The sequence below is a fragment of the Pseudomonas sp. NPDC087615 genome, assembly GCF_044743445.1.
Taxonomy (GTDB): Bacteria; Pseudomonadota; Gammaproteobacteria; order Pseudomonadales; family Pseudomonadaceae; genus Aquipseudomonas; species Aquipseudomonas baetica_A.
The window spans coordinates 1-57,671 of record NZ_JBIUWM010000035.1 but is presented as its reverse complement, the minus strand read 5'-3'; the positions used below and the strand labels follow the sequence as shown (position 1 = coordinate 57,671).

General features: G+C 59.3%; 47 protein-coding genes (1 of these 47 running past the window's edge). 23 read left to right on the top strand and 24 right to left on the bottom strand.

Annotation, left to right across the window (positions count from 1 at the left end; all coding sequences use genetic code 11):
- Together cysW and ACIOU6_RS17970 are read left to right on the top strand one after the other, a co-directional pair.
- Positions 1–367 carry the final stretch of a sulfate ABC transporter permease subunit CysW gene (cysW, locus tag ACIOU6_RS17975; RefSeq protein ID WP_401138423.1) on the top strand. Its footprint begins 506 nt before the window's first position, so the window shows 367 of its 873 coding nt (coding positions 507–873); its start codon lies beyond the left edge, outside the window; the stop codon is at positions 365–367.
- 3 nt (positions 368–370) lie between these two features.
- Positions 371–1,360 (top strand): sulfate/molybdate ABC transporter ATP-binding protein, encoded by a 990-nt coding sequence (locus ACIOU6_RS17970; RefSeq protein WP_221730989.1) that lies wholly within the window; start codon positions 371–373, stop codon positions 1,358–1,360.
- 95 nt (positions 1,361–1,455) lie between these two features.
- On the opposite strand, the gene ACIOU6_RS17965 is transcribed toward ACIOU6_RS17970, so the two are convergent.
- On the bottom strand, positions 1,456–1,980 hold the full coding sequence (locus ACIOU6_RS17965) for a DUF962 domain-containing protein (RefSeq protein WP_401138419.1): 525 nt from the start codon (positions 1,978–1,980) through the stop codon (positions 1,456–1,458).
- 83 nt (positions 1,981–2,063) lie between these two features.
- Here ACIOU6_RS17965 and ACIOU6_RS17960 point away from each other — a divergent pair, with 83 nt between their 5' ends.
- Positions 2,064–2,741 (top strand): Crp/Fnr family transcriptional regulator, encoded by a 678-nt coding sequence (locus ACIOU6_RS17960; RefSeq protein WP_401138416.1) that lies wholly within the window; start codon positions 2,064–2,066, stop codon positions 2,739–2,741.
- A 127-nt stretch (positions 2,742–2,868) separates the two neighbouring features.
- Here ACIOU6_RS17960 and uraH read toward each other — a convergent pair whose 3' ends face one another.
- A complete protein-coding gene (uraH, locus tag ACIOU6_RS17955; RefSeq protein ID WP_221730992.1) occupies positions 2,869–3,279 on the bottom strand; it encodes a hydroxyisourate hydrolase in 411 nt (136 codons plus the stop codon).
- Between the two features lie 11 nt (positions 3,280–3,290).
- A complete protein-coding gene (locus ACIOU6_RS17950) occupies positions 3,291–3,776 on the bottom strand; it encodes a heme-binding protein (RefSeq protein WP_221730993.1) in 486 nt (161 codons plus the stop codon).
- 136 nt (positions 3,777–3,912) lie between these two features.
- Here ACIOU6_RS17950 and ACIOU6_RS17945 point away from each other — a divergent pair, with 136 nt between their 5' ends.
- Together ACIOU6_RS17945 and ACIOU6_RS17940 are read left to right on the top strand one after the other, a co-directional pair.
- Complete coding sequence (locus tag ACIOU6_RS17945) at positions 3,913–4,593, top strand: heavy metal response regulator transcription factor (protein WP_008080043.1); 681 nt, start codon at positions 3,913–3,915, stop codon at positions 4,591–4,593.
- Entirely contained in the window at positions 4,583–5,968 is a 1,386-nt protein-coding gene (locus ACIOU6_RS17940; protein ID WP_221730994.1) for a heavy metal sensor histidine kinase, read from the top strand. Before ACIOU6_RS17945 ends, ACIOU6_RS17940 begins: the two co-directional genes overlap by 11 nt.
- Before the next feature lie 126 nt (positions 5,969–6,094).
- Here the strand turns inward: ACIOU6_RS17940 and ACIOU6_RS17935 are convergent, their stop codons facing one another.
- Positions 6,095–7,099 carry an AraC family transcriptional regulator gene (locus ACIOU6_RS17935; protein WP_401138410.1) on the bottom strand — a complete coding sequence of 335 codons (1,005 nt, stop codon included), beginning with the start codon at positions 7,097–7,099 and terminating at the stop codon, positions 6,095–6,097.
- Positions 7,100–7,199: 100 nt separating this feature from the next.
- On the opposite strand from ACIOU6_RS17935, the gene ACIOU6_RS17930 reads away from it, so the two are divergent.
- The 4 genes from ACIOU6_RS17930 (at position 7,200) to ACIOU6_RS17915 (ending at position 11,547) form a co-directional block, all read left to right on the top strand.
- Positions 7,200–8,270 carry a fatty acid desaturase gene (locus ACIOU6_RS17930; protein WP_221730996.1) on the top strand — a complete coding sequence of 357 codons (1,071 nt, stop codon included), beginning with the start codon at positions 7,200–7,202 and terminating at the stop codon, positions 8,268–8,270.
- Positions 8,271–9,010: 740 nt separating this feature from the next.
- Positions 9,011–9,592 (top strand): alpha/beta hydrolase, encoded by a 582-nt coding sequence (locus ACIOU6_RS17925; RefSeq protein WP_401138407.1) that lies wholly within the window; start codon positions 9,011–9,013, stop codon positions 9,590–9,592.
- Positions 9,593–9,648: 56 nt separating this feature from the next.
- Positions 9,649–10,581 carry a sigma 54-interacting transcriptional regulator gene (locus ACIOU6_RS17920; protein WP_401138404.1) on the top strand — a complete coding sequence of 311 codons (933 nt, stop codon included), beginning with the start codon at positions 9,649–9,651 and terminating at the stop codon, positions 10,579–10,581.
- 168 nt (positions 10,582–10,749) lie between these two features.
- Entirely contained in the window at positions 10,750–11,547 is a 798-nt protein-coding gene (locus ACIOU6_RS17915; RefSeq protein WP_221730999.1) for a MetQ/NlpA family ABC transporter substrate-binding protein, read from the top strand.
- Positions 11,548–11,939: 392 nt separating this feature from the next.
- Here ACIOU6_RS17915 and ACIOU6_RS17910 read toward each other — a convergent pair whose 3' ends face one another.
- The gene (locus ACIOU6_RS17910) at positions 11,940–13,100 is read right to left on the bottom strand and encodes an AAA family ATPase (RefSeq protein WP_401138400.1); all 1,161 of its coding nucleotides are present in this window, start codon (positions 13,098–13,100) and stop codon (positions 11,940–11,942) included.
- A 154-nt stretch (positions 13,101–13,254) separates the two neighbouring features.
- Between ACIOU6_RS17910 and ACIOU6_RS17905 the strand changes: the two genes are divergently transcribed.
- The 4 genes from ACIOU6_RS17905 to ACIOU6_RS17890 all read left to right on the top strand — a co-directional run bounded on the left by ACIOU6_RS17905 (position 13,255) and on the right by ACIOU6_RS17890 (position 20,823).
- Positions 13,255–14,358: an efflux RND transporter periplasmic adaptor subunit gene (locus ACIOU6_RS17905; protein ID WP_401138397.1), complete on the top strand. Its 1,104-nt coding sequence runs from the start codon at positions 13,255–13,257 to the stop codon at positions 14,356–14,358.
- Positions 14,355–15,419 carry an efflux RND transporter periplasmic adaptor subunit gene (locus ACIOU6_RS17900; RefSeq protein WP_401138394.1) on the top strand — a complete coding sequence of 355 codons (1,065 nt, stop codon included), beginning with the start codon at positions 14,355–14,357 and terminating at the stop codon, positions 15,417–15,419. The genes ACIOU6_RS17905 and ACIOU6_RS17900 overlap by 4 nt, the downstream gene beginning before the upstream one ends.
- The gene (locus ACIOU6_RS17895; protein ID WP_221731003.1) at positions 15,416–18,481 is read left to right on the top strand and encodes an efflux RND transporter permease subunit; all 3,066 of its coding nucleotides are present in this window, start codon (positions 15,416–15,418) and stop codon (positions 18,479–18,481) included. Before ACIOU6_RS17900 ends, ACIOU6_RS17895 begins: the two co-directional genes overlap by 4 nt.
- Positions 18,482–18,570: 89 nt before the next feature.
- A complete protein-coding gene (locus ACIOU6_RS17890) occupies positions 18,571–20,823 on the top strand; it encodes a glycoside hydrolase (protein WP_401138390.1) in 2,253 nt (750 codons plus the stop codon).
- 1 nt (position 20,824) lies between these two features.
- Here ACIOU6_RS17890 and ACIOU6_RS17885 read toward each other — a convergent pair whose 3' ends face one another.
- Positions 20,825–21,451 (bottom strand): bifunctional 2-polyprenyl-6-hydroxyphenol methylase/3-demethylubiquinol 3-O-methyltransferase UbiG, encoded by a 627-nt coding sequence (locus ACIOU6_RS17885; protein ID WP_221731005.1) that lies wholly within the window; start codon positions 21,449–21,451, stop codon positions 20,825–20,827.
- 161 nt (positions 21,452–21,612) lie between these two features.
- On the bottom strand, positions 21,613–21,972 hold the full coding sequence (locus ACIOU6_RS17880) for a DUF6124 family protein (protein WP_401138385.1): 360 nt from the start codon (positions 21,970–21,972) through the stop codon (positions 21,613–21,615).
- Positions 21,973–22,498: 526 nt separating this feature from the next.
- Here ACIOU6_RS17880 and ACIOU6_RS17875 point away from each other — a divergent pair.
- From ACIOU6_RS17875 to ACIOU6_RS17865, 3 genes are all read left to right on the top strand, one after another.
- On the top strand, positions 22,499–23,824 hold the full coding sequence (locus tag ACIOU6_RS17875) for a hypothetical protein (RefSeq protein WP_260455750.1): 1,326 nt from the start codon (positions 22,499–22,501) through the stop codon (positions 23,822–23,824).
- 104 nt (positions 23,825–23,928) lie between these two features.
- Positions 23,929–26,736 (top strand): RHS repeat domain-containing protein, encoded by a 2,808-nt coding sequence (locus tag ACIOU6_RS17870; protein WP_401138382.1) that lies wholly within the window; start codon positions 23,929–23,931, stop codon positions 26,734–26,736.
- A gap of 216 nt (positions 26,737–26,952) precedes the next feature.
- Entirely contained in the window at positions 26,953–29,772 is a 2,820-nt protein-coding gene (locus ACIOU6_RS17865) for an RHS repeat domain-containing protein (protein WP_401138379.1), read from the top strand.
- A gap of 94 nt (positions 29,773–29,866) precedes the next feature.
- Here the strand turns inward: ACIOU6_RS17865 and ACIOU6_RS17860 are convergent, their stop codons facing one another.
- From ACIOU6_RS17860 to ACIOU6_RS17810, 11 genes are all read right to left on the bottom strand, one after another.
- Entirely contained in the window at positions 29,867–30,511 is a 645-nt protein-coding gene (locus ACIOU6_RS17860) for a methionine ABC transporter permease (protein WP_401138376.1), read from the bottom strand.
- Positions 30,501–31,625 carry a methionine ABC transporter ATP-binding protein gene (locus tag ACIOU6_RS17855; protein WP_401138373.1) on the bottom strand — a complete coding sequence of 375 codons (1,125 nt, stop codon included), beginning with the start codon at positions 31,623–31,625 and terminating at the stop codon, positions 30,501–30,503. The genes ACIOU6_RS17860 and ACIOU6_RS17855 overlap by 11 nt, the downstream gene beginning before the upstream one ends.
- 2 nt (positions 31,626–31,627) lie before the next feature.
- The gene (locus ACIOU6_RS17850) at positions 31,628–32,437 is read right to left on the bottom strand and encodes a MetQ/NlpA family ABC transporter substrate-binding protein (RefSeq protein ID WP_401138370.1); all 810 of its coding nucleotides are present in this window, start codon (positions 32,435–32,437) and stop codon (positions 31,628–31,630) included.
- Between the two features lie 125 nt (positions 32,438–32,562).
- Positions 32,563–33,921, bottom strand: a complete 1,359-nt coding sequence (locus ACIOU6_RS17845; protein ID WP_401138367.1) for an LLM class flavin-dependent oxidoreductase — start codon at positions 33,919–33,921, stop codon at positions 32,563–32,565.
- Positions 33,921–35,114, bottom strand: coding sequence for an SfnB family sulfur acquisition oxidoreductase (locus tag ACIOU6_RS17840; protein WP_401138364.1), 1,194 nt, complete (start codon positions 35,112–35,114; stop codon positions 33,921–33,923). The genes ACIOU6_RS17845 and ACIOU6_RS17840 overlap by 1 nt, the downstream gene beginning before the upstream one ends.
- A 36-nt stretch (positions 35,115–35,150) precedes the next feature.
- Entirely contained in the window at positions 35,151–36,392 is a 1,242-nt protein-coding gene (locus ACIOU6_RS17835) for an SfnB family sulfur acquisition oxidoreductase (protein ID WP_401138361.1), read from the bottom strand.
- A 267-nt stretch (positions 36,393–36,659) separates the two neighbouring features.
- On the bottom strand, positions 36,660–37,424 hold the full coding sequence (locus ACIOU6_RS17830; protein ID WP_221731015.1) for a hypothetical protein: 765 nt from the start codon (positions 37,422–37,424) through the stop codon (positions 36,660–36,662).
- Between the two features lie 471 nt (positions 37,425–37,895).
- Entirely contained in the window at positions 37,896–38,645 is a 750-nt protein-coding gene (gene tcyN / locus ACIOU6_RS17825; protein ID WP_401138358.1) for an L-cystine ABC transporter ATP-binding protein TcyN, read from the bottom strand.
- A gap of 4 nt (positions 38,646–38,649) precedes the next feature.
- Positions 38,650–39,315 (bottom strand): cystine ABC transporter permease, encoded by a 666-nt coding sequence (gene tcyL, locus ACIOU6_RS17820; protein WP_221731017.1) that lies wholly within the window; start codon positions 39,313–39,315, stop codon positions 38,650–38,652.
- The gene (gene tcyJ, locus ACIOU6_RS17815; RefSeq protein ID WP_221731018.1) at positions 39,315–40,115 is read right to left on the bottom strand and encodes a cystine ABC transporter substrate-binding protein; all 801 of its coding nucleotides are present in this window, start codon (positions 40,113–40,115) and stop codon (positions 39,315–39,317) included. Before tcyJ ends, tcyL begins: the two co-directional genes overlap by 1 nt.
- A 236-nt stretch (positions 40,116–40,351) precedes the next feature.
- Complete coding sequence (locus tag ACIOU6_RS17810) at positions 40,352–41,344, bottom strand: D-cysteine desulfhydrase (RefSeq protein WP_401138355.1); 993 nt, start codon at positions 41,342–41,344, stop codon at positions 40,352–40,354.
- A 190-nt stretch (positions 41,345–41,534) separates the two neighbouring features.
- Here ACIOU6_RS17810 and epsC point away from each other — a divergent pair, with 190 nt between their 5' ends.
- The 3 genes from epsC to mgrA all read left to right on the top strand — a co-directional run bounded on the left by epsC (position 41,535) and on the right by mgrA (position 46,225).
- Complete coding sequence (gene epsC / locus ACIOU6_RS17805) at positions 41,535–42,461, top strand: serine O-acetyltransferase EpsC (protein ID WP_401138352.1); 927 nt, start codon at positions 41,535–41,537, stop codon at positions 42,459–42,461.
- A gap of 385 nt (positions 42,462–42,846) precedes the next feature.
- Positions 42,847–44,808, top strand: a complete 1,962-nt coding sequence (gene betT, locus ACIOU6_RS17800) for a choline transporter BetT (RefSeq protein WP_221731069.1) — start codon at positions 42,847–42,849, stop codon at positions 44,806–44,808.
- Between the two features lie 379 nt (positions 44,809–45,187).
- Positions 45,188–46,225: an L-glyceraldehyde 3-phosphate reductase gene (mgrA, locus tag ACIOU6_RS17795; protein ID WP_401138349.1), complete on the top strand. Its 1,038-nt coding sequence runs from the start codon at positions 45,188–45,190 to the stop codon at positions 46,223–46,225.
- 52 nt (positions 46,226–46,277) lie between these two features.
- Here the strand turns inward: mgrA and gshA are convergent, their stop codons facing one another.
- From gshA to ACIOU6_RS17780, 3 genes are all read right to left on the bottom strand, one after another.
- Complete coding sequence (gene gshA / locus ACIOU6_RS17790; protein ID WP_401138346.1) at positions 46,278–47,861, bottom strand: glutamate--cysteine ligase; 1,584 nt, start codon at positions 47,859–47,861, stop codon at positions 46,278–46,280.
- A gap of 270 nt (positions 47,862–48,131) precedes the next feature.
- On the bottom strand, positions 48,132–48,515 hold the full coding sequence (locus ACIOU6_RS17785) for a PaaI family thioesterase (RefSeq protein ID WP_052032737.1): 384 nt from the start codon (positions 48,513–48,515) through the stop codon (positions 48,132–48,134).
- A complete protein-coding gene (locus tag ACIOU6_RS17780) occupies positions 48,515–50,839 on the bottom strand; it encodes a Tex family protein (protein WP_401138342.1) in 2,325 nt (774 codons plus the stop codon). Before ACIOU6_RS17780 ends, ACIOU6_RS17785 begins: the two co-directional genes overlap by 1 nt.
- A 358-nt stretch (positions 50,840–51,197) precedes the next feature.
- On the opposite strand from ACIOU6_RS17780, the gene ompR reads away from it, so the two are divergent.
- Both ompR and ACIOU6_RS17770 read left to right on the top strand, forming a co-directional pair.
- Positions 51,198–51,938 carry a two-component system response regulator OmpR gene (ompR, locus tag ACIOU6_RS17775; protein WP_221731024.1) on the top strand — a complete coding sequence of 247 codons (741 nt, stop codon included), beginning with the start codon at positions 51,198–51,200 and terminating at the stop codon, positions 51,936–51,938.
- Positions 51,939–52,052: 114 nt separating this feature from the next.
- Positions 52,053–53,366 carry an ATP-binding protein gene (locus ACIOU6_RS17770; protein WP_221731025.1) on the top strand — a complete coding sequence of 438 codons (1,314 nt, stop codon included), beginning with the start codon at positions 52,053–52,055 and terminating at the stop codon, positions 53,364–53,366.
- Positions 53,367–53,519: 153 nt separating this feature from the next.
- Here ACIOU6_RS17770 and rimK read toward each other — a convergent pair whose 3' ends face one another.
- Both rimK and ACIOU6_RS17760 read right to left on the bottom strand, forming a co-directional pair.
- Positions 53,520–54,425 (bottom strand): 30S ribosomal protein S6--L-glutamate ligase, encoded by a 906-nt coding sequence (gene rimK / locus ACIOU6_RS17765; protein ID WP_221731026.1) that lies wholly within the window; start codon positions 54,423–54,425, stop codon positions 53,520–53,522.
- Positions 54,422–54,901, bottom strand: coding sequence for an ATP-dependent zinc protease (locus ACIOU6_RS17760; protein ID WP_401138337.1), 480 nt, complete (start codon positions 54,899–54,901; stop codon positions 54,422–54,424). Before ACIOU6_RS17760 ends, rimK begins: the two co-directional genes overlap by 4 nt.
- Positions 54,902–55,117: 216 nt before the next feature.
- Between ACIOU6_RS17760 and ACIOU6_RS17755 the strand changes: the two genes are divergently transcribed.
- Positions 55,118–55,525 carry an RNA-binding S4 domain-containing protein gene (locus tag ACIOU6_RS17755; RefSeq protein WP_221731027.1) on the top strand — a complete coding sequence of 136 codons (408 nt, stop codon included), beginning with the start codon at positions 55,118–55,120 and terminating at the stop codon, positions 55,523–55,525.
- 158 nt (positions 55,526–55,683) lie between these two features.
- Here the strand turns inward: ACIOU6_RS17755 and ACIOU6_RS17750 are convergent, their stop codons facing one another.
- Positions 55,684–56,484: a phosphatase PAP2 family protein gene (locus tag ACIOU6_RS17750; protein ID WP_221731028.1), complete on the bottom strand. Its 801-nt coding sequence runs from the start codon at positions 56,482–56,484 to the stop codon at positions 55,684–55,686.
- 105 nt (positions 56,485–56,589) lie between these two features.
- Between ACIOU6_RS17750 and hslO the strand changes: the two genes are divergently transcribed.
- The gene (gene hslO / locus ACIOU6_RS17745; protein ID WP_221731029.1) at positions 56,590–57,492 is read left to right on the top strand and encodes an Hsp33 family molecular chaperone HslO; all 903 of its coding nucleotides are present in this window, start codon (positions 56,590–56,592) and stop codon (positions 57,490–57,492) included.
- The last annotated feature ends 179 nt before the right edge of the window (positions 57,493–57,671 follow it).

Genomic DNA, 57,671 nt, shown 5'->3' with positions numbered 1-57,671 from the left:
GATTCCGTTGATGCAGGAACAAGGCACGCAGGAAGAGGAAGCCGCGCGTCTGCTCGGCGCCAATGGCTGGCAGATGTTCTGGCACGTCACGGTGCCCAACATCAAGTGGGGCCTGATCTATGGCGTGGTGTTGTGTACGGCGCGGGCCATGGGTGAGTTCGGTGCGGTGTCGGTGGTTTCCGGGCACATTCGCGGGGTGACCAACACCTTGCCGCTGCACGTCGAGATCCTCTACAACGAATACAACCATGTGGCCGCGTTTTCTGTGGCGAGCCTGTTGCTGATCCTGGCGCTCTTCATCCTGCTGGCCAAGCAGTGGAGCGAAAACCGTATCAACCGCCTGCGCGCCAGCGCCGCGGAGGAATAATTCATGTCGATCGAAGTGCGTAACGTCAGCAAGAATTTCAATGCGTTCAAGGCGCTGGACAACATCAGCCTGGACATTCAAAGCGGTGAACTGGTGGCGCTGCTCGGCCCATCCGGCTGTGGCAAAACCACCTTGCTGCGCATTATTGCCGGTCTGGAAACCCCGGATCAGGGCAACATCGTCTTTCACGGTGAAGACGTTTCCGGCCACGACGTGCGGGATCGCAACGTCGGTTTCGTGTTTCAGCATTACGCCTTGTTCCGCCACATGACGGTGTTCGACAACGTCGCGTTCGGCCTGCGCATGAAACCGAAAAACCAGCGCCCGAGCGAAAGCCAGATCGCGACCAAAGTTCACGAATTGCTGAACATGGTGCAACTGGATTGGTTGTCGGATCGTTACCCGGAGCAACTCTCCGGTGGTCAGCGTCAGCGTATTGCTTTGGCCCGTGCGCTGGCGGTGGAGCCCAAAGTGCTGTTGCTGGATGAGCCCTTCGGTGCCCTCGACGCCAAAGTGCGTAAAGAGTTGCGTCGCTGGCTCGCGCGTCTGCACGAAGACATCAACCTGACGTCGGTGTTCGTGACCCACGACCAGGAAGAAGCGATGGAAGTCGCCGACCGCATCGTGGTGATGAACAAAGGCGTGATCGAGCAGATCGGCTCACCAGGCGACGTTTACGAAAACCCGGCCAGCGATTTCGTCTATCACTTCTTGGGTGATTCGAACCGTTTGCACTTGGGCGATGACAATCACGTGCTGTTCCGTCCGCATGAAGTGTCGCTGTCGCGGCATGAGTTGGAGGATCATCACGCCGCCGAAGTCCGCGATATCCGGCCGTTGGGTGCGACCACGCGGGTGACGCTGAAGGTTGAGGGGCAGACGGATCTGATCGAAGCCGAAGTGGTGAAGGATCACGACAGCCTGACGGGGCTGGCCAAAGGTGAAACCCTGTTCTTCAAGCCGAAGGTCTGGCAGAAAATCGGCAACCTCTAAAAGTAAAAGCTTCGTCGGATCGCCGCCCGGAGCAAGCTCGCTCCCACAGGGAAATACATTCCAAATGTGGGAGCGAGCCTGTTCGCGAATGCGATCTACACAGCCGCACGATTCGGGTTGACCCGCACCACCCCCGCCCGCGCCTCAATCTGCTCTTTCAATTCCTGGCGCATCCCGAGCAAGAACGCCAACTCGGCCACCACAAACAGCGGCCCGACAATCAGCCCCGAAACGTCATCGACAAACGCCGGTTTGCGGCCTTCGTAGTGGTGCCCGACAAACTGGATCACCCAGCCGATCACAAACATCGCCAAACCGCTGCTCAGCCAGATCAGGGTGCTCTGCTGCGCCAAGGCGTGCCCGGCCCAGACGGACAGCCCCATCAGCACCGTCATCAAAAAACCGAGCTTCATTTCCAGGCGCAGGTAAAACCACGCCGAGGCCAGCGCCACGAGAACGGCGGGAGAAAGCCACAGCACGCCCACCGACCACTCAGGGCGCGACAGCAAAACCGCCACCGCCACCACAATCAGCGGAATGCCGATAAAGTGGCTGGCAATATTGCGTGGGTCACGGTGGTAGGCGGCGTATTGACTCAGGTGATCGACGAGGCTTTTCATTGTTGTTCCTCCTGTAGGGTGATCGCATCATGCCCTGGGGTTCAGCGTTCGCTCTGTCAGGCAGCCGACAATCAGGAGTTTTCATGGATATGCGTTCACGGCTGCTGACCGGGCAATGGTTCAGTCATTTGCCTGTGTCTTTTCAGAATAGTCTGCTGGCGGCGGCCCGGGAGCGGGGGCTAGCGGCGGGGCAACGCTTGTTCCAGCGTGGCGATCCACCGTGCGGTTTGTACGCGGTGCTCGATGGCGCCGTGCGCATCGGTGCGGTGAGCGCGCAGGGCAAGGAGGCGCTGCTGAGCCTGGTGGAAGCGCCGCACTGGTTCGGCGAAATCTGTTTGTTCGACGGCCAGCCGCGCACCCATGACGCCTATGCCGTCGGGCCGTGTACGTTGCTGAATATTCCGCAGGCGACGCTGCTGAAACTGCTCGATGAACACCCTGTGTACTGGCGGCATCTGGCGTTGCTGATGAGTCACAAACTACGCTTGGCCTTTATCAATCTCGAACAACTGAGCCTGCTGCCGGCCCCGGCACGACTGGCGCATCGTTTACTGATGATCGCCGAGGGCTACGGCGAGATTGATGCGCCGCGCCGGGTGTTGCAACTGCCGCAGGAGCAGTTGGCATCAATGCTGTCGCTGTCGCGGCAGACCACCAATCAGATTCTCAAGGACTTGCAGGGGCAGGGGATTATTGGCTTGGGGTATGGCGAGATCGAAATTCTCGACGCCGTGCGATTACGCGCCCTCGCCACAATCTGACGAACACCTGAGCCCCCCTGTGGGAGCGAGCCTGCTCGCGAAAGCGGTGGGTCATTCAACTGAGATTTCGACTGAACCGACGCCTTCGCGAGCAAGCCCGCTGCCACATTTTTTATCTGTGTTGATTTCAGGAGCCGCGATAGGTCGAGAAGCCGTAAGGGCTCAGCAGCAACGGGATGTGGTAGTGCTGGTCAGTCTGCTTCACTTCAAAGATCACCGGAATCTCCGGGAAGAACGTCTCGTGTTGGGTCTGCTTGAAATACTCACCGGTCTTGAACACCACCCGGTACTCGCCCGCTTCAAAAGGTTGCTTGGCCGGGAACAGTTCGGCGATGCGCCCCTGTTCGTTGGTGGTGCCTTCGGCCAACGGTTGCCAGTTCTGGCCGACGTGTTTTTCCAGCGTCACGTTGACACCCGGTGAGGGCAGGCCGTTTTCCAGATTGAGTACGTGGACGCTCAATGGGTTGCCAGCGGCCAAAGCCAGGCTGGAAAACGCACTGAGGCCGAGGGCGGCGAACGTCATGCGCAAAGTGGTCATGATGAAGCTCCTTATTGGGGGCGGGTAATGGATAGGCCGGCCTTGTCGGCGGCGCGGATTGCACAGGTTTCGTCTTGCTCGCCACCGCCAGAACCGGCCACGCCCATGGCGCCGACCAACTCATCACCGGCGAACAGCGCAATGCCGCCGCCCAGTAGCAGCAGTTCGTCGAGGGTATTGAGATTGGCGGTTTGCGGGTTGCTGCGAGCGCGTTCAGCGAACAGCCGGGTTGGGGTTTTGGTCGACAGCGCCGTGTAGGCCTTGCGCTGGCTGGCAGCAGTGTTGTGTGGGCCGACGCCGTCGCCACGCATCGTCACCAACACATTGCCGCCGCGGTCGAGGACCGACACCGTGCCGGTGCAATTGCTCTGCGCCGTATCGGCCAGCAGGCGTGCGGTTTTCAGGTCGAGGTCGGCGTGACGCGGCAGTTCTGGGGCAGCGAAAACGCTGCCGCTGAGGCCTATGGCCAGGCTCGCTACAAGGTATTTGATGGTCATGGACAGGCTCCGAAAGCGAAGGTCGCCACCTTATCCGCCCGTCTTCGTCAGAACCTCGTCAGTCTGATTACAAGTTTGTAATGGGCAACGCCGCCGAAGGCGCCTAGCCTGTGTGCCTGATCAATCGAGGTGTGCCATGCGTTTGCTGGTCGTAGAAGATGAAGCCAAAACCGCGAATTTCCTTGCCAAGGGGCTGGGCGAGTCGGGTTTTGCCGTGGACGTGGCGCTCAATGGCCTCGATGGGCGCTACTTCATCGAGCAGCAGGAATACGACCTGATCATCCTCGACGTGATGCTGCCGGGCCTCAATGGCTGGCAATTGCTGCAACTGATCCGTCAGCGCGGTGCCACGCCGGTGTTGTTCCTCACCGCCAAGGACGCCATCGAAGACCGCGTGCGCGGCCTCGAACTGGGCGCCGACGATTACTTGCTCAAACCCTTCGCCTTCGCCGAACTGCTCGCGCGGGTGCGCACGCTGCTGCGACGCGGGCCGATGCGCGAAGCCGAGTCGTACAGCATTGCCGATCTGGAGATCGACGTGCTGCGCCGACGCGTCAGTCGTGGCGGCCAGCGGATCGCCCTGACCAACAAGGAATTCGCCCTGCTGCAACTGCTCGCCAGTCGCCAGGGCGAAGTGCTGTCGCGCACGCTGATCGCCTCGCAGGTGTGGAACCTGAATTTCGACAGCGACACCAACATGGTTGAAGTCGCGGTGCGTCGTCTGCGTGCGAAAGTCGATGATCCGTATATGCCGAAGCTGATCCACACCGTGCGCGGGGTCGGCTATCAGCTCGAAGCACCTGACGATGCGCTCTAGGTCGATCGCCTGGCGCCTGGCGCTGGCGTTCGCCTTGGTCTGCGCTTTGGTGCTGAGCGCGATTGGCGTGTTTCTCTACCGCTCGCTCGCCGCGCAAATCGCCTACCGCGATGACTTGGCCTTGCTCGGGCGCCTGGAGCAAGTGCGCGCCTTGCTCGCCGACAGTGACAGCCTCGACGCTTTGCAGGCACGGCCGCGCCTGTACCAGAACATGCTCGGCAATCTCGACAGCCTCTTGCTGGTGCGCCGCGCCGATGGCTCGAATGTGATCGCCATCAACCCGCGTCAGCGCGATTTGCCGCCGATCAACGCAATCGCCCGTGGGCAAACCCCGCAACGCCACGACGTGCTGACCTGGCAAGCACCGGACGGCGCCGAACTGGCCCTGTTGTCCGGCGAAGCTCAAGGGCCCAACGGCGAGTCACTCACGGTGATCGCCGGTAAGGTGCTGAGTGAGCGCGAACAGATGCTCGCCAGCTATCGCTTGTGTTTGTATCTGGCGGTCGGCCTCGGTGCCGTGCTGGCCTTCGCTTTGGGATTGCTCTTGCTGCGCCGGGGCCTGCAACCGTTACGACAATTGAGCGAAGCGTTACGCGGCATTGATCTGCGCAGCCTCGATCAACGTTTGCCCGCCGCCGGTACGCCCGCCGAACTGCTCGAACCGGTACAGGCGCTCAACGGCATGCTGGCGCGTCTGGAGGACAGCGTGCAGCGCTTGTCGCAGTTTTCCGCCGATCTTGCCCACGAGATCCGTACACCGCTGCACACATTGCTGGCGAGTAACGGTCAGGCGTTGAATCACTCGCGCAGCGCATCGGAGTATCAGGAAGTGCTGGCCTCGAACATGGAAGAGTTCGAACGGCTCAAACGCATGGCCGAAAACCTGATGTTCCTCGCCCGGGCCGAACAGGCCGAGCGAGCGCTCGAGCGGCGTACGCTGGAGCTGCACGGCGTCGGCAGCGAACTGTGTGAATACTTCGAAGCCTTGGCCGATGACCGCAGCCTGCTGCTGGAAAACCAATTGCACGGCGAACTGCACGCCGATCAACAACTGCTGCAACGTGCCCTCGGCAACCTGCTGGCCAATGCGGTGCGGCATGCCGATCCCGGCACCTCGATCAGCCTGCGCCGTCGCGATGAGCCGGGCTGGTGCTGGTTACAGGTTCACAACCAAGGGCCGGCCATCGCCTCTGAGCATCTGGGCAAACTGTTCGACCGCTTCTACCGCGTCGACCCGGCCCGCGCCGAGCCGGGTGATTCGGGCGGATTAGGGCTGGCGATTGTGCAATCGATCATGCAATTGCATGGCGGGCAGGTGCGGGTCAGTAGTGATGCGACGGGCACGGTGTTTGAGCTGGGCTTTGTGGTGATCTGACTGACGCCTTCGCGGGCAATCCCGCTCCCACCGTGGTCAAGGAGTGGCACAGTTTTTTGTACACTCAAGACCCTGTGGGAACGGGCTTGCCCGCGAAGAGGCCAGTGAATCCAATAAAAATATCGCTCAGCGCAACCCATCCCGAAACTGCCCCGGCGTCAGCCCCGTCCAGCGTTTGAACGCGCGGCTGAAGCTGCTGGTGTCGGCGAAGCCGAGCAGGTAACTGATCTCGCTCAATGAACACTGCGGATCACGCAAATGCTGCAGTGCAAGATTCTCGCGGCTCTCGTTGAGCAGCGTATCGAAGCGGCAACCCTCATCCGCCAGATGCCGTTGCAGGCTGCGCAAGCTCAGGTGCAAGGCCTGGGCGATGCGTTCGGCGCCGGGCTCGCCTTCGGGCAGTTGTTCTTCGATGGCGTCGCGCACCTTGCGTTCCCAGGTCAGCGGCTGAAGCTGGGCCATGGTGCGTTTGAGTACCGCTTCGTTGTGTTCGGCCAGTTCCGGGTTGGCGTCGTCCAGGTGGCTGTCGAAGTCGGCGAGGGCGAACTCCAGGCGATCTTCGGCGGATGAGAAATGCACGGGGGCGCGGAAGACTTTGTGCCATTGATGCGCGTCGGCCGGCTCCGGGCGGCGCAAGTACACCGCCAGCGGTGCGTAGTCACGCCCCAGGCGATTGCGGCAGGTGCGCACATAGATGGCGGCAAACGCGTCGATGGCTTCGAAGGCCGGCGCGGGATTGCCTGGCGGTACTTTCAGGTGGAACAGATAGCGGTCGTCGCTGCGGCGCAGATCCAGTTCCAGTGCATCGCTGACCACCGGGTGATAGCGCACGATCCGTTCGAATACCTCGCGCAAACTGCCACTGGCGACCAGCGCATAACCGAGCGCGTGGAAGGTGGTCGGGCTGACGAACCGCGACACCCGCAAACCAATCGCCGTGTCACCGCTGACCTGCACCGCGATCTCCCACAGGCGTGTGGTGCCGGACAGTGGGTAGCGCGCGTTAGGGTCATCCATCAACTGTGGATCAAGCCCGGCCTGTTGGCAAAGGTCAGCGCTGTCCAGCCCCAGCGCATCGAGTTGCTTGCGCAAGGCACGGGTCCAACTGGCGAGGGAGGTCGGTTCCTTCATGCTGATTGGCGCTTCCGGTCAACAGGTTGGCGTGCACGGCTACCACGTTCGCAAGCGGCGCAGGGCAGGATGCGAGTATCAATGACCAGAGGATGGAAGCATGGACGGTACTTCTGCAAGTCCCCAGCGACACAATGCTGCCCAGCGATCAGCGCATATTCGCCAAGTGGTGCTGGCCAAGGGCGTCGAACTGCGTGAGCGTTACCCGCTTCTCAAGCATCAGGATGCGCTGGGGGCGGGCATTCTGGCCTTGGCACTGGCTGCAATGATCGGTTCAGCGGCGCTGTACATCACCGGCCACATGGCCTGGTGGGTGTGCCTGCTGCTCAACGCGTTTTTCGCCTCGCTCACCCATGAGCTCGAGCACGACCTGATCCACAGCATGTATTTCCGCAAGCAACGCGTGCCGCACAACCTGATGATGGGCCTGGTGTGGCTGGCGCGGCCGAGCACCATCAACCCGTGGATTCGCCGACATCTGCACCTCAATCACCACAAGGTGTCTGGCACTGAAACCGACATGGAAGAACGGGCGATCACCAACGGCGAGCCGTGGGGGTTTGCGCGGTTGCTGATGGTGGGCGACAACGTGATGTCGGCGTTCATCCGCCTGCTGCGGGCGAAAACCTGGGCGCATAAATTCAGCATCCTCAAACGCACGCTGAAGGTCTATGCGCCGCTGGCGCTGGTGCATTGGGGCGCCTGGTATGTGTTTCTCGGCTTTCATGCGGCCAATGGCATCGCCTACCTGATGGGGTCGCCGATTGAATGGTCGGCGACCACGTTGTCCGTGATGCAGGTGATCGATATCGCCGCCGTGGTGATCATCGGCCCGAATGTATTGCGCACGTTTTGCCTGCACTTCATCAGTTCGAACATGCATTACTACGGTGATATCGAGTCGGGCAATGTGCTGCAGCAATGTCAGGTGTTGAACCCGTGGTGGTTGTGGCCGTTGCAGGCGTTCTGCTTCAACTTCGGCAGCAGTCACGGGATTCACCATTTTGTGGTGAAGGAGCCGTTCTACATTCGCCAGATGACCGTGCCAGTGGCGCACAAAGTGATGCGTGAGATGGGCGTGCGGTTCAATGATTTCGGAACGTTCGGGCGGGCCAATCGGTTTGTTCGCAAGGATGAGGTTGTGGTGTCGGGTGAGGCGGTGGAGGCCTGACAGTTGCTGTCACTAAGCCTCTCCCAGAGGGAGAGGGGACTGATCCTGGAAGTCGGGCCGATTTGAGGGCGGATTACACTCAATCGTACTGCGGTGCGAAAGGTGGAGACTGTCCTGAAGCGGCTGAATGTCAGTGTTTACTTGCCTTTTCTGGCTTCGAAGGCGCGCGCCAAGGTTGGTTTTAGAGTCGATTTCGTACTGTACAAGGCGTGGTATGTTTGCGGTACGGGTTTTTTGCGAAGCAGGTGCAAACATCATGGTTTATCACCGTGCTCAACGATGAAGGCGATGACGCTGACTGGAGTGTAGACCGTCTCTGAGTGTGGCCCGCAAATGCGTGCTGGCGGGGAGAGTGCGTCAATCAATAATGTAGATATCGTCCAAAACGGCTCGGTCAAGGGGCCAATCAAATTCAAGATTCATAAAACCGAAACCAAATTCGCGCGAAACGTTTACACAGTGGGAGGGATCATGGCGTGGCTGGCATCTTCACTCGAGCGACAGCGAAGCCGCACGGGACGCGGATCACCCGATTGTTGGTGATCACTGCGCGGTAAAAGAATTTTTGATTTTCCGGGGCCGTCTCCTTGGCAGGGTGCGGCCCTTTTTTATGTGCTCGCGCCGACCCATTTTCTATTTGATATTCGATATAGGTATTAATAAATAGCTTCTTATTCCTTAGCGGATATAAATCCCCTCCCTATACTCGGTCAGCAACAGACACGCAGGAGAACTCCCCCATGCACAACGAATCAATTCGCTACCTGATTGTGCCGGGCTGGCAAGGATCGCCAGAAGATCATTGGCAGACCCACTGGCAGAACAGCCTGCCCAACAGCGCACGGGTGGAACAGGCCGACTGGCTGACTCCGCGCCGCGAGGACTGGGTTGGCGCACTGGCCGAGGCGATTGCTGCCGACAGCACGCCCGTCATCCTCATCGCGCACAGCCTGGGCTGCATCACCGTTGCCCACTGGGCAGCCACTGCGCCGCTGCAATACCTGCGTCAGGTGCGCGGTGCGTTGCTGGTCGCCCCGGCCGATGTCGAGCGTGCGACCTGCGCGCCGGCGCTGCGTAACTTCGCGCCGATTCCAACCGATCTGCTGCCGTTCCCAAGCCAGGTCGTCAGCTCCGACAACGACGCTGCCGTCAGTACGCCACGAGCCCTGGAACTGGCGCGTAACTGGGGCGCCGAGGCGGGGATTCTCGCTGGCGCCGGGCATATCAATGTGAAGTCCGGGCATCAGCGTTGGGAGCAGGGCTTTGCCTATCTCTATCGCCTGCAAACCCGCATGGAACAAAACGCTCGACGTCTCGCCTGATTTTTCTGTTTCTTTCAACGCCCCCGTCTCCTGGCGGTTGTGGGCGGGAGTCAGCCATGAGTGTTGAAACGTTCGGTCAGCCATTGCTGACCTTTCCCGATGCGGAAAAAAGCCCCCTGAGCATTCGCGCCAAGGCGTTGGTGTTCGTCGATCCGCGCTCGCGCCAATTGCGTGAGGCGCTTGAGCAGTTAGCCCCGCGTTCAATTTCAGTGTTGATTCGCGGTGAGACCGGAACGGGCAAGGAGTTGCTTGCCCGGCACATCCACCGCGCCAGTGATCGCAGCGGCTTGTTCGTGTCGGTCAATTGCGGCGCGATCAGCCCGACCTACGCCGATGCTGAACTGTTCGGCTACGCTGCCGGCAGTTACAGCGGTTCGGCCAGCAGTCGCGCAGGCTGGTTCGGTTCGGCCAATGGCGGCACCTTGTACCTCGATGAAATCGGCGACTTGCCGTTGCCGATCCAGATCAAATTGCTTGCCGCGCTGGAAAACCACGAAGTCACTCGCGTCGGTGCGCATCAGCCAGGCTCGGTGGATGTGCGCCTGGTGGCCGCGACCAGCATTGATCTGGCACAAGCGGTGGCCGCCGGTAAATTCCACGAGCGGCTCTATCACTACCTCAGCGAGGGGCAGTTGGCATTGCCGGCGCTGCGCGAACGCATTGGCGACATTCTGCCGCTGGCTGAATATTTTCTTGGCATTTATAGCCAGCGACTGGGTCTGCCGGTGCCGTTGATCAGCGAAGCGGTGCAGCACGTGCTTGAGCAACACAATTGGCCGGGCAACACCCGCGAGTTGGAAAACGTCATTCACTTTGCCTTGCTGGTGAGCACCGGCGAGGAGATTTTGCCGCAGCACCTGAACCTGATCGAGGCGTCTGGGCCGCAGCTTCAGATCGAAAGGCTGGTGGCAAAAATCAACATTGGCGGCAGTGTGGCCGAGCGCAAGGCATTGAAAGAGTGGCTGATTAGCCTAAGTGAGAGGCTTTGAGCCATTTTGCTCTGTATGAACAAAATGGAATATGAAGCTGAATAAACGTTATTGTCCGGGAATAAAAAATCCCGGTATTGTCCGCTTCACGCCAGCGATAGCACTTCACTGGCACCGGTATTAGATGCCGTCGTCGATGACGACCGTGATTTTCGATAAGGACACTGCATGAAAAAGGTTCTGTTGTTTACCGCATTGGCGGCTGCTCTGACGGCTTCCCTGGCTCAGGCCGGCGAGAAACTGGTGGTGGCTGCGACGCCGGTCCCGCACGCTGAAATTCTTGAGCTGATCAAACCGACCCTCGCCAAAGAAGGTGTGGATCTGGAAATCAAAGTCTTCACCGACTATGTGCAGCCAAACGTGCAAGTGGGCGAGAAGCGCCTGGACGCCAACTACTTCCAGACCAAGCCTTATCTGGATAGCTTCAACGCCGGCAAATACAAGGACGACAAGTCCAAGTACCTGGTAACCGTGCAAGGTGTTCACGTTGAACCGTTCGGTGGCTATTCGAGCAAATACAAAACCCTGGCTGAGCTGCCTGACGGCGCGACCATTGCCATCCCGAACGAAGGCAGCAACAGTGGCCGTGCACTGATCCTGCTGCAGAAGGCTGGCCTGATCGAACTGAAAGACCCGAAAAACGCCCTGGCGACCCCAAAAGACATCGCCAAGAACCCGCATAACTTCAAGTTCAAGGAACTGGAGTCGGCCATGCTGCCGCGCGTTCTGAGCGAAGTTGATCTGGACATGATCAACACCAACTATGCGTTGGAAGCCAAGTTGAACCCGACCAAGGACGCCCTGGTGATCGAAGGCGCAGACTCGCCTTACGTGAACTTCCTGGTGGCCCGTGAGGACAACAAGAACAGCGACGCCATCAAGAAACTGGCCGCTGCCCTGACCAGCCCGCAAGTCAAAGCGTTCATCGAGAAGAAGTACAACGGCGCGGTACTGCCGGCGTTCTGATTGGACGATTCAGCAAACCCCTTCCAGGGTTTGGATATGGAAACGCCGATGGCTAGAAATAGTCATCGGCGTTTTTGTGTGGTCAGTTTCCTCTCTTACTGTGAGAGGGCTGGGTGACGTTGCTGTTGACCGTTATCTCAGGCCGCCTGTGCCTTCAATGCCCTTCGCAACGCCACCAGCAATTTCACGATCTCCTGCGGATCCAGGCGCTGCGGTACTTTTAAGTCAGCCATATTCTCTTCCTTGTGATGGTTGGGCCGGGGAGTCTGGCCAAAAGCTGTTCGTCCTTGGAGGCCTTTCTTGAAAAAAAGATCCTTCCTACAGCGAAAGGAAAAATAGCCTTCTTATTTGTTCTCCGCCAACACGTAAAACCGTTCGCGTGGGGATCAGCATCAGTCAGGCCAATTCCACGCCGGCTCATCCAACACCCGCTGCCCGACAATCCCGGTCTGGCCCAGCGTCTTTTCCAGCACGATGCAGTTGCACTCCGGGTCTTGCTGCAACGCCGAAATCAACCGCCGCGCATGGGACACCACCCACACCTGAGACTGCTCAGAGGCGCGGATAATCAAGCGTGCCAACGCCGGTAAGAGATCCGGGTGCAGGCTGGTTTCCGGTTCGTTGAGCACCATCAGTGACGGCGGTCGCGGTGTCAGCAATGCCGCGACCAGCAGCAGATAGCGCAACGTTCCGTCCGACAACTCCGCCGCCGACAGCGGTCGCAACAACCCTTCCTGATAAAACTCGATGGCGAAACGTCCTCCCGCCAACGGAGCGATGTCGAGCCGTGCGCCGGGAAACGCATCGCTGATGGCGGTGCGCAGCGCTTCGGGATCACCGATTTCGACGATGGTCTGCAACGCCGCCGCCAGATCCCGGCCATCGTGATGCAACACCGGCGTGCGCGTGCCCAGTTGTGGCTGGCGCGCCGGGGCGTCGGCATCGCTGCGAAAGTGGTCATAAAAGCGCCAGCGCCGAATGAATTCGCGCATCTGGAACACTTCCGGTGAGCTGCGCAAGTTGCCGACCTGATCGAACAGGCTGTCGAAGTTCGGTGTGTGTTGCGCCAGCACGTCCCAGCGGCGGCCTTCGCGGGCGCGGATCATCGGGCCGTCGCGATCCACCAGTAGGCTGGCCGGCCGGTACAGTGGCCCGGCCCAGATGCATTCCTTTTTGATTTCTGGATCAAGCGAGAAACAGGAGTGGGTTGGCGCAGGCAAACCGAGGGCAATCGAATAACTGAAATCCTCTCCGGCAAAGCCTAGGCGCAGACGCTTCACGCCCTGGCGCACCGTCGGCTCGATCGCCACTTCGCCGTTGCGCATGCGCCGGCTGATGGTTTCCGGTCCGGCCCAGAAGGTTGAGTCCAGTCCGCCTTCGCGGGCCAGCGCATTGACCACGCCACCCTGGGCGGTCTCCGCCAACAGACGCAAGGCCCGATAGAGATTGGATTTGCCGCTGCCGTTGGGGCCAGTGATCAGGTTCAGACGGCCCAGCGGGATCACCAATTTATTGATTGAGCGGTAATTGGCCACCGCGAGGGTCTTGAGCATGGGGCTCCTCATTGATCGTTCCGGCGCTCGGCGTGGGAATGCACCCCGTGAACGACCGCAGGGAGTATAGGGATCGGGCATACAGACGCGGAACCCTGTTCTAAGCTCACAGTCGTATCGTCACTTGCACGTTCGTACACAGGAAGGAGTCTGCATGGCGAGTCCCGGATTGAAAACAGCAGTCATGCTGGGCCTGTTCACGTTGTTGAGCGCTTGCGGCAAGAAAGAAGCGCCTGAGGACTACTTGCCACGGGTCTTTGTGCAAGTGGTGAAACCCGCTGAATACGCCGCCGCCGTGACCCTCACCGGTGACGTGCAGGCGCGGGTGCAGGCCGAGTTGTCGTTCCGGGTCGGTGGCAAGATCATCCAGCGCATGGTCGATGTCGGTGACCGCGTCAGCGCCAAACAAGTGTTGGCCAAACTCGATCCCAAGGATTTGCAGACCAATGTCGACTCCGCCCAGGCGCAAGTGACCGCCGAACAGGCGCGGGTCAAGCAGACGGCTGCCGCGTTCGTGCGTCAGCAAAAACTGTTGCCCAAGGGTTACACCAGTCAGAGCGAATACGATTCCGCGCAGGCAGCATTGCGCAGTAGCCAAAGTGCGTTGAGCGCAGCGCAGGCGCAATTGGCCAATGCCAAAGATCAACTCAGCTATACCTCATTGATTGCCGATGCACCGGGCATCATCACCGAGCGTCAGGCCGAAGTCGGCCAGGTGGTTCAGGCGACTGCGCCGATCTTCACGCTGGCCCGCGACGGTGCTCGTGATGCGGTGTTCAACGTGTACGAGTCGCTACTGGCCGAGCGTCCTTCGGATCGTTCGATTGTGGTCAGCCTGCTGGATAACCCGGCGATCAAAACCACCGGTACCGTGCGCGAAATTACGCCGGCGGTGTCGGCGCAGTCCGGCACGGTGCAGGTCAAAGTCACCCTCGACAGCCTGCCGCCGGGCATGCAACTCGGCTCGGTGGTCAGCGCTACTGCCAAGGGCAGTGGCACGTCGGCGGTGGAACTGCCGTGGTCGGCGCTGACGAAAAAAGTCAGTGAACCGGCGGTGTGGAGGGTCGACGACCAAGGTGAAGCGCAATTGCACACGGTCACGGTCGGCCGATACCTGACCGGCAAAGTCATCATCAGCGACGGCCTCAAGGGCGGCGAGAAAGTCATTGTGGCCGGCGGGCAGTTGTTGCATCCGGGCATCAAAGTCGAGATTGCTGAAAACACCTATAAGGATCTGCAGCCGGGAGCACAGCCATGAAACGTCAGGGGCTGTTGTTCATGGCGGTGTTGTTGGCCGCGTGCTCGAAAAGCGAGCCGCCGGCGGAACCGGTGCGTCCGGTGCTGTCGATCAAGGTTCAAGCGGTGAACGAGGAAACCCTTGGGCGTTTTGCTGGCAGCATTCAGGCGCGTTACGAGAGCAATACCGGTTTTCGCGTGGGCGGGCGCATCGCCAGCCGTAACGTCGATGTCGGCGCCGAAGTCGAAAAGGGCACGCTGCTCGCTACCCTCGACCCCTCCGACCAGCAGAACCAATTGCGTTCAGCCCAGGGCGATCTGGCACAGGTCCGGGCGCAATTGATCAACGCTCAGGCCAACGCTCGGCGTCAGCAAGCACTGTTTGATCGCGGGGTCGGCGCGCAAGCGCAACTGGACATCGCCAATACTGATCTGAAAACCACCCAGGCTTCGCTGGAGCAGGCGCAGGCGGCGGTCAATCAGAGCAAGGATCAACTCGGCTACACCCAGTTACGCTCCGATCACAAAGCCGTGGTCACCGCGTGGAACGCCGAGGCTGGGCAAGTGGTGACGGCCGGCCAGCAAGTGGTGACCCTGGCGCAGCCCGATATCAAGGAAGCGGTGATCGACCTGCCCGACACCCTGGTCGATCAGATCCCCCGCGACGTGGTGTTTCTGGTCGCCGCGCAACTCGACCCGAGCATCAACGCCACAGCGACCCTGCGCGAAATCGAGCCTCAGGCACAAAGCGCTACGCGCACCCGCCGCGCACGTTTGACGCTGGCCGATACCCCGAGCGGTTTGCGTCTCGGCACGGCGATCAGCGTGACCCTCAGTTCGGCGATCAAACCACGCATCGAATTGCCCGCCACGGCGATACAGGATGTCGATGGCCAATCGCGCGTCTGGGTGATCGACACCCAAAGCAAAACCGTCAGCCCTCGCGACGTCAGCGTGATCAGCCGCACCGACGGCGCCGTGGTGCTGGCTGGCGGTGTGAAGAATGGTGAGCAAGTGGTCAGCGCCGGCGTCAACAGCCTCAAACCCGGACAATCCGTGAATCTTGACGAGGACAGTCAATGAAAGGCTCTTTCAACCTCTCCGAATGGGCCATCAAGCATCAGTCTTTCGTCTGGTATCTGATGTTCGTCGGATTACTCATGGGGGTGTTCTCGTACTTCAATCTGGGGCGTGAAGAAGACCCTTCATTCACCATCAAGACCATGGTGATCCAGACCAAATGGCCGGGCGCGACCCAAGAGGAAACCCTCAAGCAGGTCACCGACCGTATCGAGAAAAAACTCGAAGAACTCGACTCCCTCGACTACGTGAAAAGCTACACGAGGCCCGGTGAATCAACGGTCTACGTGTACCTGCGCGACACCACCAGTGCCAAGGACATTCCGCAAATCTGGTACCAGGTGCGCAAGAAAGTCGACGATATTCGCGGCCAGTTTCCCAAAGGCATTCAAGGGCCCGGATTCAACGACGAGTTCGGTGACGTCTACGGCTCGGTATATGCGTTTACCACCGACGGCCTGACGATGCGCCAGTTGCGCGACTACGTGGAACAGGCCCGGGCCGAGATCCGTGATGTGCCGGGGCTGGGCAAGATCGAGATGGTGGGTCAGCAGGATGAAGTGATCTACCTGAATTTCTCCACGCGCAAACTCGCGGCGCTGGGCATCGATCAGCGTCAGGTTGTGCAGAGCCTGCAATCGCAGAACGCCGTGACCCCGGCAGGGGTGATCGAAGCCGGGCCTGAGCGGATTTCCGTGCGGACCTCGGGGCAGTTCGCCTCGGAGAAAGACCTGGCCGAGGTGAATCTCAAGCTCAATGACCGCTTCTACCGTCTGGCCGACATTGCCGACATCAGTCGCGGTTACGTCGACCCGGCCACGCCCGAGTTCCGCTTCAACGGCAAACCGGCCATCGGTCTGGCTATTGCCATGCAGAAGGGCGGCAACGTTCAGGCCTTCGGCAAGGCCCTGCACGAGCGCATCAATCAGCTCACGGCTGATTTGCCGGTCGGTGTCGGCGTTCACACCGTGTCCGATCAGGCCGTGGTGGTGGAAGAGGCGGTCGGCGGTTTCACCAGCGCCTTGTTCGAAGCGGTGATCATCGTCTTGGTCGTGAGCTTCATCAGCCTCGGCGTGCGCGCCGGTCTGGTGGTGGCGTGTTCGATTCCGCTGGTGCTGGCGATGGTGTTTGTGTTCATGGAATACAGCGGCATCACCATGCAGCGGATCTCCCTCGGCGCACTGATCATTGCCCTCGGCCTGCTGGTGGACGATGCGATGATCACCGTGGAGATGATGGTCACGCGCCTGGAAATGGGCGAAACCAAGGAGCAGGCCGCCACGTTCGCCTACACCTCGACGGCGTTCCCGATGCTCACCGGTACGCTGGTGACCGTGGCCGGGTTTGTGCCGATCGGCCTCAACGCCAGTTCGGCCGGTGAATACACCTTCACCCTGTTTGCGGTGATTGCAGTGGCGATGCTGGTGTCGTGGGTGGTGGCGGTGTTGTTCGCGCCGGTCATCGGTGTCCACATTCTTAGCGCCAATGTGAAGCCCCATCAGGCCGAGCCCGGGCGCATCGGGCGGGCTTTCAACGGTGGTTTGCTGTGGTGCATGCGCAACCGCTGGTGGGCGATCGGCATCACTGTGCTGTTGTTCGCGCTGTCGGTGTTCTGCATGCGGTTTGTGCAGAACCAGTTCTTTCCCTCGTCGGATCGGCCGGAAATTCTGGTCGACTTGAACCTGCCGCAAAACGCCTCGATCAACGAGACCCGCAAGGTCGTCGACAAACTGGAAGAAACCCTCAAGGGTGATCCGGACATCGTGCGCTGGAGCACTTATATCGGTCAGGGTGCGATCCGCTTCTATCTGCCGCTCGATCAGCAATTGCAAAACCCGTACTACGCACAACTGGTGATCGTCAGCAAAAACTTCGAATCACGCGAGGCCTTGAGTCAACGTTTGCGTGAGCGCTTGCGCAAAGATTTCGTCGGCATCGGCAGTTATGTCCAGGCACTGGAAATGGGCCCGCCGGTCGGGCGTCCGATCCAGTACCGGGTCAGCGGCAAAGACATCGATCAGGTGCGCAAGCACGCCATCGACCTGGCCACCGAGCTGGACAAGAACGCGCACATCGGCGAGATCATTTATGACTGGAACGAGCCGGGCAAAGTCCTGCGCATCGACATCGCCCAAGACAAGGCCCGCCAACTCGGGCTGTCGTCCGAAGACGTGGCGAACGTGATGAACAGCATCGTCAGCGGCTCGCCATTGACCCAGGTCGATGATGATATCTACCTGATCAACGTCGTCGGTCGCGCGGTGGACTCCGAGCGGGGCACGCCAGAAACCCTGCAAAACCTGCAGATCGTCACGCCCAACGGCGCGTCGATTCCGCTATTGGCATTCGCCACGGTGCGTTATGAGCTGGAACAACCGCTGGTGTGGCGTCGCGACCGATTGCCGACCATCACCATCAAGGCGTCGGTGCGCGACGACATCCAGCCGACCGATCTGGTGAAACTGCTCAAACCGTCGATTGATGCCTTCGCCGACAAACTGCCGGTGGGCTACAAGGTCGCCACTGGCGGTACGGTCGAAGAAAGCGGCAAAGCTCAGGGGCCGATTGCCAAGGTTCTGCCGCTGATGCTGTTCCTGATGGCGACCTTCCTGATGATCCAGTTGCACAGCGTGCAGAAGATGTTTCTGGTGGCCAGTGTCGCGCCGCTTGGGCTGATCGGCGTGGTGCTGGCGCTGGTGCCGACCGGTACGCCGATGGGCTTCGTGGCGATCCTTGGGATTCTCGCGCTGATCGGCATCATCATCCGCAACTCGGTGATCCTCGTGACGCAAATCGATGAGTACGAGAGCAAAGGCTACGCGCCGTGGGATGCGGTGGTGGAAGCGACCGAGCATCGACGCCGGCCAATTCTGTTGACGGCGGCGGCGGCGAGCATGGGCATGATCCCGATCGCTCGGGAAGTGTTCTGGGGGCCGATGGCGTACGCGATGATCGGCGGGATCGTCGTGGCGACGTTGTTGACGCTGCTGTTTCTGCCGGCGCTGTATGTGGCCTGGTACAAGATTCACGAGCCGAACAAAGACGCTTCAACATCGGCCCATTGAGTGCGCCTGTTACAGCTTTGGGAACGGTCTGACTTACAACCGTGATTTATTGCGTTACCGTCCCTCCTCCATTTGGAGGAGGACACCCGATGTCGACTGTCGCTTGCTGGCTGCGCCAACTGCTGTTGATGGCCGGCCTGTGCCTGTCGCCCTCATCGCTGGCCGAGACGTTTCTGGAAAACCCGCTGTGGCGGGTGCAGATCGACCCGGCGACGCTCGCGTTACGGGTCACCCCGGCCAACAGCGCGACCGTGCAGGCCTCGACAGGCGTGCAAGCGCACAAGGTCAGTCAGTTGGTCAGACGCGGCAATCGCCTCGATTGGCAATGGGACGATGGCGCCTGGTCGCTCAGCGTAGAACTCGATCAGCGTGACCTGTCCTTCTCGATCAGCGCGCGCGAACCCGCCGAACTGGAGTTCCTGCGCCAACCCGGCAGCGCCATGGGCAAAGGCCTGATCTGGCCACTGGCCGAAGGGCATTACGTGCCCCGGGCTGATCCGGTGTGGCGACAGTTTTTGCTGGGGCAGGGCGAATTCAACACGACCCAGGACCTGAGCCTGCCGCTGTGGGGCGTTGAGCATGATGGTTTCAGCCTCAACTGGTTGCTGACCAACCCCTACAACAATCAACTGCTGTTCAGCGCTGACGGCGACACGCTGGCATTGGCGGCGCGGCACCAATTCACTGCACTCGCACCTTCAACGCCGCTGACCTTCAGCCTGTACCTGGGCGCGGCCGAGCCGTTGGCGGGGGCCAAGCGCTACCGGCAATGGCTGATCGATAACGGGCGCTACGAAACCCTGACCAGCAAACTTGAGAAAACCCCGCAGGCCAACAAGTTGTTGGGTGCCAGTCATGTCTACCTGTGGGGCAATGATCTGCTGGGGTCAAAGGATGTGCGCGACTGGCCGGCACTGCTCGGCAAGTTACGCGGCCAGGGCGAGCTCGCCAGCGCGCTGCGCGCCGGGATGGATCGTGAGGCATCGCAACTGCTCGCCACCCAAACGGTGGTCAATCGCTACCCGCAAACCGTCCTGTTGCGCGGTCTCAACCGAGCGCTGGCCACGCAGGCGCGCAAAACCTGGCAGGCCCGCGCGGAGCCCGACATGCAAGCGCTGGTCGACGGTTACGCTGCGCTGCGTGCGCAGTTGGCCGCTGAGTTTGTTGACGCCTTGACGGACGACCCTAAGCGTTGGGGCAGTACCTTATCGCTCGATACCGTCAAACGCTTGCAGAGTGCCGGGCTGACACGCCTGTGGCTGGGGCTCGGCGAAGGCTGGGAGGGTGGACTCTGGCATCCGGAGGTGGTTCGCGCTGGCGTGGCGGCGGGGTATCTGATGGCGCCGTATGACTCCTACGAGACGGCGCTGAGCCGTGACGAGAACCCGGACTGGACGACGGCGCACCTGGGGGACAAAGCCAACGTGGACTGTGCCATCGTGCTGGAAAGTGGTGAGCCGAAAACCGGCTTTCAGCAGTCGGGCCATTACACCGATCCTCGTTGCGTGCGCCCGTTGCTGGAGCAGCGAGTCAAAGCGGTCAGCGCTGCCGCTGGTTTCAACAGCTGGTTCCTCGACGCCTATGCCACGGGCATGGTGTTCGACAGCTATCGGCCGGGCTCGACGATGACCCAGGCGCAAAACGCTGAAGGTAACGTCCAGGCATCACGCTGGATCAATGAAGCGCTGCAACTGCCCAGCGGTTCCGAGGACGGCAACGCGACGACGGCGCAGGGCGTGTTGTTCGCCCATGGTATGCAGACGCCCGTGATCGGATGGGGCGATGTCGACATGAGCAAGAACCGCGACTCCGAATACTTCACCGGCCAATGGTATCCGCCCGAGCAGCCGACGGTGTTCTTCAAACCGGTGCCGATTAAAGCGCCGTACCGACGTATTCACTTTGATCCGGCCAGCCGTTTGCCACTGTACCAAGCGGTGTTTCACGGCTCGGTCATCACCACGCATCACTGGTTGTTCGACAGCCTGAAGCTGAGCAACGTGCGGGTAGAAAACGAACTCACGCAATTGCTCTACAACGTGCCGCCGCTGTATCACCTGAGTGCGGCGACGCTGGCGCAGCGCTTACCTTTGATTGCGCGGCAGGATGCGTTTTTCCGCCCGCTGCATGAGCGGCTGGCCACTCAAGCACTCACCGGTTTCCAATGGCTGAGCGAGGATCGGCAGGTGCAGCAGACTTCATTTGAAGACGGCACTCGACTGCTGGCCAATTTTGATCAGGCGGCGCGAGAAGTGCAGGGGCAGACCTTGCCCGGCGAGAGCATCACGGTGTTGACGCCCGACGGCGCCGTTAGCCACTACCGGGTGCAGGCTGCTCCCTGACTCAGGCCTTGCGCCAGACGCTGGCCAGCCAGGGTTGTTGCTCGCGTGGCAGCCCTGCGGGGCGGAAGTAATGTTCCAGTTCGACAAACCCGGCAGTGGTGAGCAACCGGTGCCACGCCTCAAGGTCGTGATACGCGCCATACCGCGGCCCGTTCCAGCCCTCGCTGTTATCCCCGCGTGGATTGGAGCTGAACAGCACGCCACCCGGTTTCAGGGTGTCGCGCAACTGCTGCAATACCCGTGGCAACTCCTGCAAGGGCACATGAAAGAGCACGGCGTTGGCGAAAACACCGTCAAAGCGCTCTGAAGGCAGATCGAGTTTCAAAAAGTCCTGCTGCAAGACCTCGCAACCGCTGTCCTCGCGGGCCATGCGCGCAAATTCCTGCGAGCCATCCAGCCCGACCGCGACGTGGCCCAAACGCGTGAACGTCTGCAAGTCACGCCCCGGGCCGCAGCCGAAATCCAGAATGGTGAACGGCGCGGCACCCTGAATGTGCCGCAACAGCGCATCAATGTTCTGGCTGACATCGTGATCGCGCGTGCCTTCGCGAAAGTCTTCAGCCACCGAGTTGTAGTGACCGAGGGTGGCGGCGGTGATCTGTTGGAGGTCGGAGGGCGTCTGCTTCATGGCTGGGCTGCGTGGGGCGATGGAGGTTTGGCGAATATACGCCATCAGGCTGGGGGCTGCTGCGCAACCCATCGCCAGCAGGCTCGCTCCCACAGAGGAACGCATTCCAACTGTGGGAGCGAGCCTGCTCGCGAAAGCGGTTTTACTGGCGACAAAGTACTTCAGCCAGAAGGTTTCACCCCCAGACAATCAATCGAACGATCCACCATCGCCTTGGCAATCTCCAGCAAATGCCAGACCGAAAACACCATGGCCCGGTCCGCGCCTTTCAGATGATCGCCACACTGATCCGCCGAAACGGAAGCACAGCGCAGAAGGTCAGCGAGATAGAGCTGGGCGTCTTCAAAACTGACGTCTTCGCTGACGTTGTAGAAGCGCAGTTCATCAGGCGGGGAGGGTTGCTTGCCGGTGAGGTAGAAGTCGATGGCGCGGTACAGCGCGGAGCGGTCTTTGAACTGCTCGCTGGAGGGTTCGGTTTCGGTGGTTTTTTCTGCAGGTGGGTCGGGAACGATTTTTTTCATAGGTACAACTCCTAGTGATGATTGGAGTCAACCAAGTTCGCGACTAAACGAGCAGGGGTGGCGGCTGCACGCAGGTTAGTCGACCGGTCACCAGGCTACCCGGCGCACCCGAAGGTGCCCTGCGCACAGCCACCATTACGATCAGGCAGGAGAAATCAACTGAGACAAGGTGGCGCTGTGCGCCCGGTAGGATCCGGGCGACTAAACCCGATCACTGATGAGCAGTGACGGGCCGAGACTAGCCATCGGATTTGGCAGGCGCAAGCGCTCGGAATGATCTAGGAAATGTCCTGTAAAGGAAAGCGAACAGGCCTGTAGGCTCTCTGATTTTCCTGTACGAAATTTTCCCTTTTCGGTGTGAATCGCTACTCACGGCGAAGCATAAAACCCCGACGTCTGTGCAATACATATGTACCGCACCGCGTTGTCCGCTTCGGGATGTAATGACGCCTGCGCGATAGACGACTGTCGCGATGTCTGCCCGGTTTTTTTCAGGGGAGATTCACTTAGAAAAAAGGATTTTTTCATGAGCATTGTTCGCAAACCCGCTACGACCTCGCCGACCACCCGTAGCCCGGCAGACGTAGACTCACCCCGCAGAAGACCCGGCAACCCACTGGGCGGCGATGGGCCTGCGATAAAGATTTTTCGCCCTGATGCGGAGCAAGCACAGGTGGAGGTTGTCCGCGACCCTGACGCGTCGGTCCCGGCAGTCACTGTTACACCGTTGCTGTCTGCCGAGATTTTGCCTATCCACCCCGAGGTTAAAACACTAGAGCACTATGTGTTGAAACCTCCGGAAAAACTGGCTGTGGCCAATGCTCAAGGCTTCAGGGTGGTCAAGGGGCGGCTGTACGTCGATATCGCTCCCGGCAAGATCGTCCAGGTCAGGCGAGACCGAATGACCGATGAGTATCGAGCGACCCTGTTGTCGGAACTGGAGCCCTCGGGACCGGTACTGTTTTTCGATCCGCAAAGCAAAACCTGGAAACTCGAACGCGACCGCATTCATACCGGCAAGGATGACGTGTTTGAGCTCGGACTCGACTCGGGCACCACTCTGGTGGCGCGTGGGTTGGGGCAATTTCCTGCGGAGCAGGCAGCAATCATTCGCTCGGAGTTGCGAGTGGTCCAAAGCACGTTCTCTGATGCCAGTCGGGCAATCGCGCTGAAATACCAGGAAGCCGATGCAGTCTACGAAAGCTACTTTGGGACCGACCACAAAACCGTTTCGCCGCGATTCTCCGAGTGCGTCTCGCGAGGATTGGCACTTTCCAAAGAGTATCAAGGGTTTTGGGGGGAGGATAAATTCCTCGGGGTTGATACTGCCGGCAATCACTTGGCCTGGATGTACAAAGGTGATTTTCATGGCCGGGTGTTCATCAATCGCAAATACCTGCGTGCCGGGGCGTTGAGCCTGACGCTGGGCCATGAAATGTTGCACACCAACAGAATCGATCGGTTCGCGGCCATCGGGCCCAACGCGGCGGATTATTTCTACCTGGGCGTCGAAGCGCGCGGTTTTCTGAAGTCGGAGCCGCTAACCGTTTACGACGTTCCGGAGCGCGGTGTTTCCGAGGTCATCATGCGCGGTGGACTGACAGTCGAATATTTGAACGTCTTTATGAGCGACCACAGTGAGTTCCTGTCTGGGGTCAGCCATTACCTGGGAATGCGCAACGTTCCGGATCTTCAGACGGCCGTTGATCTGTTCAATGCAAACCCGCAGATGCGCGCGCACATGGCCGCCAATAATGCTGAAAGCATTATCTGCGCGACAAAGAGCATGCAAGAGTTGCATCGAAGCAAAACTGAATATGCATGGCTCGACAGCCTGATCGAGGATCTTTGAGTTGAATTCGGCGGCGCCGAGTCTGCACCTGTTAGTTCTTACAGTATCGGAGCGAGCCAAAAGCGCTCAGTCTTCACGCATGTGTATGACGGACGCCGCCGACCATGATTGTTCACCACGACACTGCCACGCCGACGCTGTCTGTCATCGATCCTCGATCGATGATTCTGCGCAGCATTGGCTATTGCCGACATCCGGACCAGCCCGACATCGACCCGCGCATCACTCGGCAAATGTTCGATGCGGCTGGACGTCAGGTGGCGTCGTGGGATCCGCGATTGTGGGGAACGGCGCCGAAACCGAATCTGGCCACGGCTTATGGGCTGAGCGGTCAGGCCTTGCTGACGGACAGTGTCGATGCGGGTTGGCAGTTGAGTTTGCTGGATCAGACGGGTTTGACCTGTTCGTTCTGGGATGCACGAGGTAGCCAGCGTCACACCGAATTCGACGAACAGCAGCGTCCGGTGGCACTGAAGGAGCAGGCCCGTGGCGAGCCATCTCATGTGGTCGAGCGATTGACCTATGCCGCTGCCGGCGATGCGTTCGCGCAGCACAACCAGTGCGGTCGCCTGATCCGCCATGACGATCCGGCCGGTAACCGCATCATCAACGACTACGGTCTGACTGGTGCCGAGCTGACCGAATCCCGGTGCTTTCTGACAGCGCTCGACCTGCCTGACTGGCCCACCGAGCCCGACGTCCGTGACGAATATCTTGAAGAAAAGTCGTACATAACCCGTCACGCTTTCTACCCGACGGGCGAACTGCAACGTCAGACCGACGCAATGAACAATAGTCAGACCTGCGACTACAACGTGGCGGGCAAACTTTCCGTGACCTGGCTGCTGCAGGCCGGTGAAACCATGCAAGCCAAGTGCTTGGCCAGTGATATCCAATACAACGCTCAAGAACAGATCGAACGTGAGACCGCCGGAAACGGCGTCGTCAGCCGCGCTGAATACAGCCCTGATGACGGCCGGTTGCTCAGCCTGATCGCCGGTCTCGGCGAGCAATCTCCATTGCAGAATATGCACTACGCCTACGATCCGGTGGGCAACATCGTCAGCCTGGAAGATAAAACCCAGGCCGTCACGTACTTCAATCACCAGCGCATCGAGCCGATCAGCCGTTATCGCTACGACAGCCTGTATCAACTGGTTGAGGCCAAGGGCTGGGAAGTCAGTCAGCCGAGCCATGGCCCGGCGTTACCGGATCTGCTGCCCACACCACTGGACCCTAATCAACGGCGCAACTACACCCAGACATTCGACTACGACACGGCGGGCAACCTGATCACCCGACACCACAGTGGTGCGCCGGGGTTTTCGATGTTCACCTCCGCGCACAGCAATCGGAGTTTGGGCCAACATGACGACGGCTCGTTACCGGGAGAGCCGCAGATCACCGTCGGATTTGATATGGCGGGGAACCTGTTGGAGTTACGGCGCGGGTTGGCCATGGACTGGGATGTGCGCAATCAGTTGAGTCAGGTGACGTTGGTCAAACGCGAGGGCGAAGCTGACGACTACGAACGGTATGTCTATGACCGACCCGGTCATCGATTGCGTAAAACGTACTTCAGTCAAGCATCCGGGCAAATCCTGATATCAGAGGTGCGTTATCTGCCGGGCATTGAGATTCATCGCGAAACGAACGGAAAAGAACGGCATGTGATCAGCATCGACGCTGGGCGTAATCAAGTGCGAGTACTGCACTGGCCCGGTGCCGATGAAGGCGATCAACTGCGCTTCAGTCTGAGTGATCACCTGGGTTCCAGCACGCTGGAATTGGATGATGATGCGGGAGTCTTGAGTCAGGAACACTATTACCCCTTCGGCGGGACGGCCTGCTGGGTGGGTAAAAGTGCATGGGTGGCGAAGTACAAAACCATTCGTTATTCGGGCAAGGAGAGGGATGCGACCGGGCTCTATTACTATGGACATCGGTATTACGCGCCATGGTTGCAGCAGTGGGTCAGTGCCGATCCCTTGGGGGAAATTGACGGCCTTAACTTATTTAAAATGGTAGGGAACAATCCAGTCATTTTCACTGACGAGCGAGGAACGGTGCGCGGACTCAGTGAATTTTTAAGAGGTGAAAGTAAAGCAGAGTCAGCTAAAAAAACTCACTTCAAACAGCATTTGCTGCCCAGCATAATGGCCCGCAAAGAGACGGACAAAAGCTTTGCCATCGTTCGACTGAAAAAACTGGCAAGGGTAAACAACGCGGGCGCTGCCGAAGAATTGCTTGAGGCGGCTGTGGGCGTTATTGCCAACGCCACACCCACGATCAACTTCGCGGTCGAAGGTCTTAATGAATTACGGGGTACTGTTGTCGAGAATATGTGGCAGCGGGGATTGGAACCCGGGTTTGCTTCTGAAATGCGAGATGGATTTGAAATGGGTATGTACGACTATGCGCACTCTCCCTCCAGGATTATCAAAGAGTATGGATCTGTGGATCATCCAAAATTCAGTGGAGAGATGCGACCTGTGTACGGAGCATTGAAGCTTTCTGAGAACCTAGCCAGCGCTGGAGGAGCATCGGCATATGGCTCGGCGGCATTCTATTTGCCGGATGAGTCCCGCCAATACATGACGTTGACTGGCGTTGATAGTTTTGATCTGAAGCCATCAATCAATCACCTGGCTTCATTTGATAATTTGTATCCCTTGTTCCACGACATGGAGCTTGAGACTTGGAGAGTGTTAAACAGGGTTATTGAGGGAAGTGACGAAGGTCTCTTGTCACCTCCCGAATATGTGGAGTGGCAAGCCCATAGCGCCGTCAGTTGGAAAAATATGACCGATCTGGTTTTTCAGAATCAGCAAGATATGGACAGTGTGGTCAGTCAGCAAAGCACTCGACAGTTTTTGAAAAAAAATGCCATTCCTGTGCGTGTTGTAGGTTGAATCAGCAATCTGTTTGCCTACGTCTTGTGGCTTGAGCTCCCAAGCCACCGGCACCAATCATCGAAGCAAAACTGAATATGCATGGCTCGACAGCCTGATCGAGGATCTTTGAGTTGAATTCGGCGGCGCCGAGTCTGTACCTGTTACTTCTTACAGTATCGGAGCGAGCCAAAAGCGCTCAGTCTTCACGCATGTGTATGACGGACGCCGCCGACCATGATTGTTCACCACGACACTGCCACGCCGACGCTGTCTGTCATCGATCCTCGATCGATGATTCTGCGCAGCATTGGCTATTGCCGACATCCGGACCAGCCCGGCATCGATGCTCGTATCACTCGGCAAATGTTCGATGCGGCTGGACGTCAGGTGGCGTCGTGGGACCCGCGATTGTGGGGAACGGCGCCGAAACCGAATCTGGCCACGGCTTATGGGCTGAGCGGTCAGGCCTTGCTGACGGACAGTGTCGATGCGGGTTGGCAGTTGAGTTTGCTGAACCAGGCGGGTTTGACCTGTTCGTTCTGGGATGCACGAGGTAGCCAGCGTCATACCGAATTCGACGAACAGCAGCGTCCGGTGGCACTGAAGGAGCAGGCCCGTGGCGAGCCATCTCGTGTGGTCGAGCGATTGACCTATGCCGCTGCCGGCGATGCGTTTGCGCAGCACAACCAGTGCGGTCGCCTGATCCGCCATGACGATCCGGCTGGTAACCGCATGATCAACGACTACGGTCTGACCGGTGCCGAGCTGACCGAATCCCGGCGCTTTCTGACAGCGCTCGACCTGCCTGACTGGCCCACCGACCCCGACGTCCGTGACGAATATCTTGAAGAAAAGTCGTACATGACCCGTCACGCTTTCTACCCGACGGGCGAACTGAAACGTCAGACCGACGCAATGAACAATAGTCAGACCTGCCACTACAACGTGGCGGGCAAACTTTCCGCGACCTGGCTGCTGCAGGCCGGTGAAACCATGCAAGCCAAGTGCTTGGTCAGTGATATCCAATACAACGCTCAAGAACAGATCGAACGTGAGACCGCCGGAAACGGCGTCGTCAGCCGCGCTGAATACAGCCCTGATGACGGCCGGTTGCTCAGCCTGATCGCCGGTCTCGGCGAGCAATCTCCATTGCAGAATGTGCACTACGCCTACGATCCGGTGGGCAACATCGTCAGCCTGGAAGATAAAACCCAGGCCGTCACGTACTTCAATCACCAGCGCATCGAGCCGATCAGCCGTTATCGCTACGACAGCCTGTATCAACTGGTTGAGGCCAAGGGCTGGGATGTCAGTCAGCCGAGCCATGGCCCGGCGTTACCGGATCTGCTGCCCACACCACTGGACCCTAATCAACGGCGCAACTACACCCAGACATTCGACTACGACACGGCGGGCAACCTGATCACCCGACACCACAGTGGTGCGCCGGGGTTTTCGATGTTCACCTCCGCGCACAGCAATCGAGGTTTGGGGCAACGGGATGACGGTACTTTGCCGGGAGAGCCACAAATAACGCTGGGCTTTGATGACTGCGGCAATCAACTGGAGCTGCAACGCGGACAGGCTATGCTCTGGGACATCCGCAATCAGTTGGTGCGGGTGACGTTGGTCAAACGCGAGGGCGAAGCTGACGACTATGAGTCGTATGCCTATGACCGACCAGGCCATCGGCTGCGCAAGGCAATTTTCAGCCAATCCAATCGCCGGACTTTGCACAGTGAAATCCGTTATCTCCCTGGCCTGGAAATCCATCGACAGGCCAGTGGCGAAGTACGCCATGTCGTCCGCGTCGAAGCCGGACGTTGCAGCGTTCGAGTGTTGCACTGGCCCGAAGGTAATTACGTCGACCAACAGAGGTACAGCCTCAGCGATCATCTCGGTTCCAGCACATTGGAACTGAATGAACAAGCGACTGTGCTAACCCAGGAACACTATTATCCCTTTGGCGGTACGGCGTGCTGGGCGGGTAAAAGTGCATGGGTGGCGAATGACAAAACCATTCGTTATTCGGGCAAGGAGAGGGATGCGACCGGGCTCTATTACTATGGACATCGGTATTACGCACCATGGTTGCAGCGCTGGATTAGTCCGGATCCAGCTGGAGAAATCAATGGTTTGAACATTTTCTGTTTTGTTGCAAATAATCCTGTCGCTAGGAAAGACGTGGATGGGAGGTTTTTTTACGAAGGTAAAGATGATTCTGTGGAAACGGCACTCATCGACTCGGAGAAACTGATTGTTGCACGAGGACTTGATGCGTTTCCTATGGACCAAGCGTCTGTAATAAGCTCGCAGTTGGCTGAAGTGGAGCAGGTTTTCGCAGAGGCAACTTATGTGTTAACGCAAGGGTATGCAGAAACTTCAGGAATCTTGCAGAGTTACTTTGGTCCGCAATACAGCGCGGTAGAAAGCAGGCTTCCGGGAATTTGGACGCGTGGAAGGGAGCTGGCTAATGCCTACAGTAGGCCAGCGGCGAGAGGAAAGTTTTTAGGTTTTATAGCGGGCCCAGGAACAGCGAGGCACTCAAGTGCAGAGGTTAGACCTGACGATTTTTATGGGCGTATTGCTATTAATCTAGACAGAGTTAATGGCAGCTCGGGTATGGTATTGGGGCATGAATTAATGCACTTGAACAGGGTTAACCGGGTTAGAGCGGTCGGGCCTGGTGCGGTAGATAACTTCTACCTGAACTCTAATTCGCCGGAGCTTTTGAATTACCCAGTGATGCAATATGATTTGCCTGCTCGAGGTCTGTCCGAAGCCATCATGCACGGCGGTTTGAATCTTGTTTTTTTACAACAGTACACGGCGTCTCATCGTGATTTCATTACGTCGGTTGGTAACTATATGGGGATGCCGGATATATTGGATCTTGAAACGTCGATTGAAATGTTTAATCAGGCTCCTCATCTGCGTGCGGAAATGGCGGCTAATAACGCGGATAGTCTTGTTTTCGCAGCAAAAAGTATGAGTGATCTGTATCGATCCAGGCAGGAAGATAACAATTTATTCAACAATTTGCTTTATGGTTGAAATTCGATGCGGGTGACTCGATAGCTACACTCCAACAAAAGGTTGAGTGACTTGGGGGGTGTACCCCAAGCCACAATGAACAAGAACAACCCACTCAACGCTTGTTCAACCCCCGCGCCAACCGATCGCCACCCAGCTGAATCACCGCCACCAACGCCACCAGCAACACAATCACGGTCAACATGATCTGGCTGTCAAAACGCTGATAGCCGTAGCGATAAGCAATGTCGCCCAGGCCACCGGCACCAATCGCCCCGGCCATGGCCGAGGAGTTGATCATCGTCACCAAGGTGATGGTGAAGCCGCCGACAATTCCCGGCAGCGCTTCGGGCAACAGCACATGCCAGACGATGTGCCAGCGCCGGCAGCCCATGGCTTGCGCGGCTTCGATCAGACCGTGATCGACTTCGCGCAGGCTGACTTCGGCAATCCGCGCAAAGAACGGCGTCGCCGCAATCGTCAGCGGCACCGCCGCCGCCCACACGCCGTAGGTGGTGCCGACGATCAACCGGGTAAACGGAATCAGCGCGACCATCAGGATCAGAAACGGGATCGAGCGGAACAGGTTCACGAATGCGCCCAATGCGCGATTCAGCACCGGCGCCTGGTAGATCCCGCCCTTGTCGCTGGTGACCAGAATCACCGCCATGGGAATCCCCACCAGCAGGGCGATCAGCGACGACACACCGACCATCACAAACGTGTCGATCAACCCCTGTAGCAAGCGTTCAAACCACATAACCCGACACCTCCACCCGTTGCGCCCAATCACTCGCGCGTTGACGCAACTGCTCGGTGCTCAGCGATGATCCACTGACGGACAGCAGCAGTTGCCCCAGCGCGTGGCCCTGAATCCGTTCCACACCGCCCTGAAGCAATTTCACCCGGCCGTCGAGTGCGGCGAACAAAGCTGCCAGGTCCGGCTCATCGCCGGCCGCCCCAGTGAACTGCAAACGCAGCACCACAGCGGCTCCCGGCGAGGGCGGTAGCGTGTGCAAACGGCTCTGCAATTCTTGTGGCAAAGCGTGTTGCAGCGGTGCGAGCAACGTCTGGCTGACCGCGTGCTGCGGGTCGCCGAACACTTCCCAGACCGGGCCTTGCTCGACGATCCGCCCGTGCTCCAGCACCACGACGCGGTTGCAGATTTCGCGGATCACCGCCATCTCATGAGTGATCAGCACGATGGTCAGGCCCAGACGTTTATTGATCTCGCGCAGCAGGCCGAGGATCGACTGCGTGGTCTCCGGGTCGAGTGCCGAAGTGGCTTCGTCGCAGAGCAGAATGTCCGGGTCGTGAACCAAGGCGCGGGCGATGCCGACGCGCTGTTTCTGGCCGCCGGAAAGCTGTGCCGGATAGGCCTTGTGTTTGGCTTGCAGACCGACCAGTTCAAGCAGTTCGCGAACCTTTTTCTCGCGCTGTTCTTTCGGCACCCCGGCCACTTTCAGCGGCAGTTCGACGTTCTGCCAAACGGTTTTGGCTGACATCAGATTGAAGTGCTGGAAGATCATGCCGATCCGACGGCGCAGGGCGACCAGACGGTCCTCGTCGAATTCGCCGATGTCCACCTGATCGATCAGCACCCGGCCCGAGGTCGGTTGTTCCAGACGATTGATCGTGCGGATCAGTGACGACTTGCCCGCGCCGCTACGGCCAATGATGCCGAACACCTCGCCGCGCTGGATGGCCAGATCGATGCCTTGCAGGGCGGCGACCGGGCCTTGTCGGCCGTTGTAGGTTTTACCGAGGCCAATGAAACGCACATGGGCGCGGTTCAAGTCGGGATGCAGTTCGGTGCGTTCAGCAAAGTGCTGTGGCTCTGGAACCTCCAGTCGCCGTTGAATTGCAGTCGTCATGCTCAGCTTTCCCAACCGGCCTGATACAGCTTGCCGTGGGCCTTATCCAGCGCCGCGCGAACCGCTGGCGAGTGCTGGTAGATGTCGACGAATTTGATCAGGCGTGGATCGGTTTTGCTCTTCGGCTGGATCACGAACTGGATCACGTATTCCTTGTGATCGAGGCCGTCGAACAGCAATGCGGAGCCGGCATCGAAGGTCTTGGCCAGACGAATATAGGCCGGGTAGCCCTGCACCAGATCGGCGTCGTCATAGGCGCGCACCAGTTGCACGGCTTCGACCTGAAGGATTTTGATGTTCTTTGGATTAGCGACGATGTCGTCTTCGGTGGCCTTGTAGCCGACGTCCGGTTTCAGCGTGATCAACCCCGCCTTGGCCAGCAGTTGCAGGCCGCGCCCGCTGTTGATCGGGTCGTTGGCGATGGCGACGCTGGCGCCTTCGGGCAACTCGTCGAGGCTTTTGTATTTCTTCGAGTAGAGACCGACGTTGTTGATGATCCCCGGGGCGAACGGCACCAGATCAAAACCGGCAGCGGCTTTGGCGTTTTTGAGGAACGGGATGTGCTGGAAGTAATTCACGTCGATGTCGCCGGCGGCGAGGCTGACATTGGGCGCGATCCAGTCGGTGAACTCCACCAATTCAACGGTCAGACCTTGTTTGGAGGCCTCTTCGACGGCGGCTTCCAGGGGAATGGCGAAGGCGGCGGTGGTGCCGATTTTCAGCGGGGCGTCAGCGGCGAAGACCGCCGAGCTGAACAGGCTGAGGGCCAGGGCCAGTGCTTTGACTGGGTGGGACAGGAGTTTCTGGGTCATGGTGGTTTTCCAGTCAGTGCATGAAGTGTGTGGTGTCTGGTCGGGCCTCATCGCTGGCAAGCCAGCTCCCACAGGTTTTGTGAACGCCACAGACCCTTGTGGGAGCTGGCTTGCCAGCGAAGCTTTTAGCGGCGGTACGAAGATCCGATGTGTTGCTCAGGCAACTGCGCCGCTCCGTGAAACAGTTTTTCCCGCAGGCTGCCGTGGTCATACGCGGTCTTGTACGACCCGCGCCGCTGCAACTCCGGGATCACCAACTCAATGAAATCCACATAACTTTCAGGGGTAACGAGGCGGGTCAGGTTGAAGCCGTCCAGCCCGGTTTCGGCGATCCACGATTGCAGCTCATCCGCCACTTGCGCAGGCGAGCCGACCACGGTGATGTAGCGGCCACCGAGGGCGTGCTGGTCGAGCAATTTGCGCCGGGTCCAGTCGTTGTTTTGCAGGGTCTTGGTCGCGGACTGAATGGCGTTGCTCTTCACGTACTGGATCGGTTCGTCGATCGCGTACCGGGAAAAGTCGACGCCGGTGGACGCCGAAAAATGTGCCACCCCAGCCTCGGCACTGGCGTAGCTCAGGTACTCGGCGTGCTTGGCCCACGCCGCTTCTTCGGTTTCGCCGACGATGACGTTGAGGCCCATGAACACCTTGATGTCCTCGGGATTGCGCCCGGCCTCGACGGCACTGGCGCGGACCTTGTCCACTTGCACCTTGGTCGACGGTTTGTTCTGGCCGCTGATGAACACGCACTCGGCATGGCGCCCGGCGAACAACAATCCACGCTCGGAACTGCCCGCCTGAAACAGCACCGGCGTGCGTTGCGGCGACGGCTCGCAGAGGTGATAACCCTCGACCTGATAGAACTCGCCCTTGTGCTCGACCTTGTGCACTTTCTCCGGTTGGGCGTAGATCCGCTGCTCGCGATCATTGAGTACCGCGCCGTTTTCCCAACTGCCTTCCCAGAGTTTGTAGAGGACTTCCAGGTACTCGTCGGCCTGATCGTAACGACGGTCATGCTCGACCTGCTCGCGCAGGCCCATGGCTTTTGCGGCGCTGTCGAGGTAACCGGTGACGATGTTCCAACCGACGCGACCACGGCTCAAATGATCGAGTGTCGACAGGCGTCGGGCGAACAGATACGGCGGCTCATAGGTGAGGTTGGCGGTCAGGCCGAAACCGAGGTTTTTGGTGACCGCAGCCATCGCCGATACCAGCAACAACGGATCGTTGACCGGCAACTGGATCGACTCTTTCAGGGTGACATCCACCGAGCCTTGATAGACGTCGTACACGCCGACGATGTCGGCGATGAACAAGCCGTCAAACAGTCCGCGCTCCAGCAACTGCGCCAGTTCGGTCCAGTATTCAATGGTGTTGTAGCGCGTTGAGGTATCGCGCGGATGCGTCCACAAACCGTGGTTGATGTGGCCGATGCAGTTCATGTTGAACGCGTTGAGCAGGATCTTCTTTTTCGCAGCAGTCATCAGAGGGTCCCCCGCAATGGCGGGTTTTCATCGTTGAGGTAGTAATTGCCCACTGCGTGGTACTTCCAGCGCACCGGGTCGTGCAGCGTGTGCACGCGGGCGTTGCGCCAGTGGCGGTCGAGACCGTGCTCGATCAGGGTGGCCTGACTGCCGGCCAGTTCGAACAAGGTGCTGCCGGCGGCGAGGGAGATTTCTGTGCTGATCGCCCGTGCTTCGGCGACGGCAATCGAGGCGGCGGCGACCGTTTCGGCGTTGGTCTGGGCCTGAGCCTTGTCGAGGAATTCACCGGCGCGTTCCAGCAGCGCCTCGGTGGCGTGCAGGCGAATGCTCAAGTGGCCGAAGCTCTTCAACGTCAGCGGGTCTTCGGTGGCGTTGTCGTTGCCGGCGTCGATCCATGGGCGCGTCTTGCTACGCACAAAGTGCAACGCATCTTCGTAAGCGGCGCGGGCGATGCCGGTGTCGATAGCGGCGTGAAGAATCTGCGCCAGCGGACCGACGGTGGTCGGACGTTCGAAGGCGCTCTGGAACGGGATCACGTCTTCGGCGGCGACATACACGTCTTCGAAGCGCACCGAACCGCTGCCGGTGGTGCGCTGGCCGAAGCCGCTCCAGTCGTCGATCACGCTCAGGCCTTGGCTGTCGCGAGGGACGAAGGCCAGTTGCTGCACGCCGTTTTCATCGACGACGGACGTTGGAATGCGTTGCGCGTAAATCGCGCCGGTCGCATAGAACTTGCGGCCATTGATGCGATAGCCATCGCCTTCACGCTTGAGGCTGCTGACGCGATGGTGGGCGGTTTTGGTGCCCAGTTCCGCCAGCGCATTGCCGAAGCGCTGACCGGCTAAAACCTCGGCGTACAAGCGTTGTTTCTGTTCGTGGCAGCCGTTCACTCGCAGCACTTCGAGGGCGTAGAAATGGTTCTGCGGAATCTGCCCGAGAGAGCCGTCTGCCTGAGCGATCAGGGCGATGACTTTGGCCAGCGTCACGTTGGACACACCGGCGCCGCCGTATTCTTTCGGCACGCTGATGCCCCACAGGCCGGAGCGGGAAAACACGTCGAGTTCCGGCAGCGGCAGTCGCCGCTCACGGTCCCGCACGGCGCTGTCGCGTTTGAAATCTTCGGCCAGGTCGCTGGCGATGATCAGGGCTTGCTCATCGCTGGTGATGACCGCGACGGGATGAGAAAAAGGCATAGGTTTCTCCAAGGCTCTTGAGAAAGTGTGCGGTCGTTAAATCCAGGAATGACGAGCCGGCAACGTGCCGTTCAGGCGATAGGCGCCGACCGCGTGATATTTCCAGCGCACCGGGTCGTGCAGGGTGTGCACCCGGGCATTGCGCCAGTGACGGTCGAGGTTGAATTCGGCGAGGGTCGCGCGGCTGCCGGCCAGTTCGAAGAGCTTTTCGCTGGCCAGCAGCGAGATTTCGGTGGTCAGCACTTTCGCTTCGGCCACGGCAATTGAAGCGCGGGCGGCGGACTCGGCCGTTATCGGCGCGGCGTGCACTTGATCGAGCACCTGCCCGGCCTTGCGCAGCAACGCTTGGGCGGCGTGCAGTTCGATTTTCAGTTTGCCGATGTCGGCGATCACGTAGAGGTCATCGCTGGCGCGTTCGACCTTGGCGTCGATCCATGGTCGCGAACGGGTTTTGACGAATTCGATGGCGTCGTCGATAGCGCCACGGGCAATGCCGGCGTCGATCGCCGCCTGAATCAATTGCGAGACTGCGCCTTGGGTGTTTGGGGTTTCGTTGATCTTCCAGTTATCAACGACAAGACCCGCTTCGACGCGCACGTTGTTCAGCACGATTGTGCCGCTGGCGGTGGTGCGCTGACCGAAGCCCGACCAGTCATCAATAATGCGCAGACCTGGCGTGCCACGGCGAACGAAAGCCAGCACTTGCTTGCCATCATCGTTCAGCGCTTTGACCGCGACCCAGTGCGCAAACAGCGCGCCAGTGGAATAGAACTTCTGGCCATTGAGCAGGTAATCGTCGCCGTCGGCGGTGATTCGCGCTTTCAATTCGAGGGTGTTTTTGGTGCCACGCTCAGGGCCGCCATTGCCGATGCGCCAGCCTTCGAGAACACTCTGGAACAGCTGTTGTTTTTGCGCGTCGGTGGCACTGCCGAGCAGCAGATGGATGATGCCGAACTGGTTCTGCGGGATCTGTCCCAACGCCGGGTCGGCGGCGGAAATGATCGCGAACACTTCGGCCAGTGTGACGAACGAAACCTGTGGGCCACCGTACTGGCGCGGGATGGCAATACTGCCCAGGCCGCTGCGGGTGAACTGTTCGATTGGTGACCACGGCAACTGGCGCTGACGGTCACGCTTGGCTGCTTGCACGAGCGCGACTTGCGCCAGCTCATGCGCGGCCTCAATGGCTTGGGCGTCGTTGCGCAAGACTTGTGCGGGCAACAACAAGGGGGCGATGTCCAGATCAGACTGGACGTTTGCGTCTGCCAGACTGGACATCAGTGCCTCTCCCTGGCTGCACGCAATGCCCTGGCGATCTGCACTGGGGTGATTGTGTTCCGGACCATACGACCTACCTCACATCTCATGAATAACGCCGCGAAGTGCGGCGAACGAAAGAATGTCCGGTGGTCCGGTGTATATACCCTAAGCGTGTATAAAAATTAAATAAACTAACTTTTAGGAATATGCATATGAAGGCGTGATGGTCTGGATGCTCAAGCGTTTTGCGGTGAGGGGCCATGGCTCCTCACTCCGCATCGGGCTTTACTCTTTGTGGGATTCAGCCGCCTTGCATGTTGGCTTCAACGGCACTTTCAGATAAGGATTCACGCAACCGATCTTCAGCGCCCTTGGCGGCGCCCAGCGCGAGTTGTTGCCGACCCGGTCGAGGATGCAATAGGTCACGTCCAGGCGCAGATCCTCGCCGGCTTCGACAATCACTGCCGGCGGCACCCAGACCTGAATCGGCAGGCCGACATCCGCTGCCGTGATGGGCGCCAGATCCATGCGTACATCACCCCAGCGCAAAGTAATGGCGTCATCCTCGGCCATGTTCGCGTAAGGCTCGATGGTCAGCGGCACACCGCGTTTGATCTGGTTCGGATTCACGCCTTGGCGGCGAATGGTGTCAGGGATCGTCACCGGCGCCAGTTGCTGGTTTTCGTCACCGCACAATGCCGACGGTTGGCCGCCCGGGCAATCGAGCTTGACCTGCACGCGGCTTGCCGCCGACAGCGCCGGGCCTTGGCCGACCTGCATCACCCGGTAGTGGATGCGGGCGGTGCCATTGGCAATAAAACTCTCCGGCACCCGCAGGTTGACTGTCGCGCCAACGTCCTCGGTCGTCAGCACCTTGGAGGCGACATAGCATTTGTTCCAGAACAGTTCGATCAGGTCGCCACAGTCCATGTCGGGGTAGGGCGACACCTCGATCAACAGATGAGCGGCTGCGGCCAGATTGATGCCGTTTTTTTGCGCTGACGCCAGGGTCGGCGCTGCCAGTTCGGGGGTATGCGAAGTGCGAGTCATCGATTTCTCTCCTTGAAGCCTTGCAGCGAAGTCCGTTTCTGAAAGAACAAAAGGCGTGAATCAACAAGCAATAAAGCGGTGAACTGATGTTCAAGTTAATGCAGGTTGATTTAACTAAGTAGCGCCGGTTGGCGACTAGATAAGAGTGTGCGGGAAGGGGTGTCAATAGACGGCGTTAGTTAATCAAAGAATTACGAATTAATCAGAATGTTCCTACGTTGTTGAGGCCGTGTGCCTAGGGTGTATGGCGAACTAGACCACAGAACTCCGGGCTTTTTGCCAGTTTTGGCGCAGCGTTATTTGGTAGCTGTGATGAAAGGCGGGGCGGATTTTATACACGTATGAGCGGTTGCAGAATCTATATATGTACCGCATCAGTTGTAGGCAGGTTGTATATATTCAGGCGTGTTTTATATCGCGGAAAAGGTAACTTCCATCCGTGGAAGTTGACGTCTCGCCCAGCAAAAGTTTTCAGGTGTGATTCAAAAACTTGCTGAGAAACTGTTGAGTGCGCTCTTCTTTGGGATCGGCAAACAACGCCTTGGCTTCACCTTGTTCGACGATCACGCCTTTGTCGAAAAACACCACGCGGTTGGCCACGTCGCGGGCGAAGCCCATTTCGTGGGTCACGATGACCATGGTGCGTTTCTCCTCGGCAAGGCCGCGGATAGTCGCTAGTACTTCGCCCACCAGTTCCGGATCAAGGGCCGACGTCGGCTCGTCGAACAGGATCACTTCCGGCTCCATTGCCAGCGCCCGGGCAATCGCCACGCGCTGTTGCTGCCCACCGGAGAGACGACGCGGATAAGCGTCTTCCTTACCGGCGAGGCCGACCTTGGCCAACAGTTTCATGCCTAGGGCAATGGCCTGCTCGCGCGGCATCTTCTTGACCACGACCGGGCCTTCGATGACGTTTTCCAGGGCGGTGCGATGGGGGAACAGGTTGAAGTTCTGGAACACGAAACCCACATGCTGGCGCAGATTGCGCACCAGGCTTTGCTGCTGGTTCAGCGGGCGGCTGGTATCGACCTCGATATCGCCGACCTTGATCCGGCCGCTGGTGGGTTGTTCAAGGAAGTTCAGGCAGCGCAGGAACGTGGTTTTACCCGAGCCGCTGGGGCCGATGATTGCCACGACCTCGCCTTCCTTGACCTCAAGATCGATGCCGTTGAGCACGACTTGATGCTTGAATTGCTTGGTCAGTTTTTCCACGACAATCATGGGGTCAGGACTCCTGGTCGTGCCGATTGACCCGCTCTTCCAACTTGTTCTGCAAGTGCGAGAGCACTGTGGCCAGAATCCAGTAGATCAGTGCGGCGGCAAGATACATGGTGAAGACTTCGAAAGTCCGGGCGGTGATCAACTGCGCCTGACGGAACAGTTCCGGCACCTGGATAGTGGCGGCCAGCGCGGTGTCCTTGACCAGCGAAATGAAGCTGTTGCCCAACGGCGGCAATGCCGTTCGCATCGCTTGCGGCAGGATGGCCCGGCGCAAAGTCTGCGCGCGGGTCATACCGATACTCGCCGCAGCTTCCCACTGGCCACGTTCGATCGAACCGATCGCCGCGCGCAGGATTTCACAGGCGTAAGCGGCCATGTTCAGCGAGAAGCCGATCAGCGCGGCCGGCAGCGGGTCGAGTTCCAGACCTATTTGCGGCAAGCCGTAATAGATCACGAACAGTTGCACCAGCAACGGCGTGCCGCGAAAGAACGACACGTAGATGCGGGCCAGCCAGTTGACAGATTTGAACCGCGACAGACGCATCAACGCCAGGCCAAAGCCCAGCAGCAGGCCGAAAAACATCCCGCCAAGGCTGAGGACGACCGTGTAGTACGCGCCCTTGAGCAGGAAGGGCGCGGAGTCAAGTGCGAGTTGGAAAGCTTCTTCCATTATTGAGTGACGTCAGCTTGGAAGTATTTTTCCGAGATCTTGGCCAGAGTGCCGTCGGCACGCAGCTCGTCGAGGGCTTTGTTCACGGCAGCCAGCAGTTCCGGTTCACCTTTACGCAAGGCAATGCCGGACTCCTGACGGGAGAACGCTTGACCGGCCGCCACGGTTTTCGGGGCTTTCTTGGCGTATTCAAGCGCGGCCAGGCGGTCGATCAGGATAGCGTCGGTACGGCCGTTGTTCAGGTCGGCGAACTTGGTCGGATCATCATCGTAGGTGCGCACGTCAGCGCCAGGTACGTTGGCGCGAACCCACTGTTCGTAGTTGGTGCCCAGACCTACGCCGACTTTCTTGCCGGACAGGTCAGCAGCGGTCTTGATGTTCAGCGCGGCTTCTTTGCTTTTGAGCACCAACGCCTGAATCCCGGAGATGGTGTACGGTTCGGAGAAGTCATACTTCTTCTTGCGGTCCTCGGAGATGGTCACTTGGTTGACCACTATGTCCAGGCGCTTGGATTCCAGAGCCGCGAGAATACCGTCCCACTTGGTCGGCTGAATCTTGGCTTTGACGCCCAGTTTCTGCGCCAGCGCTTCGGAGAGCTCGACTTCGAAACCGGACAGCTTGCCGTCGGCATCGACGAAGCTGAACGGTGGGTAAGTGCCTTCCAGGCCGACGTTGATTACGCCTTTGTCCTTGATCTGTTGCAGTTGCTCACCGGCAACCGCTTGGCTGATCAGACCGGCGCTCAGCGCCAGGCCCAGCGAACCGACCAGCAGATTGCGACGTAGTGCGGAAAAATTCATGACAAGCCCCTGTGTTTTCTTATGGAAGACGCTTAAGGAAAGTTGGCGAATTCGGGAATTGGACGACAGCGCTATCCTGCCTTAAAGCAGCTTAAGCGTCTCGCGCGAAATTCGCCTGCGGCGAGACTATATGACGACTTCGTTAGACTTGAAAATACTTAATATTTAAATTGATATTCTTTATTTGAATATAAAAACCTTCCCACGCTCTGCGTGGGAACGGTCTCGTCTTCCGCTTACAAGAAATCCTTGTAGGCAAACAACGCCGGCGCCCCGCCGGTATGCAGGAAGATGATCGGGCCTTCTTCGAATCGCTGCCGGCCGATGCCATCGAGCAACCCGGCCATGGCCTTGCCGGTGTATACCGGGTCGAGCAACACCGCCTCCTGACTCGCCAGCAACTTAACCGCTGCCAGCGTCCCGGCATTGGGTTCGCCATAACGCGGGCCGAAATATTCGTCCCACAACTCGACCTTGAAGCTGGCCGGCAGCTCAACACCGAGCAGATCAGCAGTACGTTGCGCCAGCCCCTGCACTTTCGGGCGCTGATCTTCTTCAGTGCGCGACACAGTCACGCCGATCACCGGCAATTGCGGCAACGCCTCACTCAACGCCAGCGCCAGGCCGCTGTGGGTCCCGGCGCTACCCGACGCCAGTACCACGGCAGCGAAGTCGAGCCCGGTGTCCTTGATCTGCTCGGCCAGCTCAAGCCCGGCACGCACATAACCCAATGCGCCGAGGGCGTTGGAGCCGCCAATCGGCACCAGATACGGTTTTTTTCCGTTGCTGCGCAGACGCACGGCGAGGGCGGCGAGTTGTTCGTCGGCGTTGTCGAGGTTGTCGACCAGCTCGACCTTGGTGTCGAACAGATCCAGCAGCAAGCGATTGCCATTGCCGGTGTAGTTGCTGTCTTCGGTGCCCAGCGGATTTTCCAGCAGCGCCACGCAACTCAGGCCGAGTTTGGCGGCCAGCGCCGCCGTCTGGCGAACGTGGTTCGATTGCAGCGCACCGGCGGTGATCAGCGTATCGGCGCCCTGGGCGAGGGCGTCGGCGGCGAGGTACTCGAGTTTGCGCAGCTTGTTGCCGCCCATGGCCAGTGGCGTCAGGTCATCGCGTTTGATGTACACGTCGCGGCCGAGCCAGGTGGACAGGCGCTCAAGTTTTTCCAGTGGGGTCGGTTGGCCAAGCAGTTCCAGGCGAGTAAAGCGATCCAGCTGTTGTTTAATCATGGTTGCGTACTGGCGGAGAAAGATGAAGGGACTATAGGCACGCGCTTTTGCAGGGGCAACCGCGAATGACTTATAGCCAAATGGACTGAGTCCAGCACTATCGGTTCTTAATTCGCCCTCACAGCCATGCCGTAAAGTAGTCGCCGTTGACGCGGCCAGACACTCCGGCCGCCCGTGAGGAGTCTTTACCGTGAGCGAGCGTTCCAGTCATTGGCAATTGCAGACCATCGTCGGTCAACTGCGCAGCGCACGGGATCAGTGGCGCGCCCAGAACGGCCGGGCATCCGGCGAACAGGGCGGCCGCGAATTGCCGTCCCGCGCCGCGATGGCGCAGATTCTTGAAGCACTGTGTGGCGCATTGTTCCCGATGCGTCTGGGGCCGGTGGATTTGCGTGAGGAAAGCGAAGACTTCTACGTCGGCCATACCCTTGATGTCGCGCTGAATGCGTTGCTCGCCCAGACACGTCTGGAACTGCGTTATGTCGCCCGCCACAGCGCTCAGGCTGACACCGAAGTCGAAGCGCGGGCGATTCGGATCGTTCAGGATTTCGCCCTGGCATTGCCGGGCTTGCGCACGTTGCTCGACACCGATGTGCTGGCGGCTTATCACGGCGATCCGGCGGCGCGCAGTGTGGATGAAGTGCTGCTGTGCTATCCGGGGATTCTGGCGGTGATCCACCATCGTCTCGCCCACTATTTGTATCGTGCAGGGCTGCCGTTGCTGGCGCGGATCAGCGCAGAAATTGCGCACTCGGCCACCGGCATTGATATCCATCCGGGCGCGCAGATCGGTCGTAGTTTCTTTATTGATCACGGCACGGGTGTGGTGATTGGCGAGACGGCGATCATTGGTGAGCGTGTGCGGATCTATCAGGCGGTAACGTTAGGCGCCAAGCGCTTCCCGGCCGATGAAGACGGGCAGTTGCAGAAGGGCCATCCACGCCATCCTATTGTCGAGGACGACGTGGTGATTTATGCCGGGGCGACGATTCTTGGGCGGATCACCATCGGCAAGGGGTCGACCATCGGCGGCAATGTGTGGCTGACCCGCAGCGTGCCGGCGGGGTGCAATTTGACCCAGGCCAATTTGCAGCATGATGACGGGACGCAGAAGTAGCTTCTGATTTTTGTTGCGGCATCCAGCCTCTTCGCGAGCAAGCCCGCTCCCACATTTGGAATGAGTGGGCGTGCTCGCGAATGGATTTCGGGGTGAATCCAGATAGTGTCCCTGCGCCAATTCTCCACTGAACGAATCTCCCCAACCCCACGTCATACCTCTCCTTGAGCTAGCGTAGGAACACTACCGGCTGGCCGTACGATTAGTCCTTAGCGTCCTATCCATGTTTTACTTGAACGTTCAATCAAGTTAAACCGGTGGTTCGCTGCCCGCTCACAACAGGAGGCTTGCCTTTGCTGAGTCCGATCATTTCAGCCACGTCTCAATCCATCGAGGTGCGTGTTTCATGAGTGCATCTTCAACTCCCGCCAGCGGCCTGGTACGCATGAATCCGCCGGTGTTCTACTTTGCCGCGACGGTCATTCTGCTGTTTGGTCTCGTGGTCATCGCCATGCCACAACAAGCCGGTGCCTGGCTGCTGGCAGCGCAGAACTGGGCAGCCAACACGGTCGGCTGGTACTACATGCTCGCGATGAGCCTGTATCTGGTCTTCGTGGTGGTCACCGCGTTATCCGGCTACGGCAAGATCAAACTCGGTGCCGACCACGACGAACCCGAATTCAGTTACCTGTCCTGGGCCGGCATGCTGTTCGCTGCCGGGATCAGCATCACGCTGTTTTTCTTCTGCGTGTCTGAACCGTTGACCCACATGCTGCAACCGCCGCAAGGCGAGGCCGGCACGGCGGACGCGGCGCGCCAGGCGATGCAGATTCTGTTTCTGCACTGGGGCTTGCACGGCTGGGGTGTGTTCGCCTTCGTCGGCATGGCGCTGGCCTACTTTGCCTATCGTCACAACCTGCCGCTGGCCCTGCGTTCGGCGCTGTATCCACTGATCGGCAAACGTATCAATGGTCCCATCGGTTACGCGGTGGATGGCTTCGGCATCATCGCCACCGTGTTCGGTCTCGGCGCCGACATGGGCTTTGGTGTGCTGCACCTGAACTCGGGTCTGGACTACTTGTTCGGCATCGCGCACACCCAGTGGATTCAGGTCGGTTTGATCACCCTGATGATGGGCGCGGCGATCATCGTGGCTGTCGCCGGTGTGGATAAGGGCGTGCGGGTGATGTCCGACATCAACATGCTGTTGGCCTGCGCGCTGCTGCTGTTCGTGCTGTTCGCCGGCCCCACCCAGCATCTGCTCAATACCTTGATCCAGAACGTGGGCGACTACCTCGGCGCCTTGCCGATGAAGAGTTTTGACCTCTACGCCTATGACAAACCGAGCGACTGGCTCGGCGGCTGGACGGTGTTCTACTGGGCCTGGTGGATCGCATGGTCGCCATTCGTGGGCTTGTTCATCGCACGGATTTCCCGCGGCCGTACCATTCGTGAGTTCGTTTTCGGCGTGCTGCTGATCCCGCTCGGCTTCACCTTGGCGTGGATGTCGATCTTCGGCAACAGCGCCCTCGATCAGGTGCTCAATCACGGCATGAGCGCGCTCGGCATGTCGGCCCTCGACAACCCGTCGATGACCATTTACCTGTTGCTGGAAACTTACCCGTGGAGCAAAACCGTCATTGCTGTGACGGTGTTCATCAGCTTCGTGTTCTTCGTCACCTCAGCCGACTCCGGTACCGTGGTGCTCTCGACACTGTCGGCCAAGGGCGGCAACCCGGACGAAGACGGGCCGAAATGGCTGCGGGTGTTCTGGGGCGTGATGACGGCGCTGATCACCAGCTCGCTGCTATTCTCCGGCAGCATCGATGCACTGAAGTCGGCGGTGGTGCTGACCTCGTTGCCGTTCTCGCTGATCCTGCTTCTGATGATGTGGGGCCTGCACAAGGCGTTTTATCTGGAGTCGCAAAAGCAGATCGCGCAACTGCACTCGCTGGCGCCGGTGTCCGGCTCGCGGCGTGGCACAGGGGGCTGGCGTCAGCGCCTGAGTCAGGCCGTGCACTTCCCTTCGCGCGATGAGGTGTACCGTTTCATGGACACCACCGTGCGCCCGGCGATTGAAGAAGTGACGGCGGTATTTGTTGAGAAAGGTCTGAACGTGGTGACCCAGCCGGATCCCGCGCACGACAACATCAGTCTGGAAATCGGCCACGGCGAGCAGCATGCGTTCATCTACCAAGTGCAGATGCGCGGCTACTTCACGCCATCATTCGCCCGGGGTGGCATGGGCTCCAAGCAGCTCAACAACCGCCGCTACTATCGCGCCGAAGTGCACCTGAGTGAGGGCAGTCAGGACTACGATCTGGTCGGCTACACCAAAGAGCAGATCATCAACGACATCCTCGACCAGTACGAACGGCACATGCAGTTCCTGCATCTGGTGCGTTGATCGTGGGTCGAGCGCCGAGTCGGATCAAGACTCGGTGCTCGAGCACCCTGCCAGGATCAGGCCAAAGAAGAGGATGATTGGGGTGTGCAGGGTGGATATTCATCGACGGTTATGCTCGCCTTCGCGAGCCCGCTCCCAGAGGGTTTGCGTCAATCGCCCAACAGTGTGGGAGCAACTGTCTTAACCCCCAGTATTCGTTATCGCCATTCGGTGCTCTCGCGCTTGATGACCCCGGTGTGGAAATGTGAAACGTTTCAGCAATTGGTCGACTCCGTGGTTGGCGTCGCCTTGCTTGGGCGTATGCTGGGCAACTTCCCAATGGGTGCCACAGGTTTGGTTTCACCCTCCATTCGTTGTTAATCAAACAAGAGAGGATTCGATGACTTACACCGCTGCCGAAAACCGCTATGAGTCCATCCCTTACCGCCGCGTCGGGCGCAGCGGTCTGGTGCTGCCGGCGCTATCGCTGGGCCTGTGGCACAACTTCGGCGACAGCACGCCGATCGACACCCAGCGTGCCCTGTTGCGCACTGCGTTCGACCTGGGGATCAACCACTTCGACCTGGCCAACAACTACGGCCCGCCGTACGGCAGCGCCGAGATCAACTTCGGCCGCCTGCTGCGCGAAGACTTCAAGCAATACCGCGATGAGTTGATCATCTCCAGCAAGGCCGGTTGGGACATGTGGCCCGGCCCTTACGGCCAGGGCGGTGGCTCGCGTAAATATGTGCTGGCCAGCCTCGACCAGAGTCTGCAACGCCTCGGTCTGGACTATGTGGATATCTTCTATTCGCACCGCTTCGACCCGGACACCCCACTGGAAGAAACCGCCAGCGCCCTCGCCACTGCGGTGCAACAGGGCAAGGCGTTGTACATCGGCATCTCGTCGTACTCCGGGGTGAAAACCCGCGAGATCGCCGCGCTGCTCAAAGAGTGGAAAGTGCCGCTGCTGATTCACCAACCGGCATACAACCTGCTCAACCGCTGGGTGGAAAAAGACCTGCTCGACACCACTGATGAACTCGGCACTGGCGTCATCGCCTTCACGCCGTTGGCGCAAGGTCTGCTGACCGACAAATACCTCAACGGCGTGCCGGCGGATGCGCGGGTCAATCGTCCGGGCGGTGGTTCGCTGCAGGCTTCGCATTTGTCCGAGGCAAACATTGCCCATGTACGAGCGCTGAACGAGATCGCCAAGCGTCGCGGCCAGAGCCTGGCGCAACTGGCACTGGCCTGGACGCTGCGTGATCCACGGGTGACCTCGGCACTGATCGGTGCAAGCCGGCCGGAGCAGATTATCGAGAACGTCGGGGCGTTGAAGAATTTGAGCTTTAGCGCTGAGGAACTGGCGGAGATTGATCGGTTTGCCCAGGAGGGTGGGATCAATCTTTGGGAGAAGCCTTCGACGGCGGAGTGAGCAACCTTCAACCCAAGCCTTCCCTAAGGGAGAGGCTTGGGGGAGGGGTTCTTCAGTGACTGATCGCCAGAATACTTGCCTGATACGACCCGACAAACACATCGAAATCGCCCACCTCGTTCTGCTCCAGCTCAGCCTGCGCCGCCAGAGAAGAACGCGCCAGTTCCTCAAACTTCGCCTGCTCGTCAGCCGTCAACGACTCGCTGCGGAAAAACTCGGCATGTGCCTGACTTTGACGCAGGGAGAACTGCGCGAAGCTTTCCTTGTGCTCGGCCATCGCCGCCAGCACTTGGGCCGAGGGCGTTAGCGACGGGTCGCGGACTTTCGCCAGTTGCGCATCCAGTGCCTTGCTGTGGGCATCGCCGCCATGGCTCTGATCGAGCAGCGCAGCGAGTGGGGCAATTTTTTCCAGCAACTCTACCGCCCATGCCTTCATCTCGACCGGCTCACCATCGCGCTGCAATTGCAGACCCGGACGGCGACCTTCCTTGACCACGCTGAGGAAGTTCGACGTCGCGTTGCTGCAACTGGTGTTGGTCAGCAGTGGGCTGTCGTTGAGTGCGCAATACAGCAGGAACGCATCAATGAAGCGTGATTCAGTGAGGTCGATGCCCATCGGCAGGAACGGGTTGATGTCCAGACAGCGCACTTCGACGTACTGAATGCCACGGGCCACCAGTGCCTGAATCGGCCGCTCGCCGCTGTAGGTCACACGTTTTGGGCGGATGTTGGAGTAGTACTCGTTTTCGATCTGCAGGATGTTGGTGTTCAACTGAACCCACTCACCATCCTTGTGCGTGCCGACTTCCACGTACGGTGCGTACGGCGTGGCCACGGCCTTGCGCAGGCTGTCGGTGTAGCTCGTCAGATCGTTGTAGCACGGCGTCAGGCCGGCCTGGGCGTTGCTCTGGTAACCGAGGTCGCTCATGCGCAGGCTGGTGGCGTACGGCAGGTAGAGCGTGTCTGGATCGAGCTGTTCCAACTGGTGCGAACGACCGCGCAGGAAGCCCGCGTCGAGCGCCGGTGAGGCGCCGAACAGGTACATCAGCAACCAGCTGTAGCGCCGGAAGTTGCGGATCAGCGCGATATAGGACGACGACTGGAAATCCCGGTCGGTGCCCACAAAACCCTCGGTTTCGCGCAGCAACGGCCAGAGTTTTTCCGGGAGGGAAAAGTTGTAGTGAATCCCGGCGATGCACTGCATGGTCTTGCCGTACCGCAGGGCCAGGCCCTTGCGGTAGACGTACTTGAGTTGACCAATGTTGGACGTGCCGTAATAGGCGATCGGGATGTCTTCCTCGGCCGGCAATGGGCACGGCATCGATGGACTCCACAGGTACTCGTTGCCGAGTTTGCTGTAGGCAAAGCGGTGAATCCTGTCCAGGCTTGCCAGTGTGTCTGCCGGGTCGGGCAGGGCGGGCGTGATGAACTCCAGCAGCGACTCGGAATAGTCGGTGGTGATTTTTTCGTTGGTCAGCGCGGAACCCAAGGCTTCGGGGTGCGGCGTTTGCGCAAGACGACCTTCGCTGGTCACGCGCAGGCATTCACGTTCGATACCGTGGAGGCACTGTTCGAGCAGAGAGAGGTTAGCGCGCTCGCCGAGCAGAGCCAGGCGGCGGTTGAGAAGTTCGCTCAATTTGGATTCCTTCACGCGTCAGTCGCCCCAATATGGGGGTGGGCAAGACGGTCTACAAGGGTGAAGTTGAAACTGGCGTTTTCGCCTGGTTTTATAGCGGCAGGCCATTTGCCGGTCAGTCAAGAACTGCACAATCCCTGTGGGAGCGAGCCTGCTCGCGAAGAGGGTATTTCAGCCTAAATCACCGTCGACTGACACACCGTCTTCGCGAGCAGGCTCGCTCCCACAGGATTCGCTGCGCCGAAATTAACTCAAAATGATGAACAACATCTACAGGACAGCGAACGTGCCTTGCGCTTTTGCGACCAGTTTGTCGCCCTGCATCACGTCGGCTTCGACCACCAGCGTGCGGCGGCCCGGGTGGATGACCCGCGCCGTGCACAGCACCTCGCCGTCGGAAACGGCGCGGATATAGTTGATCTTGCATTCGATGGTCGCGCTCTGCTGATCGAAACCGTGGGTGCTGGAACAGGCCAGCCCCATGGCGATGTCGACCAGACTGAACAGCGCGCCACCGTGCAATTTGCCGCCGCGATTGCGCAGTTCCGGTTCCAGCACCAGGGCGACTTGCGCCACCCCGGTTTCCAGGCTGTGCAGGCGGCAGCCCAACAGCTTGAAAAACGCGCTCTCGACGAGCCCGGCCGGAATGTCCATCAGCGTTTCTTCAACTGCTTGGCGTTGGCGAACAGCGAGGCCATTGCATTGTTCACGGGCGCCGCTGTTGCGGTTTCCTTGCGTGGCGCATTGTTTGACGGCTGGCGTTGCGCCGAGCCCGGACGCGAGCCACGGGCGCCATCAATCTTCTCGCCCGGGGTGTCGCCCATGCGCATCGACAGGCCCACGCGTTTGCGCGGAATGTCGACTTCCATGACCTTCACTTTCACCACGTCACCGGCCTTCACCGCTTCACGCGGATCCTTGATGAACTTCTCCGACAGCGCCGAGATGTGCACCAGACCGTCCTGATGCACGCCGATGTCGACGAAGGCACCGAACGCGGTCACGTTGGTGACGACGCCTTCGAGGATCATCCCCAGTTGCAAGTCTTTGAGGTCTTCGACGCCTTCCTGGAACTCGGCAGTCTTGAACTCGGGACGCGGGTCGCGGCCCGGTTTTTCCAGTTCCTGGAGGATGTCGGTCACGGTCGGCAGACCGAAGGTCTCGTCGGTGAACTTCTTCGGATCCAGACGCTTGAGGAACCCGGCGTCGCCGATCAGCGAGCGGATGTCGCGGTCGGTTTCAGCGGCAATACGCTGCACCAGTGGATAGGCCTCCGGGTGAACCGCCGAGGAATCCAGCGGGTTGTCGCCGTTCATCACGCGCAAGAAACCGGCAGCCTGTTCGAAGGTTTTTTCGCCCAGACGCGCGACTTTCTTCAGCGCTGCACGGGTTTTGAATGCGCCGTGTTCGTCGCGGTGCGCCACGATGTTCTGCGCCAGTGTGGCGTTGAGGCCAGAGATCCGTGCCAGCAGCGCCACGGAAGCGGTGTTGACGTCGACACCGACGGCGTTCACGCAGTCCTCGACCACAGCGTCCAGACCGCGCGCCAGCTTCAGTTGCGACACGTCGTGCTGGTACTGGCCGACACCGATGGATTTCGGATCGATTTTCACCAGCTCGGCCAGTGGATCCTGCAAACGACGGGCGATGGACACCGCGCCACGGATCGACACGTCCAGATCGGGGAATTCCTTGGCTGCCAGTTCCGACGCCGAGTACACCGATGCGCCGGCCTCGGAGACCATGACCTTGGTCATCTTCATGGCTGGATATTTTTTGATCAATTCGATCGCCAGTTTGTCGGTTTCGCGGCTGGCGGTGCCGTTGCCGATGGCGATCAGGTCAACCGAGTGCTTGGCGCACAGGGCTGCCAGAATGGCGATGGTCTGATCCCACTTGTTGTGTGGAACGTGCGGGTAAACCGTGGCGTGATCGAGCAGCTTGCCGGTGGAGTCGACCACGGCCACCTTGCAACCGGTACGCAGGCCCGGGTCGAGACCCAGGGTCGCACGCGGGCCGGCCGGTGCCGCCAGCAGCAGGTCGTGCAGGTTGTGGGCGAACACGTTGATCGCCTCGGTTTCGGCGCCGTCGCGCAACTCGCCCAGCAGGTCGGTTTCCAGGTGGGTGTAGAGCTTGACCTTCCAGGTCCAGCGCACCACTTCGCCGAGCCATTTGTCGGCCGGACGGTTCTGATTCTGGATGCCGAACTGCTGGCCGATCATGCCTTCGCACGGGTGCATGGCGCCCGGCAGTTCGTCGCCGACCTTCAGTGCGGAGCTGAGGATGCCTTCGTTGCGGCCACGGAAAATCGCCAGTGCGCGGTGCGACGGCATGCTTTTGAGCGGCTCGTCGTGTTCGAAGTAGTCGCGGAACTTGGCGCCTTCTTCTTCCTTGCCGGCAATTACGCGGGCACTGAGGGTTGCTTCCTGTTTGAGGTAGCTACGCAGTTTTTCCAGCAGGCTGGCGTTTTCGGCGAAGCGTTCCATCAGGATGTATTTGGCGCCTTCCAACGCAGCCTTCACATCGGCTACGCCTTTTTCGGCGTCGACGAAGCGTACGGCTTCGGTTTCCGGAGCAAGATTCGGGTCGTTGAACAGCCCGTCAGCCAAGTCGCCAAGGCCGGCTTCCAGGGCAATCTGGCCCTTGGTGCGGCGCTTTTGCTTGTACGGCAGGTACAAGTCTTCGAGGCGGGTCTTGGTGTCGGCGAGTTTGATATCGCGTTCAAGGGCAGGGGTGAGTTTGCCTTGCTCCTCGATGCTGGCGAGGATGCTGATGCGCCGTTCGTCGAGTTCTCGCAGGTAGCGCAAACGCTCTTCCAGATGACGCAACTGCGTGTCATCAAGGCTGCCGGTCACTTCTTTCCGGTAACGGGCGATGAAGGGAACGGTAGAGCCTTCATCGAGTAGCGCGACGGCCGCTTCGACCTGTTGTGGGCGTACACCGAGTTCCTCGGCGATGCGGCTGTTGATGCTGTCCATAAAACCACCTGACATAGTGTGAAAGCAGGCTCGCAGGCACGGAAATAAAGGCCCGGAGTCTGGTTGAACGGCTAGAGGATTGCCGCTGCCTGGGTCAAAAGGCACCCCATTGACCCGTGAAATCGAACAATTACTGCGGCCACCGGGAAAAAAGCCCGGCCAACTCCGGTAACGATTCAGACGTTGCCTGGCACAAAACGCCGCGCATTATAACCAGCGTTCTGTCATTCGGGGGCGTTGCAGTCTGTAGGCATAAACCCCGGTTTTCTGGCAGTGAAGGAAAAATCTGCTAACAATGCACACGGTGCGTATAACGGCAGCTACGCCATAATGCGCGCCGAGCTAAAAGGAGCATCCAATGAGCAGCACTGCACAACCTGCTGAAGGCGAAAAAATTCTTATCGTTGACGACGATCCAGGGCTGAGTAGCCTGCTGGAACGCTTTTTCGTCAGCAAGGGCTATCGTGCCCGTACCGTACCGAACACCGAGCAGATGGATCGTCTGCTCTCGCGTGAAGTTTTCAATCTGGTCGTCCTCGACCTGATGCTGCCTGGCGAAGACGGTCTGACCGCCTGCCGCCGTCTACGGGCGGCAAACAACCAGATTCCGATCATCATGCTCACCGCCAAGGGCGATGAGATGAGCCGCATCAAGGGCCTGGAACTGGGTGCCGACGACTATTTGGCCAAGCCGTTCAACCCGGACGAGCTGATGGCCCGGGTCAAAGCAGTGCTGCGCCGTCAGGCCGCACCGGTACCGGGCGCACCGGGCAGCGAAGACGAAAACGTCACCTTCGGTGATTACGTGTTGTCGCTTGCCACTCGCGAACTGAAGCGCGGCGACGAAGTACACATGCTCACCACCGGTGAGTTTGCGGTACTCAAGGCCCTCGTCATGAACGCGCGTCAGCCACTGACCCGCGACAAACTGATGAACCTGGCCCGTGGCCGCGAGTGGGATGCCCTCGAGCGTTCCATCGATGTGCAGATTTCCCGTCTGCGCCGGATGATCGAGCCCGATGCGTCCAAACCGCGCTACATCCAGACTGTCTGGGGCGTGGGCTATGTGTTTGTACCGGATGGCACCGCCACCAAGTGATCGGTGATTTGTAGGAGCGAGTCTGTCGGGGGCGAGTCGAATGACCAATCTCACAGACTCGCAATCCGCAATATGCGAGCATTGCTCGCTCCTGCAAGTGTGTAGCGGTTAAAGATGAAAACCCCCGTCTGGTTTCCCCAAAGTTTTTTCTCCCGCACCCTCTGGCTGGTGCTTATTGTCGTGCTGTTTTCCAAGGCGCTGACCCTGGTTTATCTGTTGATGAACGAGGACGTGCTGGTGGATCGCCAATACAGCCACGGCGTCGCTCTGACGCTGCGCGCCTATTGGGCCGCAGACGAAGAAAACCGCGCGAAGATCGCCGATAAGGTGCCCCTGATCAGGGTGGTCGGGGCGGGTGTGCCGGAAGGCGAACAACATTGGCCTTATAGCGAAATTTATCAGCGGCAGATGCAGACCGAGCTGGGCCCCGACACGGAGGTGCGATTACGCATGCACTCACCGCCGGCGCTCTGGGTCCGTGCTCCGAGCCTGGGCGATGGCTGGCTGAAAGTCCCACTGTACCCGCATCCATTGCGTGGCCAGAAAATCTGGAACGTCCTCGGCTGGTTCCTCGCCATTGGTTTGCTGTCGACCGCGTCGGCATGGATTTTCGTCAGCCAGCTCAACCAACCCTTGAAGCGACTGGTGTATGCCGCCCGGCAACTCGGTCAGGGCCGCAGCGTGCGCCTGCCGATCAGCGACACGCCAAGCGAGATGACCGAGGTCTATCGCGCCTTCAACCAGATGGCCGAGGACGTCGAACAGGCCGGACGTGAGCGCGAGTTGATGCTGGCTGGGGTTTCCCACGATTTGCGCACGCCGTTGACCCGGTTGCGGCTGTCGCTTGAATTGATGGGCGACCGTAACGACCTGACCGACGACATGGTGCGCGACATCGAGGACATGGACGCGATTCTCGACCAGTTCCTGGCGTTCATTCGCGATGGTCGGGACGAGTCTGTGGAGGAGGTGGATCTCAGCGATCTGGTACGTGAAGTCGTGGCGCCGTACAACCAGAGTGAAGAGAAGGTTCGGCTGCGTCTGGAACCGATCCAGCCGTTTCCGCTGCGCCGGGTTTCAATGAAACGCTTGTTGAACAACCTGATTGGCAACGCCTTGAATCATGCCGGCAGCGGCGTTGAAGTCGCCGCGTATGTGTCTGGCGACACCAGTGCCCCGTATGTGGTGCTGAGTGTGATGGACCGTGGGGCGGGGATCGATCCTTCGGAGCTTGAGGCGATCTTCAACCCGTTCACCCGTGGTGACCGCGCTCGTGGCGGCAAAGGCACCGGGTTGGGATTGGCGATCGTGAAGCGGATCGCTTCGATGCATGGCGGCAATGTGGAATTGCGTAATCGGTCTGGGGGTGGACTGGAGGCGCGGGTAAGGTTGCCGTTGGGGTTGATGTTGCCTCGGGATGCTGTTTAAACACTGACATCTAGGGTGAGGCTGATGGCCCCTTCGCGGGCAAGCCAGCTCCCACAGGGGCCGCGATGTTCACATAATTTGTGTACGACACGGACATGGTGGGAGCGGGCTTGCTCGCGAAGGCGGCCTCTCAGCCGCCACATATTTCCGGGTTTAGCCCTTGCCTTTGGTTCGGGTCATATTCGGCCCGCCATTCTTCTCAAGATGCTCAATGATGATCCCCGCCACATTCTTCCCGGTGGTGGTCTCGATCCCTTCAAGCCCCGGCGACGAGTTCACTTCCATCACCAGCGGCCCGTGATTGGAACGCAGGATATCCACCCCCGCCACCGCCAGGCCCATGACCTTGGCCGCCCGAAGCGCTGTCATGCGTTCTTCCGGGGTGATCTTGATCAGGCTGGCGCTGCCGCCACGATGCAGGTTGGAGCGGAACTCGCCCGGTTTGGCCTGGCGTTTCATGGCCGCGATCACCTTGTCGCCGACCACGAAACAGCGAATGTCCGCACCGCCAGCCTCCTTGATGTATTCCTGGACCATGATGTTCTGCTTCAGGCCCATGAACGCTTCGATCACCGACTCCGCCGCCGTCGCGGTTTCACACAGCACCACACCAATGCCCTGAGTGCCTTCCAGCACTTTGATCACCAGCGGAGCACCGTCGACCATGTCGATCAGGTCCGGAATGTCATCCGGTGAGTGAGCGAATCCGGTCACCGGCAAGCCGATGCCCCGACGCGATAGCAGTTGCAGCGAGCGCAATTTGTCCCGCGAACGGGCAATGGCCACCGATTCATTGAGCGGGAACACGCCCATCATTTCGAACTGGCGCAACACCGCGCAGCCATAGAACGTTACCGATGCGCCGATCCGTGGAATCACCGCATCGAAACCTTCCAGCGGTTTGCCGCGATAGTGGATCTGCGGCTTGTGGCTGGCGATGTTCATATAGGCGCGCAAGGTGTCGATCACCACCATTTCATGCCCGCGCTCGGTGCCGGCTTCGACCAGGCGACGGGTGGAATACAGACGCGGGTTCCGCGACAGCACAGCGATCTTCATGCAACACCTGTGGAGGAGGTAGATACCGGGAACACCGGCTTGTCTTGTACATATTTGATGCCCGGATTGACCACCAGTTGGCCGTCAATCAGGGCTTTGGAGCCGAGCAGCAGGCGATAACGCATGGACTTGCGGCAAGCGAGGGTGAACTCGACCGACCAGACCCGATCACCGAGGGCCAGGGTGGTGCTGATCACATAGCGCACCTGAGCCTGACCGTTGGAGCTTTTAATGGTTTTGCGCGCAACCAAAGGCGCTTCGCAACGCCGGTGACGCAACTGCACTACCGTGCCCAGGTGCGCAGTGAAGCGCACCCACTTCGCGCCGTCGCGTTCGAACGGCTCGATGTCAGTGGCGTGCAGGCTGGAGGTGCTGGCACCGGTGTCGATTTTTGCCCGCAGGCCCGCGACTCCCAAATCAGGGAGCGCCACCCACTCGCGCAGACCGACAACGGTCAAATGGTCAAATGTCTTCAAAAAAATGCTCAACCGTGACAACCGCTCAGCCCGCATAGGCCGGATTTGCGGTATTCACGCAGAATAATGGTTAAAAGGCGACAGATATCTACAGCCCGGATTACCAGCGTCTGAAGCAGGCGCCGGAATGTGCGCATTGTAATCCGGGATGGGGTCATTCATGGCACGACAGAAACGGTAGTACAGTTCACCAATATTTCAGAATGAGGACATTCCATGGCACAAAAAAACGAAGAGGACGACAAGGTCCGTCTCGATAAGTGGCTATGGGCCGCGCGTTTTTACAAAACCCGTGCCTTGGCCAAAGCAGCGATCGAGAGTGGCAAGGTGCATTGTCGAGGCGAGCGCTGCAAGCCTGGCAAAGAGCCACGCATTGGCGACGAATTTGAGATTCGCACTGGTTTTGAAGTGCGCATAGTGAGGGTCGAGGCTCTGTCTGTCGTGCGTCGTGGCGCGCCCGAAGCGCAAACGCTGTATGCGGAGACCGAGGCGAGTATCGCCAAGCGCGAAGCGGCTGCGGCGATGCGCAAGGCCGGTGCGCTGGGTGTGAGTACCGACGGCAAGCCGAGCAAGAAACAGCGGCGGGATCTGTTCAAGTTTCGGGGTAATAGCAACGACGATTAGAGCCGAAGCTTGGTGTTGCCAGTGCTGGCGTCATCGCGGGCAAGCCACGCTCCCACAGGTATATCTGGTGTTCACAAATGAATGTTCACTGAAGATCCCTGTGGGAGCGAGCTTGCTCGCGAATCGAGTGCGCAGCACTCGCCATGGACGCCGCGATATCAGGCGCTACGCATCACACTCATCCGCGAAACCAACGGCAGCTTGCCCAGCAAACTGAAGATCGGCGCCGTCACTTTCAGCCAGAAATTCGCGGCGTGATACGCAAATGGCGTGTAGTAGCCCCAGCCCAACGCCAACACCGCCAGCAACACGCCGCCGATGTAATCGTCCTGACCCCAATGCGCCCCGGCCACCAGCCGCGGCAACATGAACAGCACCGCCAGGCCCCAGATCGTCAGGAACTGGCCGATCGTGCGGCTGAACACCCCCATGAACAACGCCCAGATCAGCAACACCGAAGCATGGTCACCCGGGAAGCTCTGGCTCGAGCGATCTTTCAGCTCCCAGGTCTTTTCCAGATGCGGGAAGTAATCGCTGAGGTGCACCGCGCCTTCAAGCACCATCGACGGACTGCTGTGCTGCCAGTCCATGAAATCGGCGAACTTGGAAAACAGCGTGCGGATCACCACCATCAACAGCAGGATCGATAAAAAACCGAAAAAAGCACGGCGTACATCAATCGCCTTGAACACCCAGTCGCCCTTGATCAGCAGCATCAGCAGAATCAGCCCGACGACGATGTCGAACGGACGCATACTTGCAATTGCCCAGATGTGGAGCCATATGGGGTTGCTGGCCAGTGGTGCATTGAGCGAGCGGAACAGCCACTCGTCGAAAATCACACACAACGAGTTACCCGTAGGCCATAACCAGAAAGCCAGTAGCGCTAACGGCACCGCGTTGCACAGAACCAGCCGGCCGAGGTTCCACCTTGATTGGAACAAACCCGGATTGTTCATAAAATGCCTCCCATGGCTTAGCAGTCGGCACCAAAATGGGTGCCAAGAAGCGCAAATTTTCATTCTTTGTAATCATTTTGTCATCACTTTCAGATACCCAGACCTATGACCGATCTAACGGATACCGATTTCACCCAACGCTTCATCTTCGATGACAGCGACACCCGCGGCGAACTGGTGGCGCTTGAGCGCAGTTACGCCGAAGTCCTCGCCAAACACCCATACCCCGAGCCGGTCGCGCAATTGCTGGGCGAATTGATGGCGGCGGCCTCTTTACTGGTGGGCACCCTGAAGTTCGACGGTTTGCTGATTCTGCAAGCGCGTTCCGAAGGCCCGATCCCGATGCTGATGATCGAATGCTCCAGCGAGCGCGAGATCCGAGGACTGGCGCGCTACCACGCCGATCAGATTGCCGCCGATGCGACCCTCAGCGACCTCATGCCAAAGGGTGTGCTGGCCCTGACTGTCGACCCGACGGTTGGCCAGCGCTATCAGGGCATCGTCGATCTCGACGGCGAAACCCTGTCCGATTGCTTCACCAATTATTTCGTCATGTCGCAACAGGTCGGCACCCGCTTCAAATTGTTCGCCGACGGCCGCCGCGCCCGTGGTCTGCTGCTGCAGCAACTGCCGGCCGACCGTCTGAAAGACGAAGAAGACCGCGCGGCCAGTTGGCAGCACATCACCGCGCTGGCCAGCACGCTGACCGCCGATGAATTGTTGAGCCTGGACAACGAAACCGTGCTTCATCGTCTCTACCATGAAGAGCAAGTGCGCCTGTTCGACGTGCAGAAGCTGCGTTTCCGTTGCAGCTGCTCGCGTGAACGCTCGGGCAATGCGCTGGTCAGTCTGGGTCTGGAAGATGCGCAGGCGCTGGTTGCCGAACAGGGCGGCAACGTCGAGATCGATTGCCAGTTCTGCAACGAACGCTACTTGTTCGATGCGGCCGACATCGCTCAATTGTTCGCTGGTGCGGGCGTCGACACGCCGTCAGATACCCGGCACTAAAACGGTTCAGCGCAGGTAAATTCACTGCTCAACGACGGAATTTCGCCGTTACGACGGGAGGACCCTACTCTTTTTGGGCTTTTCTGGCATAATCCGGCCCACTATTTTCGCGGTAGTAGTGCGCAACTTTCTACGACAAAACCCTTGGAGCACACTCGGCCACTGGCCGACGGGGACCC

What these genes read in the sequence shown, in the direction of transcription:
- ACIOU6_RS17970 (WP_221730989.1), top strand. Translation starts at nt 371, where the DNA reads ATGTCGATCGAAGTGCGTAACGTCAGCAAGAATTTCAATGCGTTCAAG.
- ACIOU6_RS17965 (WP_401138419.1), bottom strand. Translation starts at nt 1,980, where the DNA reads ATGAAAAGCCTCGTCGATCACCTGAGTCAATACGCCGCCTACCACCGT.
- ACIOU6_RS17960 (WP_401138416.1), top strand. Translation starts at nt 2,064, where the DNA reads ATGGATATGCGTTCACGGCTGCTGACCGGGCAATGGTTCAGTCATTTG.
- uraH (WP_221730992.1), bottom strand. Translation starts at nt 3,279, where the DNA reads ATGACCACTTTGCGCATGACGTTCGCCGCCCTCGGCCTCAGTGCGTTT.
- ACIOU6_RS17950 (WP_221730993.1), bottom strand. Translation starts at nt 3,776, where the DNA reads ATGACCATCAAATACCTTGTAGCGAGCCTGGCCATAGGCCTCAGCGGC.
- ACIOU6_RS17945 (WP_008080043.1), top strand. Translation starts at nt 3,913, where the DNA reads ATGCGTTTGCTGGTCGTAGAAGATGAAGCCAAAACCGCGAATTTCCTT.
- ACIOU6_RS17940 (WP_221730994.1), top strand. Translation starts at nt 4,583, where the DNA reads ATGCGCTCTAGGTCGATCGCCTGGCGCCTGGCGCTGGCGTTCGCCTTG.
- ACIOU6_RS17935 (WP_401138410.1), bottom strand. Translation starts at nt 7,099, where the DNA reads ATGAAGGAACCGACCTCCCTCGCCAGTTGGACCCGTGCCTTGCGCAAG.
- ACIOU6_RS17930 (WP_221730996.1), top strand. Translation starts at nt 7,200, where the DNA reads ATGGACGGTACTTCTGCAAGTCCCCAGCGACACAATGCTGCCCAGCGA.
- ACIOU6_RS17925 (WP_401138407.1), top strand. Translation starts at nt 9,011, where the DNA reads ATGCACAACGAATCAATTCGCTACCTGATTGTGCCGGGCTGGCAAGGA.
- ACIOU6_RS17920 (WP_401138404.1), top strand. Translation starts at nt 9,649, where the DNA reads ATGAGTGTTGAAACGTTCGGTCAGCCATTGCTGACCTTTCCCGATGCG.
- ACIOU6_RS17915 (WP_221730999.1), top strand. Translation starts at nt 10,750, where the DNA reads ATGAAAAAGGTTCTGTTGTTTACCGCATTGGCGGCTGCTCTGACGGCT.
- ACIOU6_RS17910 (WP_401138400.1), bottom strand. Translation starts at nt 13,100, where the DNA reads ATGCTCAAGACCCTCGCGGTGGCCAATTACCGCTCAATCAATAAATTG.
- ACIOU6_RS17905 (WP_401138397.1), top strand. Translation starts at nt 13,255, where the DNA reads ATGGCGAGTCCCGGATTGAAAACAGCAGTCATGCTGGGCCTGTTCACG.
- ACIOU6_RS17900 (WP_401138394.1), top strand. Translation starts at nt 14,355, where the DNA reads ATGAAACGTCAGGGGCTGTTGTTCATGGCGGTGTTGTTGGCCGCGTGC.
- ACIOU6_RS17895 (WP_221731003.1), top strand. Translation starts at nt 15,416, where the DNA reads ATGAAAGGCTCTTTCAACCTCTCCGAATGGGCCATCAAGCATCAGTCT.
- ACIOU6_RS17890 (WP_401138390.1), top strand. Translation starts at nt 18,571, where the DNA reads ATGTCGACTGTCGCTTGCTGGCTGCGCCAACTGCTGTTGATGGCCGGC.
- ACIOU6_RS17885 (WP_221731005.1), bottom strand. Translation starts at nt 21,451, where the DNA reads ATGAAGCAGACGCCCTCCGACCTCCAACAGATCACCGCCGCCACCCTC.
- ACIOU6_RS17880 (WP_401138385.1), bottom strand. Translation starts at nt 21,972, where the DNA reads ATGAAAAAAATCGTTCCCGACCCACCTGCAGAAAAAACCACCGAAACC.
- ACIOU6_RS17875 (WP_260455750.1), top strand. Translation starts at nt 22,499, where the DNA reads ATGAGCATTGTTCGCAAACCCGCTACGACCTCGCCGACCACCCGTAGC.
- ACIOU6_RS17870 (WP_401138382.1), top strand. Translation starts at nt 23,929, where the DNA reads ATGATTGTTCACCACGACACTGCCACGCCGACGCTGTCTGTCATCGAT.
- ACIOU6_RS17865 (WP_401138379.1), top strand. Translation starts at nt 26,953, where the DNA reads ATGATTGTTCACCACGACACTGCCACGCCGACGCTGTCTGTCATCGAT.
- ACIOU6_RS17860 (WP_401138376.1), bottom strand. Translation starts at nt 30,511, where the DNA reads ATGTGGTTTGAACGCTTGCTACAGGGGTTGATCGACACGTTTGTGATG.
- ACIOU6_RS17855 (WP_401138373.1), bottom strand. Translation starts at nt 31,625, where the DNA reads ATGACGACTGCAATTCAACGGCGACTGGAGGTTCCAGAGCCACAGCAC.
- ACIOU6_RS17850 (WP_401138370.1), bottom strand. Translation starts at nt 32,437, where the DNA reads ATGACCCAGAAACTCCTGTCCCACCCAGTCAAAGCACTGGCCCTGGCC.
- ACIOU6_RS17845 (WP_401138367.1), bottom strand. Translation starts at nt 33,921, where the DNA reads ATGACTGCTGCGAAAAAGAAGATCCTGCTCAACGCGTTCAACATGAAC.
- ACIOU6_RS17840 (WP_401138364.1), bottom strand. Translation starts at nt 35,114, where the DNA reads ATGCCTTTTTCTCATCCCGTCGCGGTCATCACCAGCGATGAGCAAGCC.
- ACIOU6_RS17835 (WP_401138361.1), bottom strand. Translation starts at nt 36,392, where the DNA reads ATGTCCAGTCTGGCAGACGCAAACGTCCAGTCTGATCTGGACATCGCC.
- ACIOU6_RS17830 (WP_221731015.1), bottom strand. Translation starts at nt 37,424, where the DNA reads ATGACTCGCACTTCGCATACCCCCGAACTGGCAGCGCCGACCCTGGCG.
- tcyN (WP_401138358.1), bottom strand. Translation starts at nt 38,645, where the DNA reads ATGATTGTCGTGGAAAAACTGACCAAGCAATTCAAGCATCAAGTCGTG.
- tcyL (WP_221731017.1), bottom strand. Translation starts at nt 39,315, where the DNA reads ATGGAAGAAGCTTTCCAACTCGCACTTGACTCCGCGCCCTTCCTGCTC.
- tcyJ (WP_221731018.1), bottom strand. Translation starts at nt 40,115, where the DNA reads ATGAATTTTTCCGCACTACGTCGCAATCTGCTGGTCGGTTCGCTGGGC.
- ACIOU6_RS17810 (WP_401138355.1), bottom strand. Translation starts at nt 41,344, where the DNA reads ATGATTAAACAACAGCTGGATCGCTTTACTCGCCTGGAACTGCTTGGC.
- betT (WP_221731069.1), top strand. Translation starts at nt 42,847, where the DNA reads ATGAATCCGCCGGTGTTCTACTTTGCCGCGACGGTCATTCTGCTGTTT.
- mgrA (WP_401138349.1), top strand. Translation starts at nt 45,188, where the DNA reads ATGACTTACACCGCTGCCGAAAACCGCTATGAGTCCATCCCTTACCGC.
- ACIOU6_RS17785 (WP_052032737.1), bottom strand. Translation starts at nt 48,515, where the DNA reads ATGGACATTCCGGCCGGGCTCGTCGAGAGCGCGTTTTTCAAGCTGTTG.
- ACIOU6_RS17780 (WP_401138342.1), bottom strand. Translation starts at nt 50,839, where the DNA reads ATGGACAGCATCAACAGCCGCATCGCCGAGGAACTCGGTGTACGCCCA.
- ompR (WP_221731024.1), top strand. Translation starts at nt 51,198, where the DNA reads ATGAGCAGCACTGCACAACCTGCTGAAGGCGAAAAAATTCTTATCGTT.
- ACIOU6_RS17770 (WP_221731025.1), top strand. Translation starts at nt 52,053, where the DNA reads ATGAAAACCCCCGTCTGGTTTCCCCAAAGTTTTTTCTCCCGCACCCTC.
- rimK (WP_221731026.1), bottom strand. Translation starts at nt 54,425, where the DNA reads ATGAAGATCGCTGTGCTGTCGCGGAACCCGCGTCTGTATTCCACCCGT.
- ACIOU6_RS17755 (WP_221731027.1), top strand. Translation starts at nt 55,118, where the DNA reads ATGGCACAAAAAAACGAAGAGGACGACAAGGTCCGTCTCGATAAGTGG.
- ACIOU6_RS17750 (WP_221731028.1), bottom strand. Translation starts at nt 56,484, where the DNA reads ATGAACAATCCGGGTTTGTTCCAATCAAGGTGGAACCTCGGCCGGCTG.
- hslO (WP_221731029.1), top strand. Translation starts at nt 56,590, where the DNA reads ATGACCGATCTAACGGATACCGATTTCACCCAACGCTTCATCTTCGAT.